Annotated in this window: 49 protein-coding genes, 1 tRNA gene and 2 pseudogenes (2 of these 52 cut by a window edge); 8 read left to right on the top strand and 44 right to left on the bottom strand. The window is 51.0% G+C overall.

What is annotated here, in order from left to right:
* Positions 1–255, bottom strand: the 5' end (the start) of a protein-coding gene (locus ACPXSQ_RS13180) for a LysR family transcriptional regulator (protein WP_013027144.1). Its footprint begins 672 nt before the window's first position; 255 of the gene's 927 nt are visible here — the first part of the coding sequence; the start codon lies at positions 253–255; its stop codon lies off the left edge, out of view.
* 147 nt (positions 256–402) lie between these two features.
* Between ACPXSQ_RS13180 and ACPXSQ_RS13175 the strand changes: the two genes are divergently transcribed.
* Complete coding sequence (locus ACPXSQ_RS13175) at positions 403–1,824, top strand: M20 family metallopeptidase (protein WP_028715785.1); 1,422 nt, start codon at positions 403–405, stop codon at positions 1,822–1,824.
* Complete coding sequence (locus ACPXSQ_RS13170; RefSeq protein WP_028715786.1) at positions 1,821–3,095, top strand: MFS transporter; 1,275 nt, start codon at positions 1,821–1,823, stop codon at positions 3,093–3,095. The genes ACPXSQ_RS13175 and ACPXSQ_RS13170 overlap by 4 nt, the downstream gene beginning before the upstream one ends.
* A gap of 982 nt (positions 3,096–4,077) precedes the next feature.
* On the opposite strand, the pseudogene ACPXSQ_RS13165 reads toward ACPXSQ_RS13170, so the two are convergent.
* The 17 genes and pseudogenes from ACPXSQ_RS13165 to ACPXSQ_RS13085 form a co-directional block, all read right to left on the bottom strand.
* A pseudogene (locus ACPXSQ_RS13165) lies at positions 4,078–4,236 on the bottom strand (IS3 family transposase); the annotation flags it as partial.
* Positions 4,237–4,248: 12 nt separating this feature from the next.
* Positions 4,249–5,299: pseudogene (locus ACPXSQ_RS13160) on the bottom strand (IS3 family transposase).
* Between the two features lie 687 nt (positions 5,300–5,986).
* Positions 5,987–7,141 (bottom strand): ATP-grasp domain-containing protein, encoded by a 1,155-nt coding sequence (locus ACPXSQ_RS13155; protein ID WP_426144009.1) that lies wholly within the window; start codon positions 7,139–7,141, stop codon positions 5,987–5,989.
* Positions 7,142–8,213: 1,072 nt separating this feature from the next.
* On the bottom strand, positions 8,214–8,693 hold the full coding sequence (locus ACPXSQ_RS13150; protein ID WP_250331171.1) for a flavin reductase: 480 nt from the start codon (positions 8,691–8,693) through the stop codon (positions 8,214–8,216).
* A gap of 158 nt (positions 8,694–8,851) precedes the next feature.
* The gene (locus ACPXSQ_RS13145; protein WP_228225544.1) at positions 8,852–9,397 is read right to left on the bottom strand and encodes a hypothetical protein; all 546 of its coding nucleotides are present in this window, start codon (positions 9,395–9,397) and stop codon (positions 8,852–8,854) included.
* A gap of 62 nt (positions 9,398–9,459) precedes the next feature.
* On the bottom strand, positions 9,460–9,858 hold the full coding sequence (locus ACPXSQ_RS13140; RefSeq protein WP_426144006.1) for a hypothetical protein: 399 nt from the start codon (positions 9,856–9,858) through the stop codon (positions 9,460–9,462).
* Complete coding sequence (locus ACPXSQ_RS13135; RefSeq protein ID WP_028715789.1) at positions 9,839–11,077, bottom strand: MFS transporter; 1,239 nt, start codon at positions 11,075–11,077, stop codon at positions 9,839–9,841. The genes ACPXSQ_RS13140 and ACPXSQ_RS13135 overlap by 20 nt, the downstream gene beginning before the upstream one ends.
* Positions 11,078–11,085: 8 nt before the next feature.
* Entirely contained in the window at positions 11,086–12,189 is a 1,104-nt protein-coding gene (locus tag ACPXSQ_RS13130; protein WP_426144004.1) for an ATP-grasp domain-containing protein, read from the bottom strand.
* On the bottom strand, positions 12,186–12,650 hold the full coding sequence (locus ACPXSQ_RS13125) for a GNAT family N-acetyltransferase (protein ID WP_158279691.1): 465 nt from the start codon (positions 12,648–12,650) through the stop codon (positions 12,186–12,188). The genes ACPXSQ_RS13130 and ACPXSQ_RS13125 overlap by 4 nt, the downstream gene beginning before the upstream one ends.
* Before the next feature lies 1 nt (position 12,651).
* Entirely contained in the window at positions 12,652–13,419 is a 768-nt protein-coding gene (locus tag ACPXSQ_RS13120) for a class I SAM-dependent methyltransferase (protein ID WP_013027156.1), read from the bottom strand.
* Complete coding sequence (locus tag ACPXSQ_RS13115) at positions 13,409–13,942, bottom strand: hypothetical protein (RefSeq protein WP_426144001.1); 534 nt, start codon at positions 13,940–13,942, stop codon at positions 13,409–13,411. The genes ACPXSQ_RS13120 and ACPXSQ_RS13115 overlap by 11 nt, the downstream gene beginning before the upstream one ends.
* Positions 13,935–15,173, bottom strand: a complete 1,239-nt coding sequence (locus ACPXSQ_RS13110) for a 3-isopropylmalate dehydratase large subunit (RefSeq protein WP_014605075.1) — start codon at positions 15,171–15,173, stop codon at positions 13,935–13,937. Before ACPXSQ_RS13110 ends, ACPXSQ_RS13115 begins: the two co-directional genes overlap by 8 nt.
* A gap of 6 nt (positions 15,174–15,179) precedes the next feature.
* A complete protein-coding gene (locus ACPXSQ_RS13105) occupies positions 15,180–16,301 on the bottom strand; it encodes a homocitrate synthase/isopropylmalate synthase family protein (protein ID WP_013027159.1) in 1,122 nt (373 codons plus the stop codon).
* Positions 16,302–16,322: 21 nt separating this feature from the next.
* The gene (locus ACPXSQ_RS13100; protein ID WP_014605074.1) at positions 16,323–17,651 is read right to left on the bottom strand and encodes an LLM class flavin-dependent oxidoreductase; all 1,329 of its coding nucleotides are present in this window, start codon (positions 17,649–17,651) and stop codon (positions 16,323–16,325) included.
* Positions 17,652–17,662: 11 nt separating this feature from the next.
* Positions 17,663–18,517: a phosphoenolpyruvate mutase gene (aepX, locus tag ACPXSQ_RS13095; RefSeq protein WP_013027161.1), complete on the bottom strand. Its 855-nt coding sequence runs from the start codon at positions 18,515–18,517 to the stop codon at positions 17,663–17,665.
* 2,900 nt (positions 18,518–21,417) lie between these two features.
* Entirely contained in the window at positions 21,418–21,579 is a 162-nt protein-coding gene (locus ACPXSQ_RS13090) for a hypothetical protein (RefSeq protein WP_227022900.1), read from the bottom strand.
* A gap of 290 nt (positions 21,580–21,869) precedes the next feature.
* Positions 21,870–21,945, bottom strand: a tRNA-Phe gene (locus ACPXSQ_RS13085).
* Positions 21,946–22,239: 294 nt separating this feature from the next.
* Between ACPXSQ_RS13085 and ACPXSQ_RS13080 the strand changes: the two genes are divergently transcribed.
* Genes ACPXSQ_RS13080 through ACPXSQ_RS13065 form a run of 4 tightly spaced genes read left to right on the top strand, consistent with a single transcriptional unit; the run spans position 22,240 to position 25,156 of the window.
* Complete coding sequence (locus ACPXSQ_RS13080; RefSeq protein ID WP_013027163.1) at positions 22,240–23,469, top strand: SpoIIE family protein phosphatase; 1,230 nt, start codon at positions 22,240–22,242, stop codon at positions 23,467–23,469.
* 16 nt (positions 23,470–23,485) lie between these two features.
* Positions 23,486–24,052, top strand: a complete 567-nt coding sequence (locus ACPXSQ_RS13075; protein WP_200286802.1) for a SiaB family protein kinase — start codon at positions 23,486–23,488, stop codon at positions 24,050–24,052.
* 10 nt (positions 24,053–24,062) lie between these two features.
* Positions 24,063–24,449, top strand: coding sequence for a DUF1987 domain-containing protein (locus tag ACPXSQ_RS13070; RefSeq protein ID WP_202945045.1), 387 nt, complete (start codon positions 24,063–24,065; stop codon positions 24,447–24,449).
* On the top strand, positions 24,446–25,156 hold the full coding sequence (locus ACPXSQ_RS13065) for a GGDEF domain-containing protein (protein WP_013027166.1): 711 nt from the start codon (positions 24,446–24,448) through the stop codon (positions 25,154–25,156). The genes ACPXSQ_RS13070 and ACPXSQ_RS13065 overlap by 4 nt, the downstream gene beginning before the upstream one ends.
* On the opposite strand, the gene mrdA is transcribed toward ACPXSQ_RS13065, so the two are convergent.
* The 11 genes from mrdA to ACPXSQ_RS13010 all read right to left on the bottom strand — a co-directional run bounded on the left by mrdA (position 25,153) and on the right by ACPXSQ_RS13010 (position 37,437).
* On the bottom strand, positions 25,153–27,036 hold the full coding sequence (gene mrdA, locus ACPXSQ_RS13060) for a penicillin-binding protein 2 (protein WP_015699534.1): 1,884 nt from the start codon (positions 27,034–27,036) through the stop codon (positions 25,153–25,155). The genes ACPXSQ_RS13065 and mrdA overlap by 4 nt on opposite strands.
* A 217-nt stretch (positions 27,037–27,253) precedes the next feature.
* Entirely contained in the window at positions 27,254–27,967 is a 714-nt protein-coding gene (gene deoD / locus ACPXSQ_RS13055) for a purine-nucleoside phosphorylase (RefSeq protein ID WP_014594584.1), read from the bottom strand.
* 33 nt (positions 27,968–28,000) lie between these two features.
* Complete coding sequence (gene deoB / locus ACPXSQ_RS13050; RefSeq protein ID WP_015699532.1) at positions 28,001–29,224, bottom strand: phosphopentomutase; 1,224 nt, start codon at positions 29,222–29,224, stop codon at positions 28,001–28,003.
* Between the two features lie 94 nt (positions 29,225–29,318).
* Positions 29,319–30,647 carry a thymidine phosphorylase gene (gene deoA / locus ACPXSQ_RS13045; RefSeq protein ID WP_426143994.1) on the bottom strand — a complete coding sequence of 443 codons (1,329 nt, stop codon included), beginning with the start codon at positions 30,645–30,647 and terminating at the stop codon, positions 29,319–29,321.
* A 59-nt stretch (positions 30,648–30,706) separates the two neighbouring features.
* Complete coding sequence (deoC, locus tag ACPXSQ_RS13040; protein WP_014605066.1) at positions 30,707–31,486, bottom strand: deoxyribose-phosphate aldolase; 780 nt, start codon at positions 31,484–31,486, stop codon at positions 30,707–30,709.
* 229 nt (positions 31,487–31,715) lie between these two features.
* Entirely contained in the window at positions 31,716–32,489 is a 774-nt protein-coding gene (locus ACPXSQ_RS13035) for a TatD family hydrolase (protein ID WP_426143992.1), read from the bottom strand.
* Complete coding sequence (locus ACPXSQ_RS13030) at positions 32,486–33,535, bottom strand: patatin-like phospholipase family protein (protein ID WP_014605064.1); 1,050 nt, start codon at positions 33,533–33,535, stop codon at positions 32,486–32,488. Before ACPXSQ_RS13030 ends, ACPXSQ_RS13035 begins: the two co-directional genes overlap by 4 nt.
* Before the next feature lie 239 nt (positions 33,536–33,774).
* On the bottom strand, positions 33,775–33,936 hold the full coding sequence (locus ACPXSQ_RS13025; RefSeq protein WP_003848537.1) for a DUF1328 domain-containing protein: 162 nt from the start codon (positions 33,934–33,936) through the stop codon (positions 33,775–33,777).
* A 99-nt stretch (positions 33,937–34,035) separates the two neighbouring features.
* A complete protein-coding gene (osmY, locus tag ACPXSQ_RS13020; RefSeq protein WP_014605063.1) occupies positions 34,036–34,650 on the bottom strand; it encodes a molecular chaperone OsmY in 615 nt (204 codons plus the stop codon).
* A 255-nt stretch (positions 34,651–34,905) separates the two neighbouring features.
* Positions 34,906–36,492 (bottom strand): peptide chain release factor 3, encoded by a 1,587-nt coding sequence (gene prfC, locus ACPXSQ_RS13015; RefSeq protein ID WP_014594591.1) that lies wholly within the window; start codon positions 36,490–36,492, stop codon positions 34,906–34,908.
* Between the two features lie 345 nt (positions 36,493–36,837).
* Positions 36,838–37,437 carry a pentapeptide repeat-containing protein gene (locus ACPXSQ_RS13010; RefSeq protein ID WP_014605062.1) on the bottom strand — a complete coding sequence of 200 codons (600 nt, stop codon included), beginning with the start codon at positions 37,435–37,437 and terminating at the stop codon, positions 36,838–36,840.
* Positions 37,438–37,851: 414 nt separating this feature from the next.
* Between ACPXSQ_RS13010 and ftnA the strand changes: the two genes are divergently transcribed.
* Complete coding sequence (gene ftnA / locus ACPXSQ_RS13005; RefSeq protein WP_013027178.1) at positions 37,852–38,358, top strand: non-heme ferritin; 507 nt, start codon at positions 37,852–37,854, stop codon at positions 38,356–38,358.
* A gap of 49 nt (positions 38,359–38,407) precedes the next feature.
* Here ftnA and ACPXSQ_RS13000 read toward each other — a convergent pair whose 3' ends face one another.
* Together ACPXSQ_RS13000 and ACPXSQ_RS12995 are read right to left on the bottom strand one after the other, a co-directional pair.
* Entirely contained in the window at positions 38,408–40,771 is a 2,364-nt protein-coding gene (locus ACPXSQ_RS13000; RefSeq protein ID WP_200286798.1) for a glycoside hydrolase family 31 protein, read from the bottom strand.
* A gap of 10 nt (positions 40,772–40,781) precedes the next feature.
* Positions 40,782–42,092 (bottom strand): MFS transporter, encoded by a 1,311-nt coding sequence (locus tag ACPXSQ_RS12995; protein ID WP_013027180.1) that lies wholly within the window; start codon positions 42,090–42,092, stop codon positions 40,782–40,784.
* Positions 42,093–42,312: 220 nt separating this feature from the next.
* Here ACPXSQ_RS12995 and ACPXSQ_RS12990 point away from each other — a divergent pair, with 220 nt between their 5' ends.
* Positions 42,313–43,377: a LacI family DNA-binding transcriptional regulator gene (locus tag ACPXSQ_RS12990; RefSeq protein ID WP_015699526.1), complete on the top strand. Its 1,065-nt coding sequence runs from the start codon at positions 42,313–42,315 to the stop codon at positions 43,375–43,377.
* 5 nt (positions 43,378–43,382) lie between these two features.
* Here ACPXSQ_RS12990 and ACPXSQ_RS12985 read toward each other — a convergent pair whose 3' ends face one another.
* The 13 genes from ACPXSQ_RS12985 to ACPXSQ_RS12925 all read right to left on the bottom strand — a co-directional run.
* The gene (locus ACPXSQ_RS12985; protein ID WP_210450194.1) at positions 43,383–44,471 is read right to left on the bottom strand and encodes an MBL fold metallo-hydrolase; all 1,089 of its coding nucleotides are present in this window, start codon (positions 44,469–44,471) and stop codon (positions 43,383–43,385) included.
* Positions 44,459–46,201 (bottom strand): ABC transporter permease, encoded by a 1,743-nt coding sequence (locus tag ACPXSQ_RS12980; protein WP_370606397.1) that lies wholly within the window; start codon positions 46,199–46,201, stop codon positions 44,459–44,461. Before ACPXSQ_RS12980 ends, ACPXSQ_RS12985 begins: the two co-directional genes overlap by 13 nt.
* 2 nt (positions 46,202–46,203) lie before the next feature.
* On the bottom strand, positions 46,204–47,205 hold the full coding sequence (locus tag ACPXSQ_RS12975; protein ID WP_426143985.1) for an ABC transporter substrate-binding protein: 1,002 nt from the start codon (positions 47,203–47,205) through the stop codon (positions 46,204–46,206).
* 15 nt (positions 47,206–47,220) lie between these two features.
* Complete coding sequence (locus ACPXSQ_RS12970; protein WP_238493661.1) at positions 47,221–48,288, bottom strand: ABC transporter ATP-binding protein; 1,068 nt, start codon at positions 48,286–48,288, stop codon at positions 47,221–47,223.
* A gap of 74 nt (positions 48,289–48,362) precedes the next feature.
* On the bottom strand, positions 48,363–50,069 hold the full coding sequence (locus tag ACPXSQ_RS12965) for a lysophospholipid acyltransferase family protein (protein WP_013027186.1): 1,707 nt from the start codon (positions 50,067–50,069) through the stop codon (positions 48,363–48,365).
* Between the two features lie 335 nt (positions 50,070–50,404).
* A complete protein-coding gene (locus ACPXSQ_RS12960; RefSeq protein ID WP_013027187.1) occupies positions 50,405–51,007 on the bottom strand; it encodes a cupin domain-containing protein in 603 nt (200 codons plus the stop codon).
* A 384-nt stretch (positions 51,008–51,391) separates the two neighbouring features.
* Positions 51,392–52,291, bottom strand: coding sequence for an ABC transporter substrate-binding protein (locus ACPXSQ_RS12955; RefSeq protein WP_426143982.1), 900 nt, complete (start codon positions 52,289–52,291; stop codon positions 51,392–51,394).
* Positions 52,292–52,300: 9 nt separating this feature from the next.
* Positions 52,301–53,095, bottom strand: a complete 795-nt coding sequence (locus ACPXSQ_RS12950) for an amino acid ABC transporter ATP-binding protein (RefSeq protein ID WP_015699521.1) — start codon at positions 53,093–53,095, stop codon at positions 52,301–52,303.
* On the bottom strand, positions 53,079–54,005 hold the full coding sequence (locus tag ACPXSQ_RS12945) for an amino acid ABC transporter permease (protein WP_426143979.1): 927 nt from the start codon (positions 54,003–54,005) through the stop codon (positions 53,079–53,081). Before ACPXSQ_RS12945 ends, ACPXSQ_RS12950 begins: the two co-directional genes overlap by 17 nt.
* Positions 54,006–54,014: 9 nt before the next feature.
* Positions 54,015–54,527 (bottom strand): GNAT family N-acetyltransferase, encoded by a 513-nt coding sequence (locus ACPXSQ_RS12940; RefSeq protein WP_014605056.1) that lies wholly within the window; start codon positions 54,525–54,527, stop codon positions 54,015–54,017.
* Between the two features lie 10 nt (positions 54,528–54,537).
* Positions 54,538–55,476 (bottom strand): ABC transporter substrate-binding protein, encoded by a 939-nt coding sequence (locus tag ACPXSQ_RS12935; RefSeq protein ID WP_014594604.1) that lies wholly within the window; start codon positions 55,474–55,476, stop codon positions 54,538–54,540.
* A gap of 11 nt (positions 55,477–55,487) precedes the next feature.
* A complete protein-coding gene (locus tag ACPXSQ_RS12930; protein ID WP_033766210.1) occupies positions 55,488–56,801 on the bottom strand; it encodes an LLM class flavin-dependent oxidoreductase in 1,314 nt (437 codons plus the stop codon).
* A 76-nt stretch (positions 56,802–56,877) separates the two neighbouring features.
* On the bottom strand, positions 56,878–57,671 hold the 3' portion of the coding sequence (locus ACPXSQ_RS12925) for an amidohydrolase (RefSeq protein ID WP_014605053.1). 361 nt of this gene lie beyond the right edge of the window; 794 of the gene's 1,155 nt are visible here — the last part of the coding sequence; the start codon falls outside the window, past its right edge; its stop codon occupies positions 56,878–56,880.

The following is a 57,671-nucleotide window of genomic DNA, read 5'->3' as shown; positions in this document are numbered from 1 at the left end:
CAGCCCTTTGATTTCCGCCAGCGCGTATTCCATATCCAGCATATTTTTGCGCACGTGATGGGCAAAAATTTCCCCGGCTTCATTCAGCACCATGCCGCGCGCGTGGCGATCAAACAGCGGCACGCCCACCTGCGCCTCCAGCCGCTGAATTTGACGACTGATCGCCGATACCGCAATAAACAGCTGCTCGCTTGCCGCACTGAGCGATCCGGCATTGGCGACGGCAAGAAAATAGCGGATTTCATTACTGATCATGCGAACGCCTTTTGCTGGTGCATGCCTCGAAAACGGGCAGGAAGCTTTGCTTTAAAAGCAAATCTTACTCGATAAATTGATAATTGTGGCAAAGCAGCGTTTCGGAAATGATGGGAAAACCATAATACGAATAAAAGACGAGCAAACATGACAGCCCAACAAGCGGTAGACCAGGCCACCGCCTGGTTCGACAGTGGGGAATTTCAGCGGGTTCTGGCGCGCCGCGTTTCGCAGCGAACCGAGAGCCAGCGCCAGGATCGCGACAGTGAATTACACCACTATTTACACGACGAAATCGGCCCACAGCTAAGTGTGTTGGGTTTCACCCTCCACTTCATCGAAAACGCCGAAGCGGCCCATCGTCCTTTTCTGGTGGCGGTGCGCATCGAAGATCCTGCGCTCCCTACGCTGCTGAGTTACGGCCATGGCGATGTGGTGTTCGGCGATGATGAAAACTGGCGTGAAGGATTAATGCCCTGGCAGCTTGTTGAAGAGGGCGATCGCTGGTACGCCCGTGGCAGCGCAGATAACAAAGGTCAGCACTGCGTAAATCTGGCCGCGCTGGAACAGGTGTTTCTCGCACGCGGCGGACGTCTGGGCTTCAACTGTAAGCTGCTGTTTGAGATGGGCGAAGAGATCAGCTCACCCGGCCTGGCGCAGCTGTGCCGGCAGCACGGCGATCTGCTGAAAGCCGATCTGTTTATCGCCTCGGATGGCCCGCGCCTGAATGCGGTGCAACCTACCCTGTTTCTGGGATCGCGCGGTGCCGTGAATTTCCGCCTGACGGTGACGGCCCGTGACAACGCCTATCACTCTGGCAACTGGGGCGGTTTGCTGAGCAATCCCGGCACGCAGCTGGCCAACGCCATTGCCGCGCTGGTTAACGCACAGGGTGTACTTCAGGTGGAAGCACTGAAGCCTGACTCACTGACGCCGCAGGTACGTGACATTCTCAGCCAGATCAACGTTGGCGGGATGCCGGGCGATCCCGAGATCGATCCGAACTGGGGCGAACCCGCATTAACGCCAACGGAACGCCTGTACGGCTGGAATACGCTTGAAGTGCTGGCCTTCCTGACCGGCAATCCTGCGCGCCCGATGAACGCCATTCCAGGTGAGGCAACGGCCGTCTGTCAGTTGCGCTTTGTGGTGGGCACCGACTGGGAAAAGCTGGCGCAGCACGTCAGCGAACATCTGACGCAGCACGGCTTTGGCTATGTGAAGGTCGAGTTCCTGCGCGGATCGCCGGCAACCCGCCTTGATCCCACCGATCCGCTGGTCGACTGGGTGCTGGCCAGCATCGCCGAAACCAGCGGTAAGAAACCGGCTCTGCTGCCCAACCTGGGCGGTTCGCTGCCCAACGAGGTGTTTTCCGACATCCTCGGCTTGCCCACATTGTGGGTGCCGCACTCCTATCCCGCCTGCGGCCAACACGGGGTGAACGAACATATGCTGAAGTCGATTGCGCGTGAAGGTCTGCAAATCATGACCCGACTGTTATGGGACTTAGGCGAGCAAGGCCGCGAACTGGTGGCGAAGCATCGTCAACATGCCGGAGGTGCCGCATGAGCACGCTCAACACCGCTGCACCGCTGCACGCGAATAAACCCAGCCTGCATAAAACCCTTTTCGCCACCTGCATCGGTAACGCGCTGGAGTGGTTTGATATTGCGGTTTACGGCTTTTTTGCCAGCTATATTGCCCATGCGTTTTTCCCGACCAGCGATCCGTCCGTTTCTATGCTGCTGACCTTCGGCAGTTTCGGTGTCTCCTTCCTGATCCGGCCATTGGGCGCGATTGTGTTGGGTAACTATGCCGATCGCCACGGGCGTAAAAAAGCGCTACTGCTCTCCATCAATCTGATGATGCTGGGCGGTGCCATCATTACGTTTATGCCGGGCTACGAACACATTGGTCTGGCTGCGCCCTTATTGATTCTGCTGGCGCGTCTGATACAAGGCTTCTCTGCCGGTGGCGAATTTGGTAGCTCGACGGCGTTTCTGGTCGAGCATTTTCCCGAGCGCAAAGCCTTTATCGCCAGCTGGCAGTTCGCCACGCAAGGGGCAAGTACCCTGATGGCATCGGCCTTTGGTCTGGGATTAACGAAAATCCTGACGGAAAGCGAGATCCAGGACTGGGGCTGGCGCATTCCTTTTGCCTTTGGTCTGCTGATCGGCCCGCTGGGGATCTATATTCGCCGCCACGTACATGAACCTGCCAGCTTCGCCACCCGGCAGCCTGAAGTCGCCCCGCTTAAGCGCCTGTTTGGTCGTCAGAAAGAGCTGATGCTGCTGGCGATTGGCCTGATGGTGATCTCTACGGCGGTTAACTACATGCTCAACTATGTGCCGACCTACGCCACCCACAATCTCCACCTGCCCGGCTCTGTGGCCTTTACCGCCACCTTGCTGGCGGGGGTGATCCTGACCGTGGTGACGCCGATTATGGGCCTGTGGGCAGAGCGCGTGGGCCGGGTTCCGCTGATGTGGGGATCGCTGATTTTACTGATTGTCACCATCTACCCTGCCTTTAAGCTGGTGGTGAATCACACCACGCCCACCACGCTGATCGTGCTGGTCTGCTGGATGGCGTTGCTCAAGTCGATTTACTTCTCCACGGTACCCTCGGTCATGGCCGATCTGTTTCCTATGGGCACGCGCGCCAGCGGCATGGCGATCAGCTATAACGTGGCGGTGACGGTATTTGGCGGATTTGCGCCGCTGATCTGCACGCTGTTGATCACCGCCACCGGCACCAGCCTGGCTCCCGGCTATTACCTGATGGCGATGTCGGTGCTGAGCGGCCTGGCGCTGCTGCGAAGCCAGAAGCGGGTGACCTGAGAGCACAGGTGCACAGGGTTGTGCACCTGACGGATTTTATCATCGTGATGAACAGACAGCATGTTTTTGGAAAGAGATTCCCATTTTTGTCATCCATGTCAGATTTCCGCTGTTCGTCATGGCAACCTTAATCATTTACACGTTATGGCGCATGGTTCATCTTTACGGTGTGGTCAGCAACTCGGTTCGATTTCAGCATGACCGGGCTTCACTCTTTTTGTTGCATCATGCCCAGTCATTGAAGTGTGTACCTCTCTCATAACAAGGATGATGGGATGACAATCTCTAAGGAAAAGACCAAAACAAATCAGTACCAAATCCGACTTTCTCACGAGTTTCGGACGCAGCTCGAAGAACAGGCGTGTGAGGATGGTGACGTCAACCTGGCGACGTGGATAAAGCGGGTACTGCGGAAAGAGCTTAAGGTAAGGGGCATTGAGCCGAAGGGGGGAATTTAGGTTGGAGTTATTTCGCTTTAACGGCATTATTATTGTTGTCTCAACAACCAGCCAATGTTTCAGCTGCCAGAGATAAATGCTTATGCGGTTGCCAGTTTTAGTTGACTACTACAGTGCTGACGAATAATGGATACGTAGAGTAAAATTACCCCAAAGTGATCTCGAAGCAGTAGTTAATAAAGAGGGTATGGTTAAAAGTAAAGATTACATAGCTAAATGGCTTTAGACAGGTGAGGATTTATAATGAGTGCAGTAAAAGTTGCAATTAATCCATAGGACTTCACTCTTTATAAATTTGATGACTCTACTTATATAATGAAAGTCATATTTAGTGAAGGCGAGTATAAAGTTGATGTGGAGAGGTTTTTTATTTTAACTGATTATTTTTCTGGGTTTGAATATAACATCTAAAAATTAAAAAAAATCTCTCAAGAGATAAGAAGTGACTATAATAAGCACAAGCATAGAGAAATTAATAAGATTCACTTTAATATTCTTTTAAAGTTTTTTTAACAAGTTTACCACTATGAATCGCCACGGATAATCCAGACACTTCTGAGCCGTTGATAATACTGGTTTTCATATTCTGTCGGTGACATCTGATCGCTCGAACCATGCCGACGCTTACTGTTATAGAACATTTCGATGTAATCAAAAAAATCGCTACGGGCTTCCTCCCTTGTAAGTACACCTTTTTAGTTCCACGCACTTTTTGAGATTTCCGGGTTTTCAGTTATCAGCCGGTATTCTTCCGGCGTCAGGTTATTCAGGGATTCATGAGGGCGCTCGCTTTTATATTCCATCAGCCAGCGCTCTAGAATTTCCTGTGCTTCATTCAGGGTTCTGAACAGATAAAAACCCAGTATTTCTGTCCAGTACGTCCCGCAGAATCGCTCGACAAAGGCATTATGCGTTAGCTTGCCAGGCCTGATAAACTCTGGCATCACACCATGCTCTTCTGCCCATTGTGCCAGCTCAGCGAGACCCGCTCCAGGCAATTAACCATATCCGCACCCTCAGCGGATATCCGCGGTTCGCCACTATCCTGTCCAGTCCCCTGATGACACGTTGGGCTGTGATATTCAGGTCAATTCGAACGCCAGTACTTCGCTGTTAAAATCACCCAACCCATTTTAGGTCCGGAAGCGTCTTCCGCATACCAGCGCATCGTGCATAAAATAGATGGACCCGCTCTGGTTCATTGCCTCTGGCGTAGGCAGCGAGCCTGGATTACTCACCGGCAAAGCGCTGTTTTCCCTTATGGCGAAAATTCAGGTTCAGCAGGCAATAAATCCGGTAAACGCGCTTATGGTTCCAGCTATTGCCCTGCATGCGCAGCACCTGAAAAAGCTTTTAAAGCCTTATCGCGGATAGCGTTCAGCCGTCACGGTCAGTGCCATAATGGCCGGCTCATCACGTCGCGTATCCGGCTGATATCGAAATACCGTCCTGCTCAGCGAAAATATCCTGCAGGCATGACGTCATCTCATAGCAAACTGCGCGGTCAGACAGCTGACTACCTGACGCTTTATCGCTGGTTTTAACATTTATTTTAAATAACGTCTTTCAATGCCGACACTCGAGACTCAGGTCCGCAAACATCGGTTTTAGCCGGCGGTTTACATTTTCGAGGTCTTTCATGTTTTTGATATCACAGGCCTCTGAAATTCCGACTTCGCGGCAGACATCTTTCACGGACTTCAGAACGGCAAAGATCTGGTGTTCGATGAATCGGGCTTTGCGCATGACAATCTCCTCCGGTAAAATAATTATTATGCCGAAAGATCTCTAAAGTTGAATGGTCCGCTTTGACGTGATGCTGACAGCTAAATATGATACTATCTATTATTAAATCTTAAATGAATTTTTAAAAAGTGCTTGCTGCAGAAGAATTGATGGTTAAGAGCTAAGTCTAACTTATTAATGGCAAGAAGCATTTAATTTTGATAACATCACAAACATTGTTCTTTTAAACTCTTTTTATACCAACTGCATTTGTGGGAGGCAAAATGAACAATTATTGGCATCAATTCGTAGACACATGATATTTATCAATGCGAAGTAACATTGAGGCAGATTACAACTCCCCTCTGAACATCGAAACTCCCATTAACTCAGAACATCTAAATATCTACAGACCTTCAAAAACATTGCCTACGAGTTAAATAAATATAATACCACGTATAGTCTCACCATAGCTAACCAATAATATAGATCATTTTTTGAAAAAATTAATTCCACACCAGGGAGGGCAACCATCTTTAAATTAATCAATTACTACCCCACTCTGTTTACTATAATAATTAATCATCATACTTATCAATTAATTCTAATTTTTTTGACAACCTCAAAATAATACAGTTAATTATTTTATTTCCCCAATAAACTTATAGTTTTCTATTTTAAAACTGCATATTACAAATACATGTAAATTTAAATATATTTTTCGAATAACTCCTTACTCTCATTTATGCCATGAATAATTCTTTCTGAGTATATTTCTAATTCAGTATTTTTGATCCTCTCTAATAGTTCACATTGATCTTCACCCCATATTGTGGCCCTTCCTGTGTTGGTTTTTCGAGATTTCATTTTTTGGACGAAACCAAATTCTTTTAAACCTGTTTCAAGTTTCAAATGAATTGGCATCTCAATGACTTCGTTTTCATGATTTAATTGTGAAGAAAATTTATTATAAATTTTACTTTCCAAATCCAATTGATATAAATTTTCATTACAAGCATATCCAGTAGCTCTGATTGTTCCATTATACCTCGCATTAATTTCTATAACTACCAAATCCTGATGTGTTTTTATAAACTCAACCTCTATCCATCCATTAAAGATATTGGTATTACTAATTTTACTTAATATGGCATTTATTTTTTCATTTAAGCTTTTATTTTTTAGCTTGCTAATATACCTGAATTTGTCCATTGCGTGCCCGCTATGAATATCAGTTTCGCCTTTAAACATTATCGGGGAGGCTATATAAAACCCATTTAGCATATAAGCGTTTACAGAAAACTCGAGTCCTTTCAGAAACTGTTCTACATACCAATCAGTTACCTCATGAGGGAGTTTATATATGTCATCAAATCTTTGGCAATAAAATTGATTTACACCACCTGCTCCATTGTTAGCTTTACAGACTATAGTTCCACCATTATATTCAAGGAAATCATGTATTTCTTTTTTTGTGTTACATTGAAGCCCTTTGGGAATACTAACACCCAAAAATGCCATTAACTCTTGCGTGATGCTTTTATAAGCAGCTGTAGAAAAAGCATTTTCATTCATGCCTAGATAGATGTTTCTTAATCCTGCCAACTCAACAGCTTTTAATTCAGCGAACGAGTTGATTTCAGAACCGGAAGTGCTCCATATAAAATCAATTTCATTCCCAAGCTCCATTAATCTTACAGAGTAAGAATCTATCTTATCGTAGTACTCATATTTCAAACCTAAGCTAAGTTCATTTATTTTTGGAGTATAGAAAATTAGTGATCTTTTTAATCCAAAATCATCGCATGCCATAGAGGATAAATCACTATTAAAATGCGACGTAATAATTAAACTTTTCATCATTTTACACCTTTAGTTATGCTACTTTAATTTCATCCATAGAAAAATGAACGTTTATAAAATACTAACTCAATAGCTAAAATGGTTATAAAGAGTAACTAAATGCCAGATTTAAATTTCTAACTCGCACTAAATAAGTATGTAGTTTCGATATCTTAAATATAATAATACATGCACTGTGAGCCTGACGGCAAGCCGTCAATACATGTCCTTTGGCTGGAATCGCCTTTACTAACAAGTGTCTAATATGTAAGCCAAACCTGAATTAATACTACATCAAGACGACCAGAATGACCACAAATCGGCATTAGTTTTATCAAAAAATACGATATCAATGCTAGCTGTTGTCATCATAACAACTGCCTATGTTCCAGTGAATTGAGAGAAACGCCTTGGGGTAACCACATCCAAATGTCATCATTACCTGAGAGATGACGCTATCGGGCGGTAACAAATCCGTTTAACCTTTAAAATAGAGCACCGGTCCTTTTCTACTTCACATCACACTCCCATACACCTGTTTTACTCATCTGGCATTTTGTGCCTGATTCTCACTTCAAAAAAATAATTTTCCTCTGGGAAGGTTCCCTTTTTATTAAGGAATCGTACCTATGCATTACATCAGGATGACTAATCCTCTTATGTTACTGAATTATGATTAGACGGCTTCTGCAAAAATTATAGTGCATTACGTAAAAACTCAGCTTAACCTTCGTCTTAATTACGGACACATAGTTGATGAAGATCCCCTGATTCCTGCTGACGGCCTTCCTGACTTCCTGACCTGGTTCCCGAATCTGATTTAAATTGGGATTCAGGTATAATGGGTTCAGGAAAAAGGAAGCAAAAATTCAGAATTTAAATGAAAGTGAAAATCAAATAAAAAATTAATATTTACACGGAAGGTATAATTTAAACACCTAAAAAAAACACACCTTACAACTCTATTTTAATGTAGAAACAAGAATATTAACACCTGGTGATTGTATCTGATGAATATGATGCGGCCTGTTTTTTCTCAGAATATTTATGCCACGAAATAAAGACAGTATTACAGCATTTTAGGCATAGTGCCTTATGATACACGATGATAATTCCGGCAATAATAAACCAGCGCATCTTTCCCCACAAAAGCTTTAGAAGAAAGAACCTGACAAAAGAAGACAGAGTGGGTTCCTGATTCCACAATATTATCTACACGACAATCTAAACAGCAAACGGAATCAACTACAGCAGGAGACCCCGTGACCAGAACGTCTGCGTCGAATAATGCTAAGCGCTCCTCAACTGAAACCTGATGATTAGCACATTGCATTGCAATGTTGCTTTGCTCTCCTGAAAGAATGCTGACATACAAAGAGCCATTATTTCTTATAACACTATTGTTATTGGAGGCACGATTTATACATACGAGTAAAGTGGGTGGGTCGTCGGTGACAGAACACACGGATGAAACTGTACATGCTGCAGCCCCGCAGGAGCCGCTTGATGTTACAATAGTGACTGCAGTAGGAAGATGCGACATTGCGTGGCGAAAAGCACTTTTATCTAGCATAATAGAGCTCCAATGAGTGTTGAGGTGTTATCGCATGATGTTAAATGAGCAATGACATGTAACTTTAAAATATTTTAAACTGGTTCTTATATACAACCTTCAACCCGGTAACCATGTCGCCTTTTCAAAATGAGAGGTTATTTCTAGTTTATGTTTTATTATTCTTTCTTTGAAAAAAGATCATGTTCCTGAATAGCCATGGTAAGACTGTATGGGATGTTATTTTTAATAAGCTGTTCTGCTATATCGCTTGATGGTTTATAAGGGTAAATATACTCTTGAACGGCAGGCATGACCAGATTAGTGGGTAACGCAAACTCAACTTCAGATTGATTTGGTAATGCCATTTTCCATTTTTCAATCACCTGATGCCAGTAGTTATCCATTTTTTCGCCTCCCACAAATGCTGCAGGCTGAAAAAAATTTAACAGCGCAATGTTTGTAAAATTATCAAAGATAAATGCATCGCGCCATTCACTGGTAAAACTCAATTCTTCGCCATTCAGTCTTCTGCATTGTGCCTGGCTTAAAAAAGCTTCTAAAAAATTAAAAGATATAACATCGTTTTTTGCCTGATGAATAATAAAAGCTACAAATGCGTCAAGTGGGAGATAAAGGGTACGGCCTTTATGTGCAAAACCGCTATTGACCTCTTGAACGGCTGTCATATAGATGAAGCTAAGAGAAATACGTTTAAACTTCATACTTGTATCAAAGTCATGACGCAGACGTCGATCTACAGAGGCAGAGTGCATTTCATTTGGTTTTAGCGAGTAAACGATATTATGTTTTTTTTTTTATTTCGTGTGAAAAAGGTAAGTTTATCTATTTTCCCGCCGTTATTAAACCACCATGCATAAGGGCGCCAGTTCAGATCGCTAAAGTTGGTATGGGTCAAGAAAAACCTTAAATGGAACGCGTTTTTGTTACTATTTTGTAGATCGTAAACATAACGTGAGACCCCCGCTCTTGGAAAAAAAACATTCATACTTGCATGAGGTAAGGTAATATAAATATCTTCTGATGTTATAAACTCATTGATTGCGCTGGGTGTGACGCCAAGCGTTTCAAGCACATGTTCTCTTTCCTGCGTATTTAAATGAGTAAACTGTTTAAGATAAAAACCAGTAATAAATTCAGAAAAATCACTTTTGAAATTTAACATCACCTAAATCCTCATAGTTAAAACTGCGACTCTGATAAACCCATAATACATTGAAAAAAATAAGCAGTATCGCAAGTATTAGATAAGTTGTAGTTATGCTGTAAAAAGTCAAAAAAGCACCAGACGAAATAGAAAAGACAATTTTCACACCAGAAGCGACTGAGTTTCTCATCATTGTGAATTTACCAATATTTTCTATATCAGGCATTTGATTCGTGAGTACCTTAATAGAAATCATATGCCATGAAACAAAAAAAGAAGTGAGAAATAAAAAAAAGTATACGGCATAATAATTTCTCGTTGATAAACACATCAAAATCAGACAGATGCCAGAAATACACAGAGAAAACCGTAATGAAGACTTTAGAGAAAGCATATTGAGTGCTGCTGCTATCCCCGAGATAATGACAGCACATTGTAGAGTCATATTCAGCACTGGATAAATTTTCTCGCTATTACCATATAGAGAAGATAATGAAGGAAGGGATGTGTTTAAAAATTGTAAAGCTCCACTTGATGGAACAGTAAAAATCAAGGGTAACAAAAAGTCCTTACTGCGAAAAAGATATGTAAAGGATTCATTTTTCTTAGTGACAGAGTGAATCTGCACAATAACCTCAGCGTCTTTATTATCAGGATTCCCTTTCTCAAAAAGTGTCGAAATATAAATATTCAAAAGGTAGATGCAGCAGGTCAGCATGAGCGCTTGCATGTAGTAACCCGTACTGATAGCCCATCCTCCTATGGCCGCGCCAAAAACCTGAGCGGCCTGCATGCCAGAGGAGGCAAGCTGAAGTGCTTTTATTGCATCACTATTACTGAATGCTGTTCTGATAATGCGATTTTGGGATGTCTTATTAAACATTTTGACAACAGATAATACGGCCTGTGCCAAATAAAAGATACTGAGCGTGATTAGTTCAAAACCCTCATTTCTCATTAAAATAAAATAGACAATTAGCGATATGGCACTAAGAGAAACATTACTGATAAATAACTGTTTTCCAGGACTGCTCGCATCAGCTTTTTTGAGGAAAAAGAATCCTAATACGGCTGATGGAAGATATGAAGAAACTATAGTCAGACTGACAAGCATCGGACTATGAGTTTCATGATATATAAGCCACAAAAATATAACCGTCTGAATCCCTTCAGCCGAGCATGAAAGAAAATTGTATATCTGGAAGAAAGCGTTTTTTTTGGTTTCATATTTTAACATATCGAATCTTACTCTTGTCTGTCAGAAATATCATGCAAAAAATTCCTTATTTCTTCTAAGGATGATGAAGAAACATAAATCATATGATTAAAAGACGTTGAACTGGGAACTGCGGGTTTAGCAGCATTCTCACGCAAATTTACATATTTATCCACGGATACTTTTGACGTACTTCTGATATCATCGACCGGGAAAGAAGAACATATCCCAATAGCAGCACAATATTTATCGGACTTATGATTTAGGGGTAAAATAAATTCTTTATCAATCTGAGAATAAATAAATGCCTCCCAGAAATCGACGCCTCTATACATATAATACATATCGGTCACACCCGCTCCGGGAGGGCGGATACCAAACTCACCGAGTATAAATCCATCCTGAGTATGATACATTTCAATATGAAAAACGCCATTAGTCATTTCAAAATGACTTTGCAAATTCGTGGCAAGTATTAAGGCATCTTCATGAAGCAGTGTGCCATCGGGTAAGTTGATACTGGCTCTGTTTTTACTTTTTGCCTCGAGTATAGGCTTGTCGTAAATTGACAGTGTTGAAAAGAGGATATTACCGTCTTTGATTATACAATCAAGATGATATTCATCTCTCATTAAAACCTTTTCTTCAATTAACATCAATTTGTTATTTTCATTAAGATATTGGTTTAAGTCTTCCTGTGTGACTGTTTCGACATGTTTTGCAGAACTACCTGTAAGAGGTTTTACGATGTAATCTTTCTGGGATGACAGTAAAAGATTCTCTGAATTGATGATCTCACCTGATAGCCAGAACTTTGGACAGGATAAAAAACCTGAGCAAAAATTACGCATCAGGAATTTATTGGTTGCAATTGTACTTTTATAATATTTTTCACCATAAAGTGAATAACGATTACGCAATAACCCAGCCAAAGCGATAAAATCCTCAGAACTGGCTATAACATAACTGAATGATTTTTTATGCATTAAATCATCTGAAAGATTAATGATATAATCTATACTTTCGTTATCCAGTGTTCCTCTGTCAATAATAATAAATTCTATCTCATTGAGCCCTTTGATGACTCTTTCCATATTACTTTTCAACCCAATAACCAATGCTTTTTTATTCATGGCTTTTCACCGTTTAATTTTAAAATAAATACACTATGCATATTTGTCTGGTATTTATGATAAAAGTAAAATCCTTTACTTTCAAAATAGCGTCGGTTATAGCTTAGCGAATCTCGCAAAACGATCTTCATAAAATCCTTTCTTTTTTCATACGCTATTTTCTTCAGTTTATGAAATAATTCATTCCCTACTCCCATTTTTCTGAATGGTGGTGTGACGCAGAGAAAATGGAAGTCCAGATAAATATCATAAAGTTCATATCTCACTGCCCCCACAATGTCTGACTTGTATTTCGCGACTAGCCACTTCGAGGATTCCTGAGCAATGATATTTTCAGTAAACTGCAAAGCGGTAGGTGAGAAATTCAGTGTATAAGGTTCGTAAACTTTTTCTAAAGCCTTTCTTAACAGCTTCGCATCTTCATACGAAGCTTGTTCAATGCTGATGTCCTGAATCGTCATGCTATGAATCATCACGCTTCTTAGCTATAAATAACTCACTTATATAATCTATGCTAATTTTTCCACCAACTGAGTGTTCGTCAATCAAGATTTCAATCTCCTTCCAGAATCCATTACGATCGTTCTCAATAGCTCTTTGTACCTGGGTTGAGGAAGAAATGAATCCAAAAAAATCTTCTGAAATCATTTCCATAGTCCACCCTGTGACGACTTTCTTAAAGTTAGCAATAGGCAATTTAAAAACATTGGTGATTTCATTTTCATAGTCATAGTCGCGATAATGTCTGCTGTAACCTGGACTAAATTTCTCTAGCAAACCTTCATATTTGTTAAGCATTTCATTATTTCTGTAATCTCGATTGTTTTGCAAAACTGCAAAAACCCCGCCCTTATTTAAAGATTTTATCGAAACTTCTAATGTTTTAGCTCTATCCATCCATTGGAAGGACTGTGCCGCCATAATGACGTCAATACGGCTTTTATCAGAAAGAATATCTTCCGCTTTTCCTTTAACCCAAGTCGTACCAGGCAGTTTTTCCCTTCCTTTTTTTATCATATCTTCAGAAATATCTATCGCCGTGAAATCATAGTGTTTTCCAGTGACACGTGTCATACCTTCAATAGCAATACCTGTGCCTGCGCCAATATCGTATATATTTTTGGCAGACGGCTGCATCCAGTCATGGATTTCCTTGAAAAGGATTGCAGGATAACGGGGACGATATTTATCATAGTTATCAGCCAAACCATCAAACTTTTCACTTTTCATTGCTATAACCTCTTAAAATATCACCTTTTTTTTCCATAATTTTATTTATGGTGTAGGGTATTATGCCACCTGCACTGACAATTGTCGTCATCTGCGAGCTGGGAGGGAAAAAATTTATTTGATTATTTTCTGTATAAATTACCCCTCCAGTCAGTTCTATTTTAATTTCACTTAAATCTGCAAGTTCACTCGTATCGACCTCAATCGCATGTAAACCCAAATTCCAAGAGTTCCTAAAAAAAATCCTCCCGAAAGAAGGGGAAAATACATATTTAACACCACATGCCAACAGAGTTGTTACTGCCTGCTCCCGCGAACTCCCTATACCGAATATTTGATCACATACAAGCACATCATTGATACTGAGCGTTTCCCTAAATCCGGGAAAACGGCTCTCAAAAAGATGCGGTGCCAGCTGGGCCGGCTCGGTATACATATGTTTATAGCGCGCAGGTATAATATCGTCGGTCGAGATGTTCCCTTCCACGCGTCTGACGCGATAATTTTCAGCAGTTTTACTCATATGCGGACTCTCCCTCAAAATGTGGAACAGTGCCGTTCAATGCAACCATCGCTGCAGTTCGTGGAGAACATAAAAAGATGTCTGCCTCAGCATTCCCCATTCTTCCCTTAAAATTGCGGTTCATCGTACTTAATACTTTCTCCCCATCCGCAGGAATGGTTCCTTGGGTACCCACACAAGCTCCACAACCCGGTGGGGTGACAATAATGCCCGAGCGGATAAGCGTATCGATATATCCCGCCTGGAGAGCTTTTAGATAAACACTTTTCGATCCTGGCGTCAGAAGGCAGTGAATATCGGGATGTATTGTTTTACCAGCAACAATTTCGGCCACCTCTTTGATATCTTCAAGTCTGCTGTTAGTACAGCTTCCAATGAAAATATAATCAAATTTCAGACCCTCAAAGTCATTTGCAGGTTTAGCATACAAAGGACTGTGAGGTGGTGCGATATGGGGCATTAATTCTGATACAGAAAAATTGATGACACTGTCTGCCACTGAGGCATCCGCCTTCAATAGCCCCTCAGGCCTGCCTTGCCCATCTGGCATAAATATGCATTTGGCTCCTAACTCAACAGCCATACTTGCAAAACTTGCAGCTTCGTCAAGCGTTAGCTCTTCTGCCCATTCCCCTGAAACTTCGATCGATTTATAAAGAAATGGTGTTTGTCCGTACTTATTTAAAAGTGCCAACATGACATCTTTTGCCCGCACATCTTTTCCCGTTTTACCCTTAATACACAAATGGACTGTTTGAGGGACTTTCAACCACGTTTGTCCTGTTAACATAGCAACCAGAATATCCGAAGCCCCCATTCCCAGCGCTAAAGACTGTACGGCCCCCCCTGTACAAGTATGGGAATCTGCGCCCAGCACTATATTGCCGGGTTTAAATATTTTACTCTCCAGGGCAATGACGTGACTAATTCCCTCCCCTCGTGAATAGATGTTTATTCCAAGTTTTTTTGCAAATTCCATGGCCTCGTTGACACGTTTAGCCATGGTTTTATCAGGTACCAGAACTGAATGGTCGAAGAAGAACCCGATTTTATCGGGTTTTAGCACCTCAGACAGATGATAATCCTGAAACAGTTTTGCCACGGTCGGTGAATTTCCATCCTGAACATAGACGTAGTCAACATCTACCGTGATCAGTTCACCTGCTGAAACCTGACCTCTGCCACTGTGTGACGCAATGATCTGGTTAACAATCGGCTGATTACTTTTCATACCTGTTTACCCCGCGGTATACAGATCAACTAATACATGTGGAGGGATCCCACCGGGGTGGCGCACGGCATGACTTCTCACGCGTTCTAAACAGCGATCAAGAGCCTTATCGTCGGCAGCTTTCACGCCTGATTCTTCGAGAAAATGTTTGATAATGGCGCGACCGGAATGTTTACCCACGACCAGACGTCGTTCTCCTCCCACCGTAGCTGGGTCGAAGGGTTCAAAAGTACTGCTGTCTTTGAGCATACCATTTGCGTGAATGCCCGATTCATGTGCAAAAACGTTATCGCCTACGATCGGCTGCCATGGACTGATTTTTTGATGGCTGTACCTGGCGACCGTTTCACTCAACGCGATTAATTTTGTTAAATCGAGCCCTAAATCAACCCCGTGGAAAAAGTGCAATGCCATAGCAACTTGTGCCAGGTCTGGCATTCCAGCCCTTTCACCAATGCCATTGACGCAGACATGAAAGTAGCGTGCTCCTGCTTCAATGCCTGCCAGCGTGTTAGCAACTGCAAAACCAAAATCATTGTGGCAATGGCACTGCAAATCGATGTTGACGTTCTTATTTAACAAAGAGACTTTTTCTTTGTATTGTGCAGGAGAAAGAATACCAATCGTGTCAGAGAGGCGAAGACGATCGGCTCCAGCCTCAGCAACTACCTGTGCATACTCCTGTAAGAATCCAATATCTGTTCGGCCTATATCTTCTGCGCTGATAGAAACAAACATCCCTTTGTCTTTGGCAAACTTAACTAAATCTGAAGCCGTCTTTACAAGCCAGGACTTATCTTTCTTAACGCTTTTCTCTAAATGGATAGCTGAAGTCGGTAGCCCGATATGCACCGCTTTGAATCCAAGTGAGATACTGTACTCAATGTCTTCAAGCACGCCTCGGTTCCACGCGATGATGTTAATTTCATTTTTTCTCTCTAACATTTCCGACAGAGCCTTTACTTCATCACCCTTCATCGCAGGTATTCCGGCTTCGATCCATTTAACGCCCATATTTGCAAGTAGATAAAAAATTTCTACTTTTTGCTCTGGTGTAAATGCAACACCTGGCGCCTGCTCACCATCACGTAAAGTGGTATCTTCAAGAATCAGATTTTTATTAAGCATTTTATATTTCCTCGCAATACATTATTGATTAAACAATTTATTAGTAGGTCTTTTAAGCCCCAGTTTTTCTCTTAATGTTCCAGTAGAATATGATTTTTTATACCATCCTCTTGCCTGAATAAGTGGAATGACATGATCGAAAAGATTAATAAGAGATTCAGGCATGAGAGGAGGCATAATGTTGAAACCATCACATGCTTCATTTTCAACCCACTTAATCATCTCATCTGCTAAATCTTGATAGGAACCTGTAAATGTATAATGTCCTCTTGAAATGATTATTTTTTCATAAAGTTGCTTGATAGATAGTTTTTCTTTTCGAGCTAAATCGATAATAATTTTTTGTCTACTCTGATTACCATTAGATTTCGGTAAATCTGGTAATGGTCCTTCAGGATCATTGTTTTTTAAATCAACCCCACCCAGTAAATCTGATAACATACTTAAGCCAAATGATTGAGGGATCAGTGCGTTGAGATCATTAAGCTTTTTACGGGCTTTAGATTCGTCACTTGCAATATAAAAGCTTAATCCGGGAAGAATAAGAAGTTCACTCTTTGACCTTCCGTATTTTTCCATTCGCCCTTTAAGATCATCATAGAATTTTTTTGCATCTTCAATATTGTTTTGTGCAGTAAAAACAATATCTGCTGTTTTTGCAGCTAACTCTTTTCCTTCCTCAGAGGAACCCGCCTGGACGATGACGGGATAGCCCTGAGGAGGGCGAGCTATGTTTAATGGGCCTTTTACATTAAAATATTCACCCTCAAAATTTATTTCCCGGTATTTATCCTTAACGAAGAATTGTCCACTGGTTTTATTCCTTACTAAAGCATTGTCTTCCCAGCTGTCCCACAAACCACTGATAACCTGCCATGCTTCCCAGGCCATATCATAACGCTTTGAATGTTCTGGATGAGCGGCAAGGCCAAAGTTTTTAGCCGCATCCGACTTTGAGGATGTCACCAGATTCCACCCTGCCCTTCCTTTGCTAATGTAATCCAGCGAAGCAAATTCCCTCGCAATGTTGTAAGGGTGTTTGTACGTCGTTGAAGCCGTCGCAACCAGCCCAATATTTTGTGTTTGAGATGCTAAATACGATAATAATGATAATGGCTCCAGTACAGATACCCTGCTGCCATAACCGTCCATATTGTCCTGAAATACAGAAGGCGTATCTGCAAGAAAAAGTAAATCAGCTAATCCTTTCTCACATACTCTTGCAAGATTGGCATACGTATCAATATCAAGCGCTGCCGCTGCATTTACGCCACTTTCGCGCCATGAAGCAGGATGATGTCCTGTTCCATACGATATATAGGCACCTATTATCATCTCTTTTTTTTTCATGGTCATTCTCTTTAAGGAATCAGTGAAATAATTTCCTTTACACTCATGCAAGATTTTTCTATCTCTGCCGTCCTGCCATATCTCAATATTTCTTTTGAAACATTTTCCATTGCTTTATAAGCAGCCCTGAGCATATGGTTTGCATAAATGATCACGTTAAAACCCGCTTCACTGAGTTCTCTGTTGCTGGTTGCAGAATAAGTAGTAGGAACACAAATTAATGGTACTGATGGATATTTTTTCCGAAATTTCGTACTGAATAAGAAAACCTCATCCGGAGTCTTCTTACAACTATGAATCATAATTCCGTCTGCCCCGGCTTCGACGTATGCGTCGGCACGTTCGAGTGCATGTTCTACGTCGAACCCTGCAATAAGACTTTCAAGTCTGGCTATGATCATAAAATCATCAATATAAACTGCAGATTTTCCTCTTTTAATCTTCTCTGAAAAATCATTAATATCTGCGAGAGTCTGTTCTACTTCAGTGCCGAACAAAGAATTTTTCTTTAATCCTGTTTTATCTTCGATGATGACGCCATTTACACCGTTGTTAATCATTCTTTTTACGTAATAACTAAAATGTTCTGGTTTTCCCCCCGTATCAGCATCCATGATGATGGGCATGTCTGTCACATTTCGGATATCAGCAATATTTTCTAACCTGCTGCTTAATGCCAGTGTTTCGTTATCGGGAATACCGCGAGATGCTGAGTCCGTTAACGAGCTTGACCATATACCGTCAAATTTGACAATACGGCCTTCTGAATTAGTTTGTTCTGCTTTAGACGCAATTAATGCGGAGAGCGGATTATGGGCCTCAATAAAAATCAGAGTACCCTTTTCTGCAATAAGTTTTTTGATCATATAAACACCTTTGATGCGTAAAGATGAGAAATTAAGACGCTCTTATAGAGTGCCTGCCTAAACGCTTTACATTTCCGTGGTGATAAAATGATCAATAAAAAATTTTTGAAAAAAGTCGTTCGTTTATTCAATACGCCTTTAAATTCTGGCTATCTGGTTTGGAGTATTTCGACACTGAAAATGCTTCAACATTAGTAATGTTAAACACTAACCGTGATTTATCACTGCCGTCACGCTTATGTCTGTGAACTATCTTATAGCTATCGCCCGACAATCTTATCAACTTAATTTATATTTCAATTTGTTAATCAAAGTGTAATCTTTTGTCAATTTTGCAAAAAAACCCTTAAAACCAACACTTTACATTGTTAAACTTTAATTAAAATTAAATTTAATGGCGGCAATTCGATATTAAACATTAGAAAAAAGCAATCTTTTACACTTAGGATAGTCACCACAAAAAACATGTAACAGATGAAACTTATTCATGTTTTTAACTCTATGTATTTTCTGATGTAACTTTTAGTACGAAACAATTTGTTTCTTTTGTTAATAAACTTTGTTTTAATTTGTTTATACTCAAGCGTTCTCCGTGTGCCGCCACTTCCAAGTAAATGAGATTTATCTTATATCCGAGGTTAATTATCTTATCTCAAGCTCCACGATAATGACTTTTGGAAAATTGCTTAAGGCGGGGGATAAATTGATCTTACACGCCTCACTTTGACTGTTACTGAATCCCCTGTTTTCATCTTGGGTGATAAGATCCGCATTTTGGGACAGATAACGTTGGTGGCATTATTCGTTCATGGCATAACCGTTGAAAGCAGCCGAGTGAGTACGATCCTTCCATTCAGTACCGTGATATGTTTCCGGGTTTTTTCTTCGCTCAGCATAAATTCCCTTTCTGACGTTCTTCTTTATAGGTGTTGGGGCCGATATATAATAAATGGCCTGCCAGTTAGGTTTATCTCCCCAAGACTTAATCACCAGTATGTCTCTCTGAATATAAAGTTCATACAGCGGTCACTCAGCCTGGACCAGATTGCGCTCCGCACGCTTTACAGAACGCTCTCGACGTTCTACGGTTTGTATGTCCGTATCTCTCTCTGAATCCAGTAAGTTGATTTTACTATGCAAATTCTTCATAAACACTCCAGAGGCTTACCGGGCATAGTAAATTAGGTCGCGTTAATAAAGGGCTCAACGTAATGAATGTGTGCATGCTCTTCGCAGCACACATTCATAGTCAGCATTCTCCTTCATGGTTCTGAAGCACCGTACAATCCGGTGCCAGCTGACAGCTCTACTCCTCTTCAATGCGTGTCCCCGTATGAATCTGACTGAAAAGACGCTTCGTCCAGGCATCAGTGACTAGCTTAAGATCGGATGTGATATACATCGATTTAATAAAGCTCCTTTCCTTGTGGCGGAGCTACCAGCTATATCAGACGTGCGGCTAACCTCAATCGTCAGCCTGTTATTTCCCGCCCAGTTTCTGGACATGCAGTAATAGTTGCCGGGCTCTGCTGACCAGATGGTGCCCTCTAAAACGGCCGAGGCTGAGCAGTCTGTATTCTTTTGGCCGCTGTTATGCGCGGCCGCTACACCCGCGTCATAGACGAAGCCAAACTTTTCCTTCAGATGCACCACCGTATTGATCGGTACGAAAAGTGGGCCGTAAGCATCGTCGACCTGAAGATGCCACGCGGGTTCCCCCATGGCATCGTTAAATGCTTCAGTCCATAACGCGATATTTCGATCGTTCAAATCGAATACATGTCTGTAATCAGTGTGGACATCCCTTTTATGAATTAACATTCGAAATTATTTTTTCGGTTAAGAAGTTATTTTCAACAGCATTTCCGGCCATCTGGTGCGTAACATGCAATGCCACTGCCGGGAGAAAATTTCCAATTGCATCAGGGCAGGGCGCGGGCAGAATCTCTCAAAGGGACGCCTTTTAGCAGGTTGCGATTAAGTCAGCCCCACACCTTCAGGTAGCCCCTGAGTCTGACCCCAGGTAAGATGCAACCACAACTCGATTTCCCTCCGCTAACGAAACTCGAACACCTTCGACCAGTACTCTCTCACGCGCTGATGTATGAGCTCGACGGTAGGCTGCCAGAGGGGACAGATGAAAGGTGATGCATTTTCTGCGGCTCAGCATACAGAGCTTCTTGAGCAGCGGAGGAGTCCGTCAGTCAAATGATCTGAGCAGAAACAGCGTGGAGGCGGTAAACCGCCAATTAAGCGTGAATGAAGGTAATATGATGGACATTTCGTAAGACTTTGACGAGTCAGTTTCAGCCCTGGCACAATTAAAATTATTTTTGTGCTTTATCTTGTTTCCTACGTAACAAGAGGCTTAGCTTCACTAATCGGTTTTTTCATCAATATAAGAAACAGGAAAAACAGGTATAGAACGCACGCACCTCAATAAGCTAACCAAATCTTTCTGGATTAATATTATTATCAGTTTTTTATTGCTTTTAATTTTTCATCGGGTTCATTATTTTAGCTATATGATTAGCCCGTCCTTTGCACAAATAGATAACCCCCTTACCAAATCAAACCACTCCTCAAAATTAACATATAAGCTATAAAAAACAGTGTAGTGATACTCAGATAGCTTAAATAAATATGTATTTTACATGGACTAACAATTAAAAATTGAAATATATTTCAATAAATTAGTCAGCTTAGCAATAGCCTGCTCATTAACTGTAAAACTTCCTTATGCTTTTTGAGCAATTTACACTATTCCTTAGCTTCGTATGCCCGTCTTTTCTCGATCATTCTTATATAGAAATCATGAAATTCTTTATATTGGCTTTCTCTGATTTCTTTAGGAAGCATTTCACGAGATTTTGACCAGGCATCCAATTCCGACTTGCATTTTATGTATGCGTCGTCAACGATTTTTTGGCTGGAATTTTTGTGTTTATGAAAGGAATCGTATTGTCATTGAGGCATTCCACTTCGGGTGTCATAAAACCGGGAGTATCTGAGAATGCCAACGCAGGATATAAGATGCCTAAAAATAATGTACGTTTCATCATACAGCTTCCTGTTGCTGTTTAGCCTGCTTGGTTATCCAGGGAATAATTCGCTTCTGCGGTATCTCATCAGCTCGCACACGGCGAAGCTGCGTGTTGTGCAAGGCAATGACGAAATGCGCCTCTGTGCCATCCCCGCCCATATGCTTTCAGCATCACATAGTGAAAATGCCGACCATCGAAACCGTAAACCAGAACATTACGATCGCGTAAATCAACCTTACCCCAACAACATCACAGCGTTAAAGCCCTCAAACGCAAAAACCCCCGCCGAAGCGAGGGTTTCAAATTTGTGGTGCCCGAACCCGGAATCGAACCAGGGACACGGGGATTTTCAATCCCCTGCTCTACCGACTGAGCTATTCGGGCAACGGGGCGCATTAAACCTTAAGCAGGCCCCAGCGTCAAACGCTTTTCACAAAAATGAAATCAACTGACGGGTTTTCCATCAACCAGAAGGGGAACGGGCGAAAATTTAGCAATCCGCCCAATTAACCGCCGGATTTTCGCGCTGCAGAACGCCCTCTGGCAGGCTATTTTTCGCTGCTATTTTGCTTTAACTGCGATTTATCGGCCCTCTTTTTACCAACCGTTTTTTTGCCATAAATCCGTCATCTGCGCTCATTACTCTAAGATTATTCCTGGACAATCAAGAGCCGCATCATGCAGTTACCCGCCTCTGTGAATACTGTGGTTTCCGCCTCAAGCCGTTATGACGCGCGGGTGTTGTGCATTGAGGTCCCTTTCGTCAGTCCGGAGACAGATAACCGTGCCGTCATGGCACTCTTTGCCGAACACAAAGATCTGATCGGGTTGCCCGTAGTGGAAAACGGCAAGCCGTTCGGCATGATCAACCGCCACATCTTTTTGTCGCAGATGGCGCGCCCTTTCTTTCCCGAACTCTATGACCGCAAGAGCTGCATTGCCTTTATGGATAAGTTCCCGCTGGTGATTGACGTGGAAAATACGCTGGAAAGCGTTGCGCAGCAGGTCGTGGCCAACGGGGATAAGTCCGTCGCCGATGGGTTTATCCTGACGGAGAACGGGCACTATATCGGCATTGGCTTGGGGATCGATCTGATTCGCCGCGTCTCCGATTTACAGGCGCGCCAGCATCAGCAAATTTTACAAAGCATTGATTACGCGCGGGTCATTCAGGACGCGATGCTGGATCGTTCCAACCAGCTGATTGCCTCCCTGCTCGACGACTGGTGTTTGTACTGGCAGCCCCGAGACGGCGTGGGCGGCGATTACTACGCTTTTCACCGCCATGACAATGGCTGGCTGGCGGTCATCGCCGACTGCACGGGCCACGGAATTCCAGGCGCTTTTATGACGGTGATTTTGCAGTCTGCGCTGGAAAACGCGCTGCGCGAGGCCGATCTGCAGGCACCTGCCAGCATCCTGCATGCCCTTAATCACCATATTAAACAAACCCTGGGCCAGCTGAACGCCTCCCAGCAAACCTCACTCTCTAACGATGGCTGCGATGCCATCGTGATGTCAGTTGATACCGGGCTGCATCAGCTGCGCTGGGCCAGCGCCCGAACCCAGGCATTTATGCTCAGCAACATCAGCAATGAAATTATCTCGCTCAGTCAGGATCGCGTCGGCGTCGGCTATACCGATACGCCGGAAGACTATCACTGGCCTGAACAGAGCCTGGCGTTTAATCCGGGCGACATGCTGTTTGTCCTCACGGATGGCGTCACCGATCAACCGGGTGGCGAACGGAATATCATGTTTGGCAATAAGCGTATTCAGTCTCTGCTGATGCGCTATCAGCATTTGCCTATGGCGGAGTTATCTCTGGCGTTTCAGCAAGACTATTTAAGCTGGCAAGGTAATCAGGCGCGACGCGATGACGTCACCTGGTTTGGCTTTCGCTATTGACTGCACCGGGAAGAAAATGAAAAACGAGTCACTACGGGGTCTGCCCTTTAATACCGAATCGCAGTCCGGCCTTATTGCATTGCAGTATACCGGCTTTTTTTCACCGCAGAACATCACGGCGATGGGCGAAGTGGTCAAACTGTTTCTGGAGAATCACGAGCGGTCACAAAAAGTCAGGCGGCGGCTGTTCTCCAGCTTTATCGAGATTGCGCAAAACATTCTGCGTTACTCGCAGGACAGCCGGGCGCTGAGCCACAACGATCAGCTGTATCGCTTTGGTTCATTGAGCCTGCGTTACGATGATGGCCGCTACTATCTGGAAAGCGCAAACCTGGTCGGCAGCGACGCCACTCATCAACTGCGCGGGGATCTGGATTCGCTCCGCGTGATGAATGCGGATGAAATTAAACAAGCTTACCGAAACCGGTTACGCGCTGAGAGTCCGGTCTGGAGCAAAGGCGCCAATATCGGCTTGCTTACCCTGGCGCGCGACGTCAGTGAACCGCTGGAGTATTGTTTCCAGCCACTGGAGGCCAGCGAGCTCTCTGCCTTTTGGCTTAAGGCCACTATCTGCCATGACTGAAGAAGCCCCTATGCAAATCATTCAACTTACCGCCACTGAATGTACGCCCGCCGTAGAGTTTGACTTTGCGGCCCACCGATTCTCCCTGCGGGGAGAATCCTGGCCAGAGAATGCCGCCGCCTTTTACCGTCCGCTGCAAAGCGCGCTGGAAAGCTGGCAGCCTCAGGCCAGCCAAGCGGCAGAGGTGAATATCGACCTGAGCTATTTCAACAGCTCAAGCACCAAGATGCTGTTTGGGCTGTTTGATCAGTTCAACAGGCTCGCGCAGAGCGGCTGCACGATTGTACTGAACTGGTTTTACGATGCCGAAGATGACGTGTCAGAAGAGTTTGGCGAAGAGCTGTCTCTGGATTTCACCGCGTTAACCGTGAAGCTGCATGCGGAACAGCGCCAATGACGCACCTCAATGAGCTGTTTCTGGAAGAAACCCAGGCACTCAATCAGGCCAGCCATGTCGCGGCGCAGCATAGCCTGCAGGCTGAAGAGTATCGGCAGGCGCTGCTACAGCTCAACGGACACTACCAGCGGCTGATGCGTGAAACCTATCGGTTAATCTCACGCAGCGATCGGGCAGAGCGTGAGCTGAACCGGGTAAATGAGCAACTGAACGAGCTGGCAACGGAACTGGAGTACAAAGCCACGCACGATCCCCTGACGGATGTCTGGAACCGCAGCGCCATTATTCAACGCATCAGCGATACGCTGGACCAGGCGCCGGCGGCCTTAATCATTCTTGATATCGACTTCTTTAAACGCATCAATGATGAATACGGTCATCCCGTCGGGGATAAGGTGATTTGCGAACTGGTACAACGTATTCAGCGTAATACGCCTGCCATCGCCAGCATCGGTCGAATCGGCGGTGAAGAGTTCACCATCATGCTGCCCAATACCTGGCTGGGCGATGCGGTTATCGTCGCCGGAGCCATTCTCGCCTCGCTGAACGCCTCGCCGTTAAATGCGCTGCCGGAGCGGCTGGTCACGGCCAGCCTCGGCGTCAGCTGGGGCGCAGCAGGCACCCGGTTCGAAACGCTTTACACGCAGGCAGATGCCGCGCTGTACGATGCCAAAAAGCACGGGCGTAACCGGGTATTCTTCCGCTAGCCTGCCTGGTGCTGTGCCACCTCAACGGGCGGCGGGGTGGTCGGGGGCAGGAAGATATGGTCAAGCAGCTTGCGCATCACCGGCGCGGCAACCACGCCTTCACTTCCGCCGTTTTCCAGAATCAACGCCACCGCAACTTTGGGAGCGCTGAAGGGTGCGAAGGCGGTATAAAACGTATGATCGCGCAGCCGTACCGGAATCATTTTGGCGTTGTAGGTCTGGTTTTCTTTCAGGCTGAACACCTGAGATGTCCCACTTTTCGCTGCAATGCCGTAAGGCGCGGTATGGAAATATTTATAGCCCGTGCCGTTCGGTGCGTTGGCCATGCCAAACATAGCGTGGCGCACTAATGACCAGTAGGGAGAATTCGGATCGCCAATCTGCGCCTGTGGCAGCTTAGGCTGATAGAGCTGAACCCGGGTGCCGAGCTGGGATTTTTCCAGTAAGTGCGGCGTAATCACCCGTCCATTATTAATCAAGGTTACCAGCGCCTTCACCATCTGAATCGGGGTCGCAATCCAGTAGCCCTGACCGATCCCCACCGACACCGTGTCCCCCTGATACCAGGGCTTTTTATGGACTTTCATTTTCCAGTCGCGGCTGGGTAGCAGGCCGCTGTACTCTTCGTTCAGATCGATGCCTGTGGAGCGGCCGTAACCAAATTTGCTGAGCATGGTGTGAATGCGATCGATGCCCATCATAAAGGCCACCTGATAGAAGAAGGTATCTGCAGACTCTTCGATCGCTTTGGTGACATCGAGCGTGCCGTGGCCGCTTTTTTTCCAGTCACGGTAGCGACGGTCGGTGCCCGGCAGCGTCCATGTTGGGCCGCCAAAAAAGGTGGTTTGCGGCGTAATCACATGGGTTAACAGGGCAGACATCGCCATATAGGGTTTGACGGTGGAGGCCGGGGGATACAGGCCCTGGGTGACACGGTTAATCAGCGGCAGGTTTTTATCCTGCAGCAGCGTCTTGTAGGCTTTATAGCTGATGCCCTTCACAAAAGGGTTGGGATCGTAGCTGGGGCTGGAAACCATCGCCAGTACGGATCCGTCATGGGGATCTTCCACCAGCAATGCGGCACGCTGTCCGGCCAGCAGGCTTTCCGCATACTGTTGCAGATGCAGGTCCAGCGTCAGGGTGATGTTCTTGCCTGCTACCGGCGGCACTTCTTTCAGCACCCGGACAATGCGGCCATGGTTATCCACTTCCACTTCCTGATAGCCCGGCTTACCGTGCAGCAGGGATTCGTAATAGCCTTCAATCCCCTGCTTACCGATGTTGTGGTCAGCCGCGTAGTTTTCAGCAATGCCTTCGGCATTCAGCCGCTTATAGTCGTTATCATTGATTTTAGAGACGTAGCCAACAACATGCGCCAGATCGGCCCCATAGGGATATTCCCTGTCCTGATAGGTATCAATGCTGACGCCGGTAAACCGGAACTGGTTGACTGAAAAGCGCGCCACCTCTTCGTCGGTAAGTTCCTCTTTGAGGATAACCGGTTTGTAGCGGCTGTTCTGCCGGAGATCGTGCTGAAAACGCGTAATGTCGTCCGGTGTCAGATCGATAAGCGGCGTGAGCTGGCGCAGCACGTCCTTCATATCGTCCACTTTATACGGGGTGATAGTGATGTCGTACCAGGTCACATTGCGCACCAGCGGAATCCCGTTACGGTCGAAAATCAGCCCGCGCGTGGGCGCGATAGGGATCATTTTGATATCGTTTTGGTTTGAGCGCGTCTGGTAATAGCTGTGATCGCGTACCTGCAGGCGATACAGGTTTAAACCCAGGATGGTGAAGCAGATGCAGACCAGCACAAATGCCATGGCGGCACGGCGTACAAACAACTTCTCTTCAGCGTCGAAATTTCGAAAATTCATCAGGCAGGTATTTTCAGTCTGGCATGTTGTTATTTATTGTTCGGCTTCATGATAGTGGCATAAGCGGTCCTTGCCAGTAGCAAGATGCACAAGCCTGATGAAAAGTGTGTCATTTGATGAGAATGTTGCGAAATGAGCGGGAAGCGTAAATCTTCTGACGCGCTCACCCGGCAACGTCGCGCTGCCGGGTGAGCAAGAGCATCAATGAGCGTGGAGATTAATCGCCCAGCAGCACAGATTCCAGCGCAATCTTAATCATGTCATTAAAGGTTGTCTGGCGCTCTGCGGCAGTCGTCTGCTCATGGGTACGGATATGATCGGACACGGTGCAGATCGTCAGCGCTTTCGCCCCAAATTCAGCAGCCACGCCGTAAATGCCGGCGGCTTCCATTTCCACACCGAGAATGCCGTACTTCTCCATTACGTCAAACATCTGCGGATCGGGCGTGTAGAACAGGTCGGCAGAGAAGATATTCCCTACGCGCGCGTCAACACCCAGATTTTTGGCCGCATCGACAGCGTTGCGCACCATATCGAAATCCGCAATCGCGGCAAAATCGTGATCCTTGAAACGCATACGATTCACTTTGGAATCGGTCGATGCGCCCATGCCGATCACGATATCACGCAGTTTCACGTCGGGACGCACGGCACCACAGGAACCCACGCGGATGATTTTCTTCACGCCGAACTCGGTGATCAGCTCTTTGGCGTAAATGGAGCAGGAGGGAATGCCCATGCCGTGGCCCATGACGGAGATTTTGCGGCCTTTATAAGTGCCGGTATAGCCCAGCATGCCGCGCACGTTGTTCACCTCAACGGCATCTTCCAGAAAGGTTTCTGCAATGTGCTTCGCACGCAGCGGATCGCCCGGCATCAGTACGACGTCTGCGAAATCACCCATTTCTGCATTAATGTGAGGAGTTGCCATAATTCTCTATCCTTTTTAAAAATTTCGCTGTTTTTACAGCATGTTCTTGCCGTAGTCCATGGGGGACAGGTCAAAATAGTGCGCGATCGTCTGGCCGATATCGGCAAAGGTGTCGCGATAGCCCAGCGACCCCGGCTCAACCTTCGGTCCGTAAATCAGGATCGGAATATGCTCGCGTGTGTGTTCCGTGCCTTCCCAGGTCGGGTCACAGCCGTGGTCGGCGGTGAGGATCAAAATATCATCCTCTTTGACCAGTTCCATGAGCTCTGGCAAACGGCGGTCAAACAGCTCCAGGCCGCCCGCATAACCCGCAACGTCGCGGCGATGGCCCCAGGTGGAATCGAAGTCGACAAAATTGGTGAACACAATCGCTTGATCCGGCGCAGTTTTCATTTCCTGAATGGTCGCATCAAACAGCGCGTCCAGACCGGTGGCTTTCACTTTTTTAGTGATGCCCTGCTCAGCATAGATATCGGCAATTTTACCAACCGAAATCACATGACCGCCCTTCTCGTCCACCAGCTTCTTCAGCATGGTCGGCGATGGCGGCTCAACGGCCAGATCGTGACGGTTGCCGGTGCGCTCGAAGCTGCCTGCTTTGTCGCCCACAAACGGCCGGGCAATCACGCGACCAATGTTGTAGCCGCCTTCGGTCAGCTCTTCGCGCGCAATTTCACAGAGTTCATACAGCCGCTCCAGCCCGAAGGTTTCTTCGTGGCAGGCGATCTGGAATACGGAGTCCGCCGAGGTGTAGAAAATCGGCTTGCCAGAGCGCATGTGCTCTTCGCCCAACTGGTCGAGGATTACCGTACCGGATGAGTGGCAGTTGCCGAGATAGCCGGGTAAACCGGCGCGTTCCACCAGTTTGTCCAGCAGCGCCTGCGGGAAGCTGTTCTGCTTATCGCTGAAGTATCCCCAGTCAAACAGAACAGGCACGCCGGCGATTTCCCAGTGGCCAGACGGCGTATCTTTGCCCGATGAAAGCTCACTGGCGTAAGCATAGGCGCCCGTGATCTTCGCCTCAGGATCCAGCCCCGCAGGAAAACGACCAGTAGACAGCTCAGCCGCTTTGCCCAGGCCCAGCGCGGTCAGATTAGGTAAGTGCAGCGGCCCTTTACGGCCCTTATCCGCCTGACCGTTAAAGCAGGCTTCTGCGATATGACCTAACGTATCTGAACCTGCATCACCGAATTTATCGGCATCTTTGCTGGCGCCGATTCCAAACGAATCCAGCACCATAATAAAAGCACGTTTCATGCCAGTCTCCTGCGCCAAAAGCGCGCGACAAGTCAAAAAAAAGCGATCAGATCAGTATACCTGAATCCGGGACGGTATAAAGGGGTTCCCTGCGTCAGCCTGCCTCAGTGACGCGGCGATACACGACAGGCGTGGCTGCCGGGGCGCGTTCACCCAAGGTAATCGCGGCTTTTACGGCGGCAGCGGCCTGTTGCCAGTGCGCTTCGCTGCTGGCATGGATGACCGCCAGCGGACGTGAAGCATCCACCTGCTCGCCCAGGGTGATCATGTCGCTCAGGCCCACGCTGTAATCGATGGCATCACTGGCGCGCTGGCGTCCACCGCCCATCGCCACCACCGCCATGCCCAGCGCGCGGGTATCCATATGCGTAACACAGCCTGCCCGGTCGGCATAAACCGCTTTGCTCATCGTTGGCGCAGGTAAATAGCTGTCGTAGCGCTCAACAAAATCGGTCGGGCCCTTCTGCGCCGCCACCATGCGGGCAAACACCTCTGCGGCCTTGCCGTTATCCAGCACCGTCATGAGTTTTTCGCGTGCCTCAGCCTCATTTTCCGCCAGTTTGCCGGAGATCAGCATTTCGCTGCACAGCGCCAAAGTGACTTCCAGCAGGCGCGGGTTACGCTGCGCACAGGTCAGGAAGCGCACTGCTTCGCGCACTTCCAGCGCGTTACCGGCCGTGGAGGCCAGCACCTGGTTCATATCCGTTAACAGCGCCGTGGTGCGACAGCCCGCGCCGTTGGCGACGCCAACAATGGCCTGCGCCAGATTTTCAGAGGCTTCATACGTGGGCATAAATGCCCCGGAGCCGACTTTGACATCCATCACCAGCGCATCCAGCCCTTCGGCCAGCTTTTTCGCCAGAATCGAGGCGGTGATCAGCGGAATCGAATCCACGGTGGCCGTGATGTCGCGCGTGGCGTAAAAGCGTTTGTCCGCCGGAGCCAGGGAGTTGGTTTGGCCAATAATTGCCACGCCAACCTGCTTTATGGTCTGGCGAAAGTGGTCATCACTGGGGAAAATGTCAAACCCGGGAATCGCTTCCAGCTTGTCCAGGGTGCCGCCGGTGTGCCCCAGCCCGCGACCTGAGATCATCGGGATATAGCCGCCACAGGCGGCCACCATCGGCCCCAGCATCAACGAGGTGACATCGCCGACGCCGCCGGTGGAGTGCTTATCGACCACCGGCCCGTTCAGATTCAGGGATTTCCAGTTCAGCACGGTGCCTGAGTCACGCATCGCCATCGTCAGGGCAACCCGCTCCGGCAGCGACATATCGTGAAAATAAATGGTCATTGCCAGCGCGGCAATTTGTCCTTCCGAAACGCTGTTATCACGCACGCCGTTAATGAAGAAACGAATCTCGTCTTCACTCAGCGCGTGGCCGTCACGTTTTTTTCGAATGATTTCTTGTGCAAGGTACAAAGTCGCCCCCTTACGTCAGGGAAAGAGGAGAAAAGGCGGCAAGATGCCGCCCGGAGATATCAGTAGCCTGACTGACGGGTATCGCTGCTGTGTCCAAGGGTGTTCAGCAGGTTTGCCAGCAGGCTGGAAGCGCCAAAACGGAAGTGGCGAGCGTCAGCCCAGTCGGCACCCAGCGTATCTTCAGCCAGTTGCAGATAGATGGCGGCATCTTCAGCGGTACGCACGCCGCCAGCCGGTTTAAAGCCAACCTGCGCTTTCACACCTTTATCGCGGATCACGCTCATCATGATCTGCGCCACTTCGGGCGTTGCATTCACGGGCACTTTACCGGTTGAGGTTTTGATAAAGTCCGCTCCAGCATCAATGGCAATTTCAGAGGCCTGACGGATCAGCGCTTCCTGCTTCAGCTCACCGGTTTCAATAATCACTTTCAGCAGTACATCCGCTTCCGCACAGGCTGTTTTACAGGCTTTAACCAGATCAAAGCCCACCTGAGTATTGCCAGCCATCAGCGCGCGATAAGGGAAAACCACGTCCACTTCGTCAGCGCCGTAGGCGATAGCGGCACGGGTTTCAGCCAGTGCGATCTCGATGTCGTCATTGCCGTGGGGGAAGTTGGTGACGGTGGCGATACGCACGTCCGGCGTGCCCTGCTCACGCAGCGTTTTGCGAGCAATGGGAATAAAACGCGGATAAATGCAGATGGCGGCGGTATTGCCCACCGGGGATTTCGCCTGGTGACAAAGTGCGATCACTTTCTCATCGGTGTCATCTTCATTCAGGGTGGTTAAATCCATCAGTTTCAGCGCGCGCAGAGCCTGCTGTTTGATATCAGTCATAACAATCTCCAGGACAAGGGGTGAGTTTTTATCCACCCGTATGTGATAATAATAACAATTCGGAGCCGGTGAATATGTGCCATTCGTCACATCGAAATATGAAACAACTGCAATATTTCAGATAAAAGTTGATTCAGTCACGAAATAAGGCGAAGCGAAGCCCGTATAAGCCCACGACGGGAATGTTATTATTATAACATTTTGTGAGAAGAAGGGTAAACGGGCGACATCAGGAAAGGCGAAAAAGTCTGTGGCTGTTGTGCCATAGCGCATCGGCAATGACCTCTGGCGCTTCTTCACGCAGCTCACACAGCACCTGCCACACCTGAAAAGCGCGCTCTGGTCGGTTGGGCTGCCCCTGAAAACCGTTCAGCGGCATATCGGGGGCATCCGTTTCCAGCAACAAGGATGAAAGCGGTAACTGTGCGATGGTCTGTCGGGTTTTACTGGCGCGCGGATAGGTAATGGTGCCGCCCACGCCAATCGCATAGCCAAGTTTGATAAAAGCCTGGGCCTGCTGCAGGCTACCGGCAAAACCATGAACCACGCCACGGCGCGAGAGATCGTGACGGCGCAGATGCAGCGCCAGCTGATCGTGCGTTCGACGCGAGTGCAGGATCACCGGCAGATCGTAACGTTTAGCCAGCTTCAGCTGCGCATCCAGAAAATGTTTCTGCTTGTCGAACTGCGGATCGTCCCGATAAAGATCCAGGCCGATCTCACCTAACGCTACCAGCTTAGCGGGCGACTTTATCAACCGGGCTTCCAGCTCGCTAAGATGCGATTCCTGATGATGTTCAATAACAATCGGGTGCAGCCCCAGCGCAGCATAAAGGGCGGGATGGGCGTGAGCCAACTGGCAGACCGTTGCAAAGCGTCCCGCGTCTACCGATGGCACGATAATTTTTTCAACGCCGGACTGGGCGGCCCGGGCAAGACTTTCCTCCGCCTGTCCGACGAAGGGCGGAAAATCAAAGTGGCAATGGGTATCCACAAACCTCATGCCAGCGAGCCTTCATTCCAGGCGTCGTCATTGCCCGCCAGCGGCGTAACGATCGCCCCACTGTTGGGTTCATTCGCCACCGGCGCGGCAGGCGTAACGATATCCAGCCCCGTTTGCGGCTCGGCATCGCTCAGCCACTGGCCCAGCGTGGCCATAAAATAGCGGCCACAGCGGCGTCCCAGGTGGTAATCCTGGTTAAGCGAGGCGATCCGGCTGCCTAACGCGTTACTGGCCAGCACGCGCGGTGGGAAAATTTCAATGATGCGTAAATCCCCTGGCGGTGACTCGATAAACTGCTGCGTTTCCCGATAGGTCTGCTCATGATGATGCAGGATAGTGAGCATCGGCTGCAGCGCACCGCCGCTGAACCAGCGTTCCATACGCGTTATCCAGCGTGGAGTATCGAACATCTGAGAGGGCACGGTACGGATCACCACGATCGTATCTGCGCCACGTTTGGCCGCCTCACGCACGGGAATGGCATCACTGACGCCACCGTCCAGATAGCTGATGCCTTCCAGATCCACCCCCAGGCGATAAAAGCCCGGAATGGCGCTGGATGCCTTAATGATTTCCAGCCAGTTATCACTGGTGGGCGCAAAATAACTGGGCGCATAGTCATCACTGCGGCAGGCACACATATAGAATTCGCGCCCGCTGGAAAACAGGGTTTCGGCACTGCTCATCGCCAGGGGGAATTCGCTTCGGGTGATGTCGATTAACCAGTCGAGATCGATAAGATTGCCGCCGCGTAAGAAACGCAGCGGATCGAAAAACTGCTTGCTGGTCGTATAGCGGGTGATCACCCGGCGCGCGTAGCCCGGCTGCGCGCAGACAAAGGCAGACAGATTCTGTGCCCCGGCAGACGTGCCAAGCAAAAGCTGGAAAGGGTTGAATTTAGCCCGCTGAAACTCATCTAATACGCCGGCGGTGAAGATGCCGCGTTGACCGCCACCCTCGCACACTAAGGCGATTTTCCTGGCTTTAAAAGGTGTGAGAGCAAGGGGTTCAATCGCCCCAAGCGTCACGGGAATACGTATACCCAATGTACCGACCTCAGATTGGGTTCCCGATAGGCAAATGTAGGGAATGCAGGGATTAGAATTGTGAAAGGATACTAGCACGGAGAACCAGCTACGTTGTCCATAAATTGTGCTATTGGCGTTGCGCCGTTTAACACATCGTTGCGAATATGAAGCATCCTTTGCCTCACAATAACATTCGCACAAATAACTGGTCTCCGTTTGATGCTGACTACGTCAGCATCAAACAGTCTGGGTCATCGCTATAGCTTTTTACGGCCAGTGAACAAGCTGATGAGGAACAGAATAATACCCACCACGAATACGACTTTAGCTGCCCAGGCTGCGGTACCGGCAAGTCCACCAAAACCTAATGCAGCAGCGATCAGTGCGATCACCAGAAAAATAATGCCCCAACGAAACATAAGCCTCTCCTTAACCATTTTAATATTGAACTGCTTGTTTCATCCCACGATGGGTATTTTTATCGGTGCGGCTTCCGGAAGAAGCCGCACCGGGTCGTGTTAAGACTTGACCTTCAGGTCATTTTTAACACTTTTTACGCCTTCGATAGCTTTAGCGATGCTTTCGGCACGGTCAGACTGTGCCTGATTCGCCACTTCACCTGAAAGCTGAACCACACCGTCGGTGGTTTCCACTTTCACGTTACGTGAAGGAACCATGTCATCTGCTAATAGCTTAGCTTTAATTTCGCTGGTTGTGGCAGCGTCACCGGCATAACCTTTCATTGACTGTTTTTTCGCGTCTTTCACGTGCAGCTTGTCGCTGACTGATTTAACGCCTTCAACTTTTTTCACCACGGCCACGGCTTTCTCAGCCTGGTCTTGTGAGGTCACGAAGCCGCTCAGGGTAACAACGCCCTGATGGGTTTTGACAGAAATGTCGGTGCTTTTGATGGAGTCGTCATCAACCAGGGCCGCTTTTGCTTTAGCCGTCACGGCGCTGTCATCCATAAAGCCGCCCACTTTCTTCATTGAGCTGTCAATTTTTGCACCAGCGCTGTCAGCCGTTTGTGAGGCTTTCTGAGACGCGGATTCCTCTGCAAATGCGCTTCCGCTCAGCAGAGCAGTACCGATCATCGCAGCCATCAATGTTTTAGTAATCTTAGTTGTGTGCATCGATATCATCCTTCTATCTGTTAACTCGCCCAAAACTGTGGGCGCAAGAGCAGCAAACAGTGCTGCTGCGGCACTGGACGCGGGGAGAATAAGTCTCTTAAACCGTCCGATGAAATAATCATAGTCGGGATTTAGAGTTTTGCTCGGGTAACTGGTTGATCGTGCGTCAAAAGAGAGGAAAAGGCGCGTTTTAGGAGGGTTCTGTATCCGTTGAAACAGGGCCATTCCGTGCTGGAATGACCCTGAAAGCACGAATTAGTGCTCGCGGGTTTTACGGAATGTCACATCAGGATAGCGTTCCTGAGTAATATTCAGATTCACCATGGTGGGAGCGATATAGGTCAGGTTATCACCGCCATCCAGCGCGAGGTTCACCTCATTTTTACGCTGGAAATCTTCGAACTTTTTGGCATCGCTGCACTCGACCCAACGTGCCGTAGAAACGTTAATCGCCTCATAGATGGCTTCAACGTTGTATTCGCTTTTCAGACGCGCGACGACCACGTCAAACTGCAGGACACCAACAGCTCCCACAATCAGGTCGTTATTGTGAACCGGACGGAACACCTGAACCGCGCCCTCTTCCGACAGCTGGACCAGCCCTTTCAGCAGTTGCTTTTGCTTCAGCGGATCGCGCAGGCGAATACGGCGGAACAGTTCTGGCGCAAAGTTCGGAATACCGGTGAACTTCATGTTCTCACCTTGGGTAAAGGTGTCGCCGATCTGAATCGTGCCGTGGTTGTGCAAGCCGATGATATCGCCCGGATAGGCTTCTTCTACGTGCGAACGGTCGCCCGCCATAAAGGTTAACGCATCAGAAATCACGACGTCTTTGCCAGTGCGCACCTGGCGCAGCTTCATGCCTTTTTCATAACGGCCTGATACCACGCGCATAAACGCCACGCGGTCACGGTGCTTGGGATCCATGTTAGCCTGAATCTTGAACACGAAACCGGTAAATTTCTCTTCTTTTGCCTCAACCTGGCGGGTATCGGTCTGGCGCGGCATGGGGCGCGGCGCCCACTCCACCAGGCCATCCAGCATATGATCAACGCCAAAGTTACCCAGCGCAGTACCAAAGAACACCGGAGAGAGCTGACCGCTAAGGAAAGCCTCTTTTTCGAATTCGTGCGAGGCGCCCTGCACCAGTTCCAGCTCTTCACGCAGCTGTGCGGCCAGCTCTTCGCCGACGGCCGCGTCGAGGTCTGGGTTGTTCAGGCCTTTAACGATGCGCACTTCCTGGATGGTGTGCCCTTTACCGGTCTGATAGAGATAAGTTTCATCGTTATAAAGGTGATAAACCCCTTTAAACAACTTACCGCAGCCTATTGGCCATGTGATGGGCGCACAGGCGATTTTTAACTCGCTTTCCACTTCATCCAGCAGTTCCATCGGATCGCGGATGTCACGGTCGAGTTTGTTCATAAAGGTCAGGATCGGCGTATCGCGCAGGCGCGTCACTTCCATCAGCTTACGGGTACGATCTTCAACGCCTTTCGCTGCGTCGATCACCATCAGGCAGCAGTCAACGGCGGTCAGCGTACGATAGGTATCTTCAGAGAAGTCTTCGTGCCCCGGCGTATCCAGCAGGTTTACCAGGCTGTCACGATAGGGAAACTGCATAACTGACGTCGTGATTGAAATACCACGCTGCTTTTCCATCTCCATCCAGTCAGACTTCGCATGCTGGTTGGAGCCGCGGCCTTTTACCGTACCGGCGGTCTGGATCGCCTGTCCGAACAGCAGGACTTTTTCGGTAATTGTGGTTTTACCGGCATCCGGGTGCGAGATAATCGCGAAGGTGCGGCGGCGTGCCACCTCTTCTAAAAAGGGATTAGACATGAGTGAATTCTTCTCAACGTAGCCACGCGCTAACAGGCGCGGCAGATAAATCACGGTGGCCGGCAGAACCTTACCGGCGGATAAACGGTGCCAAATGCGACTTTATGTCGTCGCGGGGTGAGCGCAAAGTTACATTGGCGTGCTTCCGGTTACCTGGTCAACTTTAAGGCGGCATAGCATACAATATTTTGTGCTATTGGCCTACAGCGTACGGAAGAGAAAGTGGCGTCAGTCAGAAACGGCAGGCCGCCGCGCCGGTAGCGCGTCAGGGTGGCCAGGCGTTACCCCGAACGAAACCTGCCCCATAAAGCGTATCCGTGGGGGCGGTTACTCCTCAGGCCTCGACTAATCGACGAGTTCGATGCCCAGACTTTCCAGCAAACAAACCGCTTCCAGGCGAGAAAATTTGGCTTTATCGACCGTGTTATGGAAGATATTGATGGCGTAATTCCAGGATTCTGTGAGATCTGCGCCACGTAGCACGGTGTGATTGAATAAACTGCCCGTGAGGTCCGATTCGGTGAGCGTTGCGCCGGTTAAATCGCACTCCCTGAAATCCACCTCTGTCAGTTTGCACGCCTCCATTTTTAAGCCCTGCAACCGCAGCCCAAAAAAAGAGCCGCTGGCCAGAATACATTTCTGAAAATGCAGTTCGTGATCCAGATAAAAATCGGGCCAGTAGGCTGTCGTCCAGTCAATGCCGGTCAGCTTGCACTCATTGAAGTGAACGCCAAAGAAGCGGCTATTGGATGGGTTCAGCAGGCTCATATTGCAGTGATTAAACACACAGTTGATGAACTTGCAGGCCGAAAACACCGCAGAGGTAAAGTTGGCGTTATTGAATTCGCAGTCTTCAAAATGCGTTTCAGCGATCGTCAGACCGGTGAAATCTTCTTTTGAAAACTGGACGTCGTAAAATTCAGCATGGCTTTTGACAGATTGCATATTCCCCCTGAGGGTTAACGGTGGCATTTCACGAAAAGTTTATGCGATTTCTTCGCGATGAACCCGCATAAGATTCACCTTCACGCCTTGCCGCACAAATCTCTGGTCAGGCATTTCTTGCGCATGCGCTGCAGCCAGTTCATCGCCGGGTCACCCTTGCCTTCCTGCCAGGCCGCATCCAGCCTGACCTGCCGGTAAAGGAAGCCGCACGGAAGCCAGGCGCACCGGCTTAGGGAGTGACAACTGGCGACCCGAAAAGCTGACCACAATGATAATCGCTCGCATTCAACAGTTGAAATAATTCTTTTTAAATCAAACAGATAAATTGCAAATTTTTCAATAAAAGGCTTCCCATTCGTTACCAGCCTGTTGCATAATTCACCACTAATTTATTAACACTCAAAGGACGCGGCCATGCTGACTGCTGAAATGACTGGACGTTTAAACGACCAGCTGAACCTCGAATTTTTCTCCGCCAATCTCTATTTACAAATGAGTGCGTGGTGCAGCGATAAAGGCTATGAGGGCGCAGCGTCCTTCCTGAAAATGCATTCGCGTGAAGAGATGGAACACATGCAGCGCCTGTTCGACTATCTGAGCGATACCGGTGCTATGCCGGTGCTGGGCAGCATTGCTGCACCGCCCGTTGCCTACAATTCACTGAACGAAGTGCTGATTCAGGCGCTGGATCACGAGAAGCTGATTACCAGTAAAATCAATGAACTGGCGCACTCAGCGATGACAACGCAGGACTATTCAACCTTCAACTTCCTGCAGTGGTATGTTGCAGAACAGCATGAAGAAGAGAAGCTGTTTAAAACCGTGCTGGATAAACTGGCGATGGTTGGCGATAGCGGTAACGGTCTGTTCCTGGTCGATAAAGACCTTGGACGCATGAGCACCGAAACCCACTCCGCCTAAAATAAACCGGCCCACGCAGGTGGGCCGGTAGTGTGATTGGCGCTCTCGGTTACGCCAGTCGGTAACAGGTTGTCATTTCCCCGTTGACCCACAACGGACGCTTCTCGCCCGGCGGTAAGCTAATCGCCATATCACGCCAGGCTGGCTGATAATCTCCCCGCTTTTCAATGATCAGCTCCAACCGTGACGCGCTGCTGGTTAACGTCCAGCTCAGCCAAAGCGCATTGCCCTTCTGCCAGCCGTGCGTTTCTCCGTCGTCGTCAAACAGTTCGCCGGAGGTGGTCGCATTGCCCGGCGCAGGCCACAGCTGCAGTTCCCGTACGTTATCACGCTGCGCATCGGTGGTACTTTCACACTGCCCCAGTGGAATTGCAGCACCGGCACGGACCAGTAACGGCAGACGATCCAGCGGCGCATCCAGCATTACCGACTGGCCCCCCGCCAGCCAGCTACCGCTGTGCCAGTCATACCAGCCGTGGGCGTTATCTGGCAGATAGACCTGGCGCTGACGGGCGCCCTGCTCAACCACGCTTGCCACCAGCAAATCGCGCCCCAGCATGAAATCATCGCACTCGTCATAGGTGCGCGGATCGTGCTCGTGATCGAGGAAGGTTGGCCGCAGCATTGGCTCATCCTGCTCGCTGGCCTGCCAGGCCAGCGTATACAGATACGGCATCAGGCGATAACGCAGGCGAATAGCCTCACGAATCATTGATGTGGCTTCCGGATACATCCAGGGCTCGTTGACGGTGTGATCGTCATTCCATGAGTGAATGGTAAAACGGGGATGCATCACGCCATTCTGTACCCAGCGCACAAACAGCTCCGCATCCGGTTTATCGCCGGCAAACCCGCCCACATCGTGCCCGACGTTAAACAGGCCCGACAGACTCATTCCCAACCCCATACGGATGTTATAGCGCAGGGTTTGCCAGTTTGTCCGGTTATCCCCGCTCCACGTCTGCACATAGCGCTGCATGCCTGCGCAGCCTGAACGGGAAATCAGGTACGGCCTTTTTTCCGGGGCAAAGCGCTGCTGAGCCTCCATCGAGGCGCGCATCATCAGCAGCGGCATCACCGGTCGGATGTGCTTAATCGCAATGGGCTGGCCAAAGCCATAGCAGCGTGCTTCGCCGTCCCAGACTTCATATTCGTTATTATCGTTCCAGGTCGAATCGATCCCTTTTTTCAGCAACTGCTCAGTGACGTTTTGCTGCCACCACGCCACCGTTTGGGGATGGGTGAAATCCAGATGCGAGCCTTCATCATCCCAGAATACGGAACGCTCAGGCCGATCCTGTTCCGAATCGCGGATAAACAGCCCCTGATCCGCCACTTCTTTATAACGTGGATGATCCTGTAACAGGCAGGGCTTGATGTTGGCCGCCAGCTTCATCCCGGCCTGATGGAAAGCAGCGCACATGGCATTGGGATTCGGCACCTTGTCATAGTTCCAGTTGAACACGTAGCGCTTGTTATTGATGGAGGTGTAGCCCGACGACAGTTGAAACGAATCGCAGGGAATCTCATGCTCGCGGCACAGTTGAATAAAGGACAGGAGCTGTTGCTGCGCATCAGGCGCATCCGTGTAGTGCATGGTGGAACCGCTGTAGCCCAGGCTCCACTTCGGTTGAAAGAGCGTCCGGCCGGTGAGGCGAACAAATGCTTTGGTCACCTCCAGCAGCGTCGGGCCCAGCATCATGTAGTAATCCAGATCGCCCGCCTCTGCGCGGTAACGGCGATAAGGCAGATGATAATTATCTAACTCATTCCCCAGGTCCAGCCAGCTGCTGGTGAGGTTATCGTAAAACAGCCCGAAGCTGACGCCGTCACGCTGGGTCAGCGTGAAAGGAATATGTTTGTAGAGCGGATCGGTACTGGCAGCGTTATAGCCCATCGCATCCAGATTGCGCATTTCGAAACGGCGATTGACCCGGTTGAGATCGCCGCTCTTTTCACCCAGGCCGTAAACCCGATCCTGCGGCTGACGACGCTGATAATGTTCCACGCCATCGCCATGCATGTTCAGCAGGTAAGCCCCGGTATGGCGATCGACCGCCAGCGGCTGCCAGTCGGTGCCGTCAAAATGTTCCCAACTGAGGCAAAGGGGATAATGCACGGTAACCCGCAGCCGGTCCGTGGCCAGACGGATTTGTTGCGCCTCCTGTTGCAGGGTAAAGGCGGGCAGCGTAAAACCTTCCAGCGATTCGCGGTCGCGCCCCTCCCAGGGCACATCCTCTTGCGGGGCAATGCTCCAGGTGCGGTTCAGCGCCAGTTCCCCGTCGCGTTTCAGCAGCACGCGCATCAGGCCGTTTTCTAATACGTAAATCCGTAAAAAGTGACGCTGCTCGACTTTCAGTTCGACAAAATGCGGCGTTTGTTGATGTAGCGTCCATGTCTTAAGTGTTTTCATGAGATTACCCTCACTGTTTAGCAGTACGTTGGCGGCGTTCGGCAATAAACATCACCAGAAAAACCGCGCCAATCAGATCAAAAAAGCCCATGGCAATAAACAGGGGATTGAAGCCAATGGTGTCGGCGGTAACGCCGATAATCAGTGAAAAAATAAAGCTGGCTATCCAGGCGCAGGACCCGCGCATGCCGTTGACCGTCGCCATCTGGCGGCGATCAAAACGCTCAACCACCAGCGCGCTCAACATGCAGGAAATCACCTGGTGGCCGAAACCGCCGATGGAGATCAGGGCAATGGCAAGATAGGGATCTTTAACCAGCGTCATCAGTGCCAGCGAGATCATCAGCGCGGCCCCGGTGACGGAACTGGCGACGATGGAGTTCACGCGGGAGCAGCCAAACCAGCGCACGTAGAGTTTTGTCAGGTAACCGCTGGCGACGCTGCCGAAGTCAGCGGCCAGGAACGGCAGCCAGGCGAACATCACGATCTGCTTCAGATCCATGCCGCGTTCATTGGCCAGGTAGAGCGGCACCCAGAAGCTCAGGACCGCCCAGGCGGGCTCGGCTAAAAAAGCCGGAATAGCGATTCCGTAAAACTTCTTCTCTTTCCCAATCACTTTCATCGCAGTGAAAAACGGCAGCTTTTCGCCGATGACTTCGTTGTCCTGGGTAATAAACGCCCGCTCCTCATCCGAGAGGCGCGGATGGCGCTCAGGCGAGTGATAACCCCACCACCAGAGCGCCACCCAGATCAAACCCAGCCCGCCGGTGAGCAGGAATGCGCCCTGCCAGCCAAACGAGATATGCGCGATATAAATAATGGGCGGAGCCAGCATCGCGCCGACGGAAAAGCCAACGCCCGCCCAGCCTGCCGCTACCGGCCGCTCCTTTTTTGGAAACCACTCCCCAATGGCCTTGGCATTCGCGGGCGTGGCTGCCGCCTCTGATGCGCCCATCACAAAACGTAACAGCGCCAGATGCAGCCAGCTTCCTGCCCCGGCGTGCAGCAGACAGGTGACAGACCAGATAACGGCGCAGATCAAAAAGCCCACTTTCAGACCGATAACATCGATTAACCAGCCGCACACAGGCTGAAACAGCGTATAGGCCAGTTGGAAAGCCGCCACGACCCAGGAATACTGCTCCGTGGTCATATTCAGGGTGCTTTTCAGTTCCGGTGCCAGAATCCCCAGGGAGTTACGGGTGATGTAATTCACCGTGACGCCCAGCAGGAACATGCCCAGCATCCACCAGCGCAAATTTTTAATCATCCGCAGCGGGCGCGACGACGCGTGAGTGCGGGTGGTCGAGTCGAGACTCATGATGAAACTCCTGTAGCCAGTAATTGACGCGTTGCCGCGCAGCGAGCCTGTTTATCTGATCCGACCTTAAAAAAGCCGAAAACGTGGGTACAGCCCATTTTTTGCAACCCTTTTCATGGCACTATCGGGAAATAACAAAAATGCCCTTGCAGACCAGCAGGGACACGATTCAGCACCTTATGAAAATTTTTTCATTTGCAGATTTGAGGGCGATCACAGAATGAAGCAAAGCTTAAAAGTGAGCGAAATTGCCGCCCTGAGCGGCGTGTCGATCAGCACGGTTTCGCGCGTCCTTGCCGGGAAAGCCAATATTCGCGCCGCCACGCGCGACAAAGTGTTACGCATCGCCCAGCAGCAAGGCGTACTGGATAATCTTCAGCATGGTCGGCTGTTGCTTAATGACCTGATGGTATTTGCGCCACCGCGGGCATTCGATATCCGCACGGATATCTTTTATTACAAGGTGATCCAGGGGATCAGCGAAGCCGTTAAACCGCACGATGTGCGGTTGCGCTACTGCCCGCTGGAAGAAGTGGAAAGTGATGCCGCGCTGTTTATCGACAAGATGCAGCAGACGGAAGCCGCGCTGTTGATCGGTATCGACGATGAACACATTCATCAGTTGGCGGCCGAAATGAACAAACCCTGCGTGCTGATCAACGCCCGCGACCGCCGAATGCGCCTGCCCTCGGTGTCGCCGGATCATCAGCTTATTGGCGAGTTTTCCGCGCGCTATCTGTTTGAACAGGGCCATCGGCAAATTCTGTCGCTGCACTGCCTTCGGCGTTACACCATGGAGCAGCGGCTTCAGGGCGTACGCGATGCCTGGCATGCCATGAATCTGCGCTTCGACAGCCGCCAGCACCTGATTACGCTCAACAGTTTTAGCAGCAGCGAAGCCAGCGCCTGTCTGGGCGACTATTTGCGTCGCTGCCCGCAGGCGCAGCGCCCTACGGCGATTCTGGCGAGTGGCGATTATATTGCCGCCGGAACGGTGCAGGCGTTACAGCAAGCGGGCCTGCGGGTGCCGGAAGATGTGTCCGTGATGAGCATGGATGGTTTCAACCTGGCCACCGTGCAGGAGATCCCGTTAACCTCGGTTCAGGTTCCGCGAGACGAGCTGGGCGAGGCCGCCGTCAAAATGCTTCAGGCGCTGCGTTTAGATCCAAACCTGCCGCCCGGTAATCTGCTGCTGAACGGCAAGCTGGTGGTACGCGACTCGGTACGCCGCATCCGGGATAATCCGGGTCATGCGCCGGTGCAGCAGCACGGGCTTTACAGCTAATGCGATCAGGCAAAGCTTTCCCAGCGGGATGACAGCGTAAAGTGACGCTGCCAGCTGAGCGTGGCAGACGCTCGGGCGATTAACTGCTGGCACAATGCCGGCTCGACAAAAGCGGGAATGACCTGTTCCGCTCCGCTGTGTTTGATCAACGCCAGTTGATCGTCCAGCGGGGGATGGACATTCCAGGGCAACCACTGCGCTGAGCCGTTTTGTAGCATCGCGAAGGCCCGCGTGCCGCGAGCGACATGACTGCTAAAAATCAGGTTGAACTCGGGTCGCTGGCTCAGCAAGGCGGCCAGGCCGCTGTCCGCCACCGCATCGGCCGCGACGATAACGCTGTCAGGTCGCCATTGCGCAGGCGTCGGCTCACGCAGCAACGGCAGCAACGCCAGCGCCGTGGCGGCCGGCAGCGCATTTTGCGCCAGCAGCTGTGACACGTCTTCCCGCACCTGCGGGCACAGCACCACCGGCAACCCTTTTGCTCGTAGCCGCAGTGCCATCTCCGGGCCTCTGCCGTGCAACGGCGCCGTGACCACCGCCCCGTGGCGGGCAGCCTGTATCAGCGCGTCAACCTGCTGATTAAGCCGCTGATGACGGTCGCCGTAAGAGGCATCGGTAATCAACCAGCGCGCCCGTGGTGGTCGGTCAAAAGGCAGCAGCAGTGATTCGCGACTCCAGTCGCCCATATAGGTGATGCCGCCCGCGACCGCCAGGTGAAACCAGACGGATCCCGGTGAGTGGCCGCTCCGGCCGGTAAACAGATTAAGCGGGCCAACCGCGCACTGCCCGCGTAAGGGCAATGCGTGCCGCGATCGCGCAGGTACTGGGCACTCTCCCAACTGCTGCCAGGTCAGCTCCGTGGCGTAAACCGGCGGCGATCCCAACGCCTGCCAGCTGTCGAGTGCACCTGTATGGTCGCCATGAGAATGGGTCAGACAGATGGCATCGACGTGCCCCGTGACCGTTAAATCCGGCTTTACGCCGGGCTCCGGCCCCGCGCCCAGATCCCACAACAGGCGGTATCCCTGAATCTCAAGCAGGAAAGCGGCGGGCAACTTTCCCCCCACGCCGCTCACCACGGTCAGGCTTGCCATGGCAATACTCCCTGCGGCAGAGCGCGCGTCAGGCGCGTCGCCAGCAACATCAAGGTCAGAACAACCAGAATCATCAGGCATCCTACGGCGGCAGCCAGCGGTGCAGAGCCGCCCTCATCAAGAAAGATAATGGTTGGCCCAAGGGTTTGCGTATCGGAGGTCACCAGCAGCACCGAGACCTGAATTTCGTTCAGCGCGGTCAGAAAGACCAACAGGCTTCCCGCCAGCGCAGACGGCGCCGCCAGCGGCAGTAAAATATCGCCCATGCGGCGCAGAAACCCCGCTCCACACAGACGCGCGGCCTCATCCAGCGAGGGGTCAATTTGTGCGAAGCCCGCCAGCGTGGGGCGCAAGACTAAGGCCAGGAAGTTGGACAGATAGGCGGCGAGAATGATCCAGACCGTGCCGTAAATCGAGACCGCCAGCAGAGGAAGCGGCGGCAGAAAAAACAGGATTGCCGCCACGCCTGTCACGATACCGGGCAGCGCATAAGTCAGCTCGCTGGCAAACCACAGGCCGCGCACCAGTCGCGTGCGTCGCCAGCTCAGGAAGAAAGCCAGAAACAGCGCCATGACCGTGAGCATCAGCGTCGCCAGCGAGGTGAGCCACAGGCTGGTCGCGAAAGCATGGCGTATTGCGGGATAGCCCCACAGCGCCTGATAAAAGTTTTCCAGCGTCAGGGTCTGCCACGTCAAGGCCTGACCAAAGCCGCGCGTCAGCGCACTGGTCAGCAGCGCGCTGACTGGCATGATGAGCGTAGCCGCCATCCACAGCCAGGCCATCACCTCCGTGGGCAGCCGCGCGCCGTTAAGCGGTTGCTGAAACGGGCGCGGCGAGCCACTCACGCGAACATCACGCCGTCCGCCCAGCCAGCCGCTCAGCATCATGCCGGTTAAGGTGATCAGCGCAATCAGCAAAGAATAGACGGCCGTATCCGGCAGCGCACCGGGGCCAATGGCGTTAAGTTGCTGATAGACCAGCGTAATTAAGGTCGGCAGGCGTGCCGGAATGCCCAGCATCGCCTGAATACCAAAATTACCCACGCTTGCCACAAATGCCAGCGCTGCGCCCGCGAAGATGGCGGGACGCGCCAGCGGTAAAATAATGGTGCGCAGGATTTGCCCGTGCGAAGCGCCGCTAATCTGCGCGGCTTCCACCAGTTCTGCCGGTAAACGACGCAGCCCGGCACGCACCGTCAGGAACACCAGCGGCGCATTGTGCAGGCCCAGCAGCAGCACGATTCCGCCCCATGAATAGAGCGGTTGTTCACCCGGCGCGAACCAGGGTAAACCCAGCAGCTGAAACAGCGATGCCAGCAGGCTGCCTGGCGCCAGTGCCTGCAGCCAGGCAAGTGCCGTCACCTGTGGCGGAATCATCAGGGGTAAGATAAAGGCGAAAACCCAGGCTGCTTTGGCGCGCATATCGCTCAGCGCAACCAGCCAGGCGGCGAGCGTGCCAAGCAACAGCGACAACAGGGTGGCGCTCAGCCCGATGCTTAAGGTCGTTAACGTGGCGCTGAGTACCCGGCGGCTGATCAACAGCTGCGTCAGCCGTGTCAAATCCGGTACGCCCTGCGGGGCCATCGCTGTCCAGATCAGCCGGGTAAAAGGCGCCACGGACAGCAGCCCGATCGTCAGCACCAGCAGCCCTAGCACCCAGGGTTCAGCGCGAAAACGCCAGCGCGTGCGATGCACCCGGCGAGGCTGACAGTCGTTACTCAGCACGCTCATTCTCAGCCACCGAACAGCGCGGTAAACTGTTCCCGCACCTGCGCATCATCGGCCACCGCCTTCTCCAAGTACGGGGTCAACAGTTTGATCTGGTCTACCGGAACAAAGCCTTCAGGCGCGGCAATGCGGTCATCGACCGGCCGGTTACCCTGCTGAACCACCAGTTTCTGTCCCGGCTCTGACAGCAGAAAATCCACAAAGGCTTTCGCGGCAGGCAGGTTATGCACCGATTTCATAATGGCGACGGGTTCCGTGACGTAAGACACGCCCTCTTCGGGATAGACCAGGTCGATGGGCGATCCCTGCTTTTTGGCCCGGATAATGTCGGCATCGGTAATCACACCATATTTATCCAGTCCACTCGCTACGGCTTTTAACGCAGGTCCGTTACCGCCCTGCGGCGCGATGCCCAGCGCCGCCAGCTGTTTATAGAAGTTCCAGCCGATGTCAGGCGTCGTGATATCCGTGTGCAGCTTATACAAGGCAGCCCCGGAGTAAAGCGGACTGGGCATGGCAATTTGCCCTTTGTTGTCCGCGTTTAGCAGCGCTTTCCAGCTGTTAACGGGTTTAGCGCGCTGCGTGTTGTAGGCAATCACGGTGGCGATAATTTTGGTGCCAAAAAAGGTTTTATCCCGGTCATAAAAGGCGGGTTTCAGGTGATCGACGGGCGCATCCTGATACGCATAGAGCTGCTTCTCTTTCTTCAGTGCGCCAAGGTTGATGGCGTCGGCAACCAACAGCACGTCGGGCTTCACCTTGCCGCTCATCATTTCCGTGTGCAGCACGTTCATTAACTGCGTAGTGCCGTTGCGCGTCCATTCCACCTGAATACCGGGATAGGCCGCTTTGAACGCGTCCATGGTTTGCTGCGCAATTTCCGGTGCCTGCGAGGTGTAGACCACCAGCGTGCCGGCAGGCTTGTCTGCCGCCAGCGCCAGCGTGGGGCCTGCCAGCGCAGCCGTGAAGAGCAGAGATGTAACCGAGGTAAGCATGAGTTTTTTCATACTGTCTGAAGTCCTTTATGCGGGAAGAATCCAGCCGTCAGTCACGGCAATATTTACGGTGTCGTTAACCCTGAGAGCAGAGACATCGTCAAGGGCCAGCGTGATGGAAACCTCAGGCTCTGCCTGGGGAGACAGATGGATGTCGTAATGGCCGCCGCGGTAAATCAGGCGTTCAACCCTGGCGGTGAAATGGCCGGTTTCGTCAGCCGCCAGGCGGAAACTGGCCCGATGAAAGCTGGCTTTACCCTGCGGCAAGGCTGTCTGATGCGCGGCACAGCGCAACCGCATCCGTGTACTAAACAGCATCACCGATGCCTGGCCCTGGCCTGTCGGTTCAATCTCTTTTACCGGCAGCACGCGCCCCTCATCAATAAAGGTGGCGACCATCTCATTAGCGGGCTCACGCCACAGGGTTTGTGGTGAAGCAAACTGCATGACCTGCCCCGCATTCAGCACCACAACGCGATCGGCGAGCGCCATCGCTTCGCGCTGATCGTGGGTGATATAAATTAAGGTGGCCCCGCTGTGACGGTGAAAACGGCGAAACTCCTCTTCCATGGCGGCACGCAAATGCACGTCAAGGTTAGCCAGAGGTTCGTCAAGCAGGACCAGCCGGGGCTTTGCCACCAGGCAGCGGGCCAGGGCTACGCGTTGACGCTGACCGCCGGACAGATCGGCCGGGCGGCGATCGGCAAAGGCCAGCAGGTCGACCAGCGCCAGGGCCTGCCGGATACGTTCTTCCCGATCGGCACGGTTTACGCCGCTGACTTTCAGGCTGTAGCCTACGTTTTCAGCCACCGTCATATGCGGCCACAGCGCGTAGTTTTGAAACACCACGCCAAGATCGCGGTTTTCGGGAGGCAGATGAAAATCCGGGGAGGCAAACAACGTGTCGTCCACCCAGATCTCGCCGCGATCCAGCGTTTCAAAGCCGGCGATTAACCTGAGTAAGGTCGTTTTGCCGCAGCCGGAGGGGCCCAGCACGGCGATAAACTCACCCTGCTGGATCTCCAGCGAGACCGCCTCAAGGACCGGCTGCGCCGCGAAGGCTTTATTCAGCCCGGAGAGTGAAATTGCGGCCATGTTGATGTCGCCTTTGCCGTGTACGTTTTGTGCAAGACGTTACGACAGTTTGATGACAGGACCGTGACACCGGGCTACTTCGGCAGATGGACCGCCACGTAGCGCTCGTAGCGCGATGGCTTGATTTTGGTTAAATCTGCCAATACCAGCCCATCAATACAGTTGTTAAAGTCCGGGTCGCTGCCGAAATCAATAAACTGCACCCCGCCTGGCTCATAGACTTCGCAATACTGTTTGTAGAGCGTGGGGATGGCGACGCCGAGGTTACTGAGCAGCTGCTTCAGCCGCTGAAGATCCTCTTTGTAATCATTGCCGCTAAACTGGGCCAGTACGGCAGGCAGAGAGGCCGGATAAGGACAGCGCGAGGTCGCCAGCGGAAAGTCCGTTGGGAAATAGATCCGATAGAACGCGACCAGCAAATCGCGCGCCGCCAGCGGCATAGTGCCAGAGATGGAAACCGGTCCGAACAGATAGCGCACCTCGGGATATCTGGCCACGTAAGCCCCGATGCCAAGCCAGAGATAGTCCAGCCCGCGTTTACCCCAGTAGGCGGGCTGAATAAAGCTGCGGCCCAGTTCAATGCCCTGACGAAGAATAGGGATCATGCGTTCGTCGTAATGGAACAGGCTGTGACTGTAGAGGCCTTCCATGCCGCGTCGTTCCAGCTGTTCGCCACCGGGGATAAACCGGTAAGCCCCGACGATTTCCAGCTCTGCGTCGTCCCACAGAATCAGGTGATAGTAGTCATCATCGTAGCTGTCGAGATCCCGTCGGCGACCGCTGCCCTCACCGACGGCACGAAAGGCAATCTCACGCAGCCGTCCCAGTTCACGCAGTATCGGCACCCAGGTCGCCCCGTTACGCCGCCACAGATAGATCTTCTTGCCGTCAGGCGTATTGCCCAGCAACTCGCTTTGCAGCAGAGCCTTTTTCAGTTCGGCACGATCTTCCGCCAGCGCGATGGCGGATTCTGTCTGGAAGAGCCCTTTTTTGCCCTGCCCCAGGCGGTAAACATGTTTTCGCACGCGCTTTGCCAGCTCTTTGCCGGGCGTATGGCCATCGTGCCAGTGCGCGAAGGGGATCTGCGCGCCGATACGCAGTTTGATGCGCATCCCGCGTTGTTTAAACATTTCACGCACCAGCATCAGCATCGCCACGGACGGTGCGACTTTCGCGGTGGCATAGAACAGTGAGCTGTTTCGACCTTCGACATGCACCGGTACCAGCGGCGCGCGCGCTTTCGCGGCCAGGCGCAGAAAGCTGTGATGCCATTCGCGATCGCGCACGCCGGCGCTGGTCAGGCGGGACACTTCGCCCGCCGGGAAGATAATCAGGACGCCCTGATTGCTCAGGTGCTGTTGCATGTGCTGCAGCTGCTGGCGGTTGGTGCGGTTACCGATATTGTCGACGGGTAACATCAGGCTGTTGAGCGGTTCCAGCAGCATAATTAGCCGGTTCGCCACGATTTTCACGTCGCGGCGAACCTGAGATATCGCATGCAGTAACGCCATGCCGTCGATGGTACCCAGTGGATGGTTCGCCACGATCACCACCGGTCCGTGCGATGGGATCTGCTCCAGATCGCGCTCGCTAAGTTCGCAACGGACGTCAAGATGTTCCAGTACCTGCTCGACCATATCCAGCCCTTTCAGGTGGGGATAGCGCGCGGCAAAGCGCTGGAATTCATCTTCACGTAGAATCCACTTCAATATCCGTTTCTGCCAGTTGGCAGGACGCTGGTTCGGCCAGAAACGTTCAATGACCTGATCGACTGAAAACATAGTTAACCTTTCGTGCCTGTCCCGGAGATACAGCGAAAGTAAGTCGCATTGTTTGCACTTTTATGAATTACGGCAGGTCGGCAGGCAAATTTGTTGGCGCGGTCAGCGGCACATGAGCGCCTAAACAGGTTTTCATCAGGAAAAACAGCAGGATAAGACAGGATATTTCGCCGGCTCGGCGCGGCGCCGGGATATGAAAAATCTTAATACTGGTTGCTATAAAGGCGCTAACGTCTCCTGGCCGCCTCTCAGCAGGAGGCAGCGGGGCCGGTTGCCGCTGCCAAACCTCTGCAGCCACGTCTTCATCCCTTTTGGGCAGCCGGTCCCTGTGCGCGCTACGGGTTGTGCATCATGGCGGCAACCGGGGTCCAGATCTCGGTCATCGCGCCCGCTTTACCCGTAAAGGGATCCCGTTTTGGCAACGGGACTTTTTTCACTTTTTCCTGGGACAGTTTGAGCTGGCCGATTTCATCGCGCAGAATTTCAGGCTTCAGCCCTTCAGGATAGGCACCTACCGCCAGGAAATCTTCGCTGGCGGAAACCTGTCGATGCCCGACACCCGCAGGGATCAGCACGGCATCCCCTGCCCGCAGGGTAATCATGCGGCCACTGTCGCCCCCAAACAGCACTTCCGCCCAGCCTTCAGCGACGCCAAGAAGCTCATGCGTATTAGGATGGTAGTGCATATAGGGAAACAACTGATCGCGCCAGTCAGGCGGCCAGCCATTTTTTTCAAAGGTTTCCTCGAACCAGGTGGCGATATTCTCTTCGTCCTCCGGCACCACGCGTGGCCAGATAATGAGCGGCAGCGGATTGTTTGGTACACCGGCAGACGGGCTGGCGAACATTAAATGTTGTGGGTTATTTGATGCCCCAGCTGAAAATGTGCCTGCTGCGAAAGACATCAGCAACATCAGACTGGAAGTTTGGGCAGTCATACAATGTCTCCTTTTTTTCTTTAGTGTGACAAAGGTCGCAGGGTTGGAATGTGCGCTATACATCACAATTTACATAATCACTCTAACTCGCTAACCAAAGCCAAATTAGTTGTTAACAATATCTCCTTAACCCGCTAAGTCTTTTTTATCTGGTAGGATTAATCTGTAAACGGTGCGGCGGCCACCGTTGCCCGCTGAACCGCCCGCTTTTTTGCCGCCGTCAGCGCGAAGATGAAGACCAATACCGCCAGAAAATGACGGGCCGATGACACCGCCCCGATCTGCTGCGCGGGCTGTTGCAAGGAAATAAAAAAACCCGCCAGAGCTGACGGGTCGGTGCACGTTCATGGGCCTTAACGGAAGCGCCTGGCTGGCTCGTTTTACTCAGTAAATAATCCCGGGTGGATTAACCATCGAATGGGTAATCGCCTCATCCTGCTCGCCCCAGCGTTGTAACACCTGGCGATACTGCCCGCCGGCAATAGTGCCATCCAGCGCGGTTTGCAGCGCCGCGGCCAGGCCATTGCCTTTTTTCGTGGTCACCGCTACCCAGGCGCGGTAGGGCCCCTCGCCGACTAATTTCGTTTGGCCGCGTGACGCCACCTTCCAGGCCGCCACGGCGTGCGGACCAAACATCGCATCTGCCCGCCCTGAAAGCAGATACAGCGTGGCCGAGGCATCGTCGGTCAGGTAAATCGGCGTGACCGGTGGCAATCCTTTCGCCCGGTTCTGTGCGTCCCAACTGAGTAAAATACGTTCCTGATTGGTGCCGGAGGCCACGATGATGCGTTTGCCCGCCACGTCTGGCGGAGAAGTTATCACGCTGACCGGACTGTCCGCCTTGACGGCAAAGGCGTGGTTATCGGCCCGATAGGTCGCAAAATCAAACTTCTTTTTCCGCTCTTCGGTCACCGCGATATTAAACATGGCCACGTCATAGCGCCCGGCACTGATCCCCAGCGGCCAGTCCTCCCAGGAAGCCGGTACCAGTTTAAGTTTCAGCCCGAGGCTGTCCGCCAGCAGGCGGGCAATATCCGGATCGCCGCCAATGCGGGTCACGTTATCCGCCGCCAGCAGCGCCAGCGGCGGTGAGTGAGTGGCTGAAGTCGCTACCGTTAACGTGCCGGGCTCAACAAAATGAAAATCCGCCGGAATTTTTTTAACCGCCTCAGGGTTCACCGGCGCGTGAATCGGCTGTTCATTTCGGGCGACATCCGGTTTTTCCTCGGCAAAAACCGCGCCGCTCACCAGCAGCGCGCACAGCGTCACACAGGCATATCTCATTCTGGCCCCTTAGAGTACGCGCGCCAGAAAGCGGCGCGTTCTCTCATGTCGTGGGTGGTTTAACACCTGGCTACTGCTGCCCTGCTCGACAATTTTTCCGTCCACCATAAACACCACGTTGTCAGCTACCTCGCGGGCAAATCCCACTTCGTGTGTCACGATGACCAGCGTGGTGCCCGATCGGGCCAGCTTTTTAATCACGTCCAGCACTTCGCCGACCAGTTCCGGATCCAGCGCCGAGGTTGGCTCATCAAACAGCATCACCCGGGGTTGCAGCATCAAAGCCCGGGCAATGGCAATGCGCTGCTGCTGCCCGCCAGAGAGATGCCGGGGCCACGCATCGGCCTTATGACGCAGGCCGACGATATCCAGTAGCTCACCGGCACGGATTATCGCTTCACGCTTCGAGAGCTGACGGTGCGCGATGGGCGCTTCGATTAAATTTTGCAGTACCGTAAGATGGGGAAACAGATTGAAGTTCTGAAAGACATAGCCCACGTTAATGCGCTGACGCAGAATCGCCCGCTCCTTCAGCTCATATAGCCTGTCACCCCGACGCTGATAACCAATGTAATCGCCGTCAATCTGGATAAACCCTTCATCCACGCGTTCCAGGTGGTTAATGGTGCGCAGCAGCGTCGATTTTCCCGATCCTGATGGCCCCAGAATCACCGTAACGGAACCGGGTGCCAGATCCAGCGAGACGTTGTCCAGCGCCTTGAGCCTGCCGAAACGTTTGCTGACGCCGGTAATGCTGATGGCTCCGGTGGTAGGGGATAAGCGGTAATCAATGGCTTCGGACATGGCCGATCTCCTCAACAGGATTAAGCGGTGCGACGCGAGTGCGCCATTGTCGCCAGCGCGACGGTTGGGGTTCACGGCTGACGCTGCGAGCCAGCCAGCGCTCAACGCTGTGCTGAATCACTGACAGGACGGTGGTGATAATCAGATACCAGGCCGCGCCGACCATCAGTAACGGGATCACTTCCTGGTTGCGGTTGTAGATCATCTGGATGGTGTAAAACAGTTCCGGCATCGCCAGCACATAGACCATCGCCGTGCCCTTCGCGAGGCTGATAATCTCGTTAAATGCCGTCGGAATAATGGTGCGTAACGCCTGAGGCAGAATGATGCGAAAGGTGCGACGCGACGCGGACAGCCCGAGGGCGGAAGCCGCTTCCACCTGACCATGATCGACACCCAGAAAGCCGCCGCGAATGATCTCTGCACTGTAGGCTGCCTGTACCAGCGTCAGACCAATCACCGCCGCGGGAAACTGGCCCAGCACATTGATGGTCTGAAAATGGCCCCATGACAGCGAGGTAAAAGGCACGCCAAGAGAGAGCGTGTCGTAGAGATAGGAGAAGTTGTAGAGAATGATCAGCACCACGATCAGCGGCAGCGATCGAAACAGCCAGATGTATCCCCATGCCAGGCTGCTTAACAGCCGGGACGACGAGAGCCGCGCCAGCGCCAGTACGCCACCGAACAGCAGGCTGAACACCGTGCCCAGCAGGGTCAACAGCAGCGTTTGCCCCAGGCCATGTAAAATTACCGGATCAAAGAACCAGCGGGCAAACACGCCCCATTCCCAGCGTGGATTAAACGCTACCGACTGCACCACGCCCGCCAGGATAAACAGCGCTACCACGGCGCCCAGGGTGCGGGCGGGATAGCGGGCAGGCACCACATGAAGTTGTTGTTGATGACGCATGCTCGCTCCTTAACTTGCCTGCGCAACGCTGTGCACGTCGATGACTTTGATGAAGCGTAAGCGTCCATCGTGCGGTGGCTGTCCGAAACGCTCCAGATCGCCACTCAGATCGAACTGCGGCTCATAGCCGTGGCCGGTATATAAGCGCACCGCCTCGGGCTGGCGGAAACCGGTGGTCAGAAACAGGCGCTGATAACCGGCGCGCAGCGCCCGTCGCTCCAGCTCTTTTAGCACCACCAGCGCCAGCCCCTGACGGCGCAGGTCGCCACGCGTCCAGATGCGCTTCAGCTCTGCCGTGTGCGCGTCGTAAGGTTTATACGCGCCCATGGCGATAATCTCGCCGTCGCGCTCCAGCACAATAAATAAGCCGTGCGGCGGCAGATACCATTCGGCCTGCTCCTGTTCCTGATGGCGGCTGAAATAATCGCCATAGCGGGCCGCATATTCACCGAATAAACCGGTCAGGATGGGCACCAGCTCCGGCGCATCCGGTGACAGCTCGCGGAATTGCAGTTCACTCATCATGCGCTCCTTAGTCACCCAGACCCGGTGGATTAATCTCGGAATGGTCGATGCGTTCAACGCCCTCGCCCCAGCGATCCAGCACCTTCTGATAGTCACCATTTTGAATGACGCCGTTCAGGGCGGTGCTGATCGGTTCAGCTAACCCACTGCCTTTTTTTACCGTGACGGCAATGTGCGCGGCTTTCGGCCAGCCCCCATCAACGCTGCCGACCAGGCGGGTTTTGCCGTTGAGCGCGGCTTTCCAGGCACCGATCACGTTAGGGCCAAAGTACGCATCCGCTCGTCCGGCCTGCAGCGCCAGCGTCTGGGCGGCGTCATCTTTGGTGTAAATCGGCGTGAAAGGCTTAAGGCCCCTGGCCTGATTTTCTTTATCCCAGGCGAGTAAAATCGCCTCCTGATTGGTTCCAGAACCCACAATGATGCGCAGTCCGGCAATATCCTCGGCTTTAGTTAGCGACTGGATTGGGCTGCTGGTTTTGACGTAAAACCCCAGCGAGTCTTTACGGTAGGTCGCAAAATCAAACTTCTCTTTGCGCGCCTTCGTCACGGTGATGTTGGTAATGGCGGCATCATATTTTCCCGAGGCCACGCCGAGCGGCCAGTCTTCCCAGGAGGCCGGCACCACGTTGAGCCTCAGCCCCAGGCTGTCGGCCACCAGCCTGGCGATATCGACTTCGCTACCCAGCAGCGTTTTATTGTCATCCGAAAAAACAGTGAGCGGCGGGGAATTCAGCGCCGCTACCGCCACGGTCAACGCGCCCGGTACGGCAAAATGATAGTTGGCGGGCAGCTGCGCCACCGCGCTGGCATTTTTCGGCGTGTGGATCGGGGCTTTGTTGGCCTCAAGACTGACGCGCTGGCCATTTACGGCGACACTGGTGCTTTCCGCCAGGCTGCCACCGCTGACGCTAAGCATCAGCAAGGCGATAAAACTCGTTTTATGCATAGCAAAGGCTCTTATTGTGAGGTGAATTGATTAACCGGCTGTGGCAAGGCAAAGCTGTCACGCAGCGTTCGGCCCGGGTAGTCACGTCGCGCTAACCCGCGCGCCTGCAAGACGGGCACCACCTGGTCAACAAAACGCTCAAAGGTATCAGGCGTACCGCCGTTGATGATGAAACCGTCTGCCGCCTGGCTTTCAAACCACAGTTGCAGGCCGTCGGCGACCAGCTCCGGTGTGCCATGAAACAGCGGACGTGGCGTGGCCGCTTCCAGCGCCGCCTGACGCAGCGTGTGCCCCTGCTCGCGGGCTTTGCGTTTAATCTCGTCGGTGGTACTGCGGAAACTGTTCTGGCCAATATCACCGAGATCGGGAAAAGGCGCATCGAGTGGATACTGTGAAAAATCGTGATGGTCGAAGAAGCGACCGAGATAGTTGAGCGCATCCTGGATGGAAACCAGCGCGGCGGTGGTTTGATATTGCTGCTCCACCTCCTCTGCATCTCTGCCGACAATCACGCTTACGCCCTGAAAAATATGCAGATCCTGTGGCTGACGGCCGTTTTTCACCAATTGCGCTTTAACATCCCGGTAAAAAGCCTGGGCTTCTTCTCGCGTTGGCTGATGCGTAAAAATGGCATCGGCATGACGCGCCGCCAGCTTTTTGCCGTCCTCCGAGGCACCTGCCTGAAAAATGACCGGTCGGCCCTGCGGCGTGCGGGAAATATTGAGCGGTCCCTGCACCTGAAAGAAGTCGCCGTGATGGTTAAGCGTGTGCAGCTTCGCGGGATCGAAAAACTGACCACTCTCTTTATTGCGAACAAAGGCATCCTGTTCCCATGAATCCCACAGCCCTTTCACCACCTGCAGATATTCGTCGGCAATACGGTAACGCAAGGCATGTTCAGGGTGCTGCTGGCGAGAAAAGTTCTTCGCCGACCCTTCCAGCGGAGAAGTGACCACGTTCCAGCCCGCACGTCCGCCGCTCAGGTGATCCAGGCTGGCGAACTGGCGCGCCACGGTAAAGGGCTCGCTATATGAGGTGGAGACGGTGCCTACCAGCCCCAGATGTTCGGTGACGCCAGCCAGAGCCGACAGCAGCGTTAAGGGTTCGAACCGGTTCAGAAAGTGGGGAATCGATTTTTCGTTGATAAATAAGCCGTCGGCGACAAACAGAAAATCCAGTTTGCCCTGCTCCGCTTTACGCGCGATTTTTTTCGCGTAGTCAAGGTTAATGCTGGCATCTGCCTGGGCTGCCGGGTGGCGCCAGGCCGACATGTTTCCAGAGGCGCCATGCAGAATGGTGCCCAGTCGAAGCTGTCTTGTGGTCATGATGTGCTCTCTTTTGTGCATCAGGATGCCAGGCAGCTGTCCGGGACAGCCACACAGGCACTTCAGGCGGTTGAAATCAATTCAGGGCGGGTTCACGACATCGGTCGTGAAGATGGTGCAATGCCTGCCGGGCGAGTTGCGCAAAATAGTGGGCGGCAGGCGCTATCGAAGATTCGTCGGGGGTGAAACCGGCATGATGCAGGCCAAAGTCGCTGGCGCTGCCAATGCTGACAAACGCGCCCGGCACCTGCTGGAGGTAGAAGGCGAAATCTTCCCCACCCAGGTGTAGATCGGCAGTCTGAACCTGATAGCCTACCTGGCGAGCCACCTCACTGCTGAACTGCGCCCAGTTCGCGTCGTTAACCAGTACGGGCGGTCCGGCATGCCAGTGCAGACTGGCCTGAGCGCCATTCGCCAGGGCGATGTTCTCCACCAGCGTGCGAACACGTTTTTCCAGTTCCGCCCGTAGTTGCAGATCGTGGGTGCGGGCCGTACCGCCAAACTCCACCGTTTCCGGCAGCACGTTCCAGGTCTTGCCGCCGTCAACGCGGGTGATACTGAGTACCAGGCTATCGAGCGCATTAAAGCTGCGACTGGTCAGCGCCTGCAGTGCCTGAATGATCTGGCTGGCGACCACGATGGCATCAACGCCCTGCTCGGGATGCGCAGCGTGCGCGCCCTTACCTGTCACGTGGATAACAAACTTGTCGGCATTGGCATAAAACGCCCCGCCACGCGTGGCGAAGGTCCCGCTCGGCAAGCCTGGCTCGTTATGCATGCCAAAAATGGCCTGTACCTGATCCAGCACGCCAGCCTGAATAAACTGCCTGGCACCGCACGCAATCTCTTCGGCTGGCTGAAATAAAATAC

The sequence above is a fragment of the Pantoea sp. EEL5 genome (genome assembly GCF_049892805.1).
GTDB classification, from domain to species: domain Bacteria; phylum Pseudomonadota; class Gammaproteobacteria; order Enterobacterales; family Enterobacteriaceae; genus Pantoea; species Pantoea ananatis.
Note: the sequence above shows the minus strand (reverse complement) of the source record. Positions and strands in the feature narration are given on the sequence as shown.

Bases quoted from the DNA above. Each gene is read 5' to 3' on its own strand.
- ACPXSQ_RS13175 (WP_028715785.1), top strand. From the start codon at position 403: ATGACAGCCCAACAAGCGGTAGACCAGGCCACCGCCTGGTTCGACAGT.
- ACPXSQ_RS13170 (WP_028715786.1), top strand. From the start codon at position 1,821: ATGAGCACGCTCAACACCGCTGCACCGCTGCACGCGAATAAACCCAGC.
- ACPXSQ_RS13155 (WP_426144009.1), bottom strand. From the start codon at position 7,141: ATGATGAAAAGTTTAATTATTACGTCGCATTTTAATAGTGATTTATCC.
- ACPXSQ_RS13150 (WP_250331171.1), bottom strand. From the start codon at position 8,693: ATGCTAGATAAAAGTGCTTTTCGCCACGCAATGTCGCATCTTCCTACT.
- ACPXSQ_RS13145 (WP_228225544.1), bottom strand. From the start codon at position 9,397: ATGAAGTTTAAACGTATTTCTCTTAGCTTCATCTATATGACAGCCGTT.
- ACPXSQ_RS13140 (WP_426144006.1), bottom strand. From the start codon at position 9,858: ATGTTAAATTTCAAAAGTGATTTTTCTGAATTTATTACTGGTTTTTAT.
- ACPXSQ_RS13135 (WP_028715789.1), bottom strand. From the start codon at position 11,077: ATGTTAAAATATGAAACCAAAAAAAACGCTTTCTTCCAGATATACAAT.
- ACPXSQ_RS13130 (WP_426144004.1), bottom strand. From the start codon at position 12,189: ATGAATAAAAAAGCATTGGTTATTGGGTTGAAAAGTAATATGGAAAGA.
- ACPXSQ_RS13125 (WP_158279691.1), bottom strand. From the start codon at position 12,650: ATGACGATTCAGGACATCAGCATTGAACAAGCTTCGTATGAAGATGCG.
- ACPXSQ_RS13120 (WP_013027156.1), bottom strand. From the start codon at position 13,419: ATGAAAAGTGAAAAGTTTGATGGTTTGGCTGATAACTATGATAAATAT.
- ACPXSQ_RS13115 (WP_426144001.1), bottom strand. From the start codon at position 13,942: ATGAGTAAAACTGCTGAAAATTATCGCGTCAGACGCGTGGAAGGGAAC.
- ACPXSQ_RS13110 (WP_014605075.1), bottom strand. From the start codon at position 15,173: ATGAAAAGTAATCAGCCGATTGTTAACCAGATCATTGCGTCACACAGT.
- ACPXSQ_RS13105 (WP_013027159.1), bottom strand. From the start codon at position 16,301: ATGCTTAATAAAAATCTGATTCTTGAAGATACCACTTTACGTGATGGT.
- ACPXSQ_RS13100 (WP_014605074.1), bottom strand. From the start codon at position 17,651: ATGAAAAAAAAAGAGATGATAATAGGTGCCTATATATCGTATGGAACA.
- aepX (WP_013027161.1), bottom strand. From the start codon at position 18,517: ATGATCAAAAAACTTATTGCAGAAAAGGGTACTCTGATTTTTATTGAG.
- ACPXSQ_RS13090 (WP_227022900.1), bottom strand. From the start codon at position 21,579: ATGATGAAACGTACATTATTTTTAGGCATCTTATATCCTGCGTTGGCA.
- ACPXSQ_RS13080 (WP_013027163.1), top strand. From the start codon at position 22,240: ATGCAGTTACCCGCCTCTGTGAATACTGTGGTTTCCGCCTCAAGCCGT.
- ACPXSQ_RS13075 (WP_200286802.1), top strand. From the start codon at position 23,486: ATGAAAAACGAGTCACTACGGGGTCTGCCCTTTAATACCGAATCGCAG.
- ACPXSQ_RS13070 (WP_202945045.1), top strand. From the start codon at position 24,063: ATGCAAATCATTCAACTTACCGCCACTGAATGTACGCCCGCCGTAGAG.
- ACPXSQ_RS13065 (WP_013027166.1), top strand. From the start codon at position 24,446: ATGACGCACCTCAATGAGCTGTTTCTGGAAGAAACCCAGGCACTCAAT.
- mrdA (WP_015699534.1), bottom strand. From the start codon at position 27,036: ATGAATTTTCGAAATTTCGACGCTGAAGAGAAGTTGTTTGTACGCCGT.
- deoD (WP_014594584.1), bottom strand. From the start codon at position 27,967: ATGGCAACTCCTCACATTAATGCAGAAATGGGTGATTTCGCAGACGTC.
- deoB (WP_015699532.1), bottom strand. From the start codon at position 29,224: ATGAAACGTGCTTTTATTATGGTGCTGGATTCGTTTGGAATCGGCGCC.
- deoC (WP_014605066.1), bottom strand. From the start codon at position 31,486: ATGACTGATATCAAACAGCAGGCTCTGCGCGCGCTGAAACTGATGGAT.
- ACPXSQ_RS13035 (WP_426143992.1), bottom strand. From the start codon at position 32,489: ATGAGGTTTGTGGATACCCATTGCCACTTTGATTTTCCGCCCTTCGTC.
- ACPXSQ_RS13025 (WP_003848537.1), bottom strand. From the start codon at position 33,936: ATGTTTCGTTGGGGCATTATTTTTCTGGTGATCGCACTGATCGCTGCT.
- osmY (WP_014605063.1), bottom strand. From the start codon at position 34,650: ATGCACACAACTAAGATTACTAAAACATTGATGGCTGCGATGATCGGT.
- prfC (WP_014594591.1), bottom strand. From the start codon at position 36,492: ATGTCTAATCCCTTTTTAGAAGAGGTGGCACGCCGCCGCACCTTCGCG.
- ACPXSQ_RS13010 (WP_014605062.1), bottom strand. From the start codon at position 37,437: ATGCAATCTGTCAAAAGCCATGCTGAATTTTACGACGTCCAGTTTTCA.
- ftnA (WP_013027178.1), top strand. From the start codon at position 37,852: ATGCTGACTGCTGAAATGACTGGACGTTTAAACGACCAGCTGAACCTC.
- ACPXSQ_RS13000 (WP_200286798.1), bottom strand. From the start codon at position 40,771: ATGAAAACACTTAAGACATGGACGCTACATCAACAAACGCCGCATTTT.
- ACPXSQ_RS12995 (WP_013027180.1), bottom strand. From the start codon at position 42,092: ATGAGTCTCGACTCGACCACCCGCACTCACGCGTCGTCGCGCCCGCTG.
- ACPXSQ_RS12990 (WP_015699526.1), top strand. From the start codon at position 42,313: ATGAAGCAAAGCTTAAAAGTGAGCGAAATTGCCGCCCTGAGCGGCGTG.
- ACPXSQ_RS12985 (WP_210450194.1), bottom strand. From the start codon at position 44,471: ATGGCAAGCCTGACCGTGGTGAGCGGCGTGGGGGGAAAGTTGCCCGCC.
- ACPXSQ_RS12980 (WP_370606397.1), bottom strand. From the start codon at position 46,201: ATGAGCGTGCTGAGTAACGACTGTCAGCCTCGCCGGGTGCATCGCACG.
- ACPXSQ_RS12975 (WP_426143985.1), bottom strand. From the start codon at position 47,205: ATGAAAAAACTCATGCTTACCTCGGTTACATCTCTGCTCTTCACGGCT.
- ACPXSQ_RS12970 (WP_238493661.1), bottom strand. From the start codon at position 48,288: ATGGCCGCAATTTCACTCTCCGGGCTGAATAAAGCCTTCGCGGCGCAG.
- ACPXSQ_RS12965 (WP_013027186.1), bottom strand. From the start codon at position 50,069: ATGTTTTCAGTCGATCAGGTCATTGAACGTTTCTGGCCGAACCAGCGT.
- ACPXSQ_RS12960 (WP_013027187.1), bottom strand. From the start codon at position 51,007: ATGACTGCCCAAACTTCCAGTCTGATGTTGCTGATGTCTTTCGCAGCA.
- ACPXSQ_RS12955 (WP_426143982.1), bottom strand. From the start codon at position 52,291: ATGAGATATGCCTGTGTGACGCTGTGCGCGCTGCTGGTGAGCGGCGCG.
- ACPXSQ_RS12950 (WP_015699521.1), bottom strand. From the start codon at position 53,095: ATGTCCGAAGCCATTGATTACCGCTTATCCCCTACCACCGGAGCCATC.
- ACPXSQ_RS12945 (WP_426143979.1), bottom strand. From the start codon at position 54,005: ATGCGTCATCAACAACAACTTCATGTGGTGCCTGCCCGCTATCCCGCC.
- ACPXSQ_RS12940 (WP_014605056.1), bottom strand. From the start codon at position 54,527: ATGAGTGAACTGCAATTCCGCGAGCTGTCACCGGATGCGCCGGAGCTG.
- ACPXSQ_RS12935 (WP_014594604.1), bottom strand. From the start codon at position 55,476: ATGCATAAAACGAGTTTTATCGCCTTGCTGATGCTTAGCGTCAGCGGT.
- ACPXSQ_RS12930 (WP_033766210.1), bottom strand. From the start codon at position 56,801: ATGACCACAAGACAGCTTCGACTGGGCACCATTCTGCATGGCGCCTCT.